Origin of the sequence: Actinospica acidithermotolerans (genome assembly GCF_018139625.1) — a bacterium.
Lineage (GTDB): Bacteria > Actinomycetota > Actinomycetes > Streptomycetales > Catenulisporaceae > Actinospica > Actinospica acidithermotolerans.
The window spans coordinates 1-57,159 of record NZ_JAGSOH010000006.1; the positions used below are offsets into that span (position 1 = coordinate 1).

Here is a 57,159-nt window from a genome sequence, read left to right on the forward strand (position 1 = left end):
GAAGGGCGGAGTTGATGGGATGGGCCAGGACTTTCTCTACAAGGATCAAGCTTGAGATTTAACCGATCATGATCGTGGGCGTGCTTGTCCCCGCTTCTTCTTGTCCGGTTTGACGGTGTTCTTGCCGGCGGGGTGGCGGGTCCGGGAGGTCGCGTGGTGCCTTTCGGGCGGCCTGGGCCTGGGGTGGAGGGTTTCGGCTTTCCGGCGGGAGTGCCGATTTTCCGGGCCAGGGTGGGAAATCCCGTCGGACCTGACCGGGTGTCGGTAACTTGTCGGGCCGCAGCGGGCGCTGCCAGGGCCGGCGCAGCTCGGTCCCGAGCTCTCGGGCCTGGCGCAGTTGGGTGTAGGCGATCAGGATCAGCCAGGTCCAGCGGTCGCCCTGCGCGGGCGTGGCGATCTGCGGGCTGGTCCAGCCGAGAGACTGCTTGAAAAACCGGAACGTGTGCTCGATATCGAATCTTCTGAGGTAGGCCATCCACAGCAGGTCCAGGTCGAAGCTCGTGCCGTTTGGGGCGTGGTGCCACAGCCACAGGTCCCCGGGATCGCGGTCGCCGGGCAGGTGCTCGACCTGGATGCGGATGACGGTGCCGGCTACGTTCGGCAGTTCACCGGGGTGATCCAGCCAGGCGGCCTGGCGGCCGAGTTTCTGGTGCAGACCGTGCCATGCCGAGACCGTCACCCGCCCGTACCGCGCCGATGCACGCTCGATGCGCTGGTCAGGGCCGTGCCAGGTGGCCGGGTCGGCGATATCGAAGCGCTCGCCGTGTTTGGCCGGGCGCCCCATCGTCTCGGCGGACCGCGGCCCCGGATCGCCGTAGTAGACCCGGTTGCAGCGGATGCGCCCGAGAACCTGCAAGTTCATGCCCGCCTGGCCGGTCAGATAGGTCAGCCGGGTCAAGTCGTAGCCGGAGTCGACGACGAACAAGGGCGCGGGCCGCCCCCGCAACAGTCCGGCGCTCGCGCACCGCGCGATCACGTCCGCGACCTGGGCGGCGGTTACCTCGGTGGCGTCATCGGCCAGGTCAAGGCGCCGGGCGTCGAGCGGCGCGGACCACGAGGAGCGGCCCCATTCCAGCCCGGCGCACATCGAGTACGGCCAGCCGGCCACGGTACCCGACCGGTTGCCGCAGGCGCAGGAGGTGTTGCAGTGATGCCGTTGCGCGGAGCACTCCGCGTACGGCCGATGCCACGCCGATACGTCGATCACGAATTTCAGTGGCCCGTCATCGCTCGGCTTCCATGAACTGGTGATGACTCCGGCCAGTTGCTCGATATCGATCTCACCGCAGGCCACCGCGTCGTATAACGCCCCGTGCCCGCGCCGGAACCTCGACTGCGCCGACAACTCGACAAGAGACTCGACCCGGCCCTGCGTGCAGAGCACCGCGTCAACGAGCTCGAACAGACAATCCGCACGCCTGCGCAAGCACCCATACACGCGCTCACGGAACCCGGCCAACGCGGCCAGCCACGGGCCGCCTCCAGTACCGTTCCCCTGAACCTGCCCGCCCGGGCATGGCACCATGAAAGCCACACGGTCACCTGCAATCTTCGAGTCTTTAGGTAAGAATCGAAGAGTCCCAGGTGGCCGTGCCCGCTGTCAGACGAACGCCAGACTTCGACACAAGACAATCTTGATGGGGTTAAATCTCAAGTCAAGGCGCGCCGTTCCGGCGCGCTGCCCGCCGCTGCCCGAGCCGATCGCTCCTGTCTGCGCCCCGTCGTCTCGGCCCGTGCCGCGTCGGCGACCAACGGAGCGATGGACCTGCACAGGAAAGGGAGATGCCTCCGGCGGGGCCTCCCTCAGGGAAGCTTCACGGGGCAGGCTGCGGTTTGCGGGGTGGTGGCGGGGCTGCTCGGATCTTCCCCTCGGTCGTCACCCGGAGGGCAGCCAGACGCCGGCCAACCCGTCAAGGGAAAGCGCCTTGACGGGCCGACCACCGCCCGGCAGAACAGAGTATGCCGACTGAGGGGAAGATCCGAGCAGCCCCACTATGTGGATGCGGCCCGCCGCAAGGAGCGCTCAGCGAGCGCCGAAATCTTGTGCGAGCTGCTCAGATCAGTCTCGGTTGACGGCAAAGTGCGTTCTGATGCCTTCGTCGACGAGAAGTGACCGCGCTGAGCGCCGAGAGATCCACGTACAAAGGAATGTAGGCGAAGGCCGTCAAGTTGAGCTGCCGATCGGCGAAAGATTGTCACACCCTCGCCAGCCGCCAGAGCCTCGGCCATAGTAAGTCAATCAGCCAATTGGGCCAGGTGGCCGAAAAGGAAGCCCGTTTCATCAAGTAGTAAACCGCCGCCGAGCAACCTCGTCGGATACAATTCAAATCATGAGCAATCGCGGCAGGCGAGAGATTCTAACTGCAACCTGGACGGCGGCGGGATTACTAGCATCAACGTATTTTATCGGAAAAATTGGCCTTCAAGATGCCGTCCGTGCGCTGACCTTTTTTGGCGTACTAACCGGAGCGTTAATGAGCATTGCTGCACTGCTAATGCTCGTGGGAGCAGCGGCGAGCTGGAGTTACTTCACGAAGCAGAATCGTCGCGAAAGAGTATCCGCATTGCAGGGCAGCGCTAACGACGAGCATGCCAATCTCGTCGTTGTCGAGCGTGTACACGATGTCAAAGCCTCCAGAGTTGAAAAGTCCGCAACGCCGCTGAACGCAGATTCTGGAGAATCAGATCAGTTGAAGCCGAAAAGCGCCTCAATACTGGCCGCATGCCTTCTATTCGGGATCTCAGCAGCAATCATTGCAGACGCGATGATGCTAGTAGTCCAACTGATGGGGCTAGGCCTGACGGACTTTATCTATGTTTGGCCAGTTTTGACACTATGGGCGTTCTTTGCACTTTTCTTCACTATCACAAACTATAATGCGTTGCTCGATATCAACGCTGGATTTTCGCTGAAACTGGGACTCGCCGCAGCAGGCGTCGTTGCCCTGGCGAACTTCGCATACACGCAGATCTATGTACCCAATGCGAGCGCAACAGCGGAAACGCCTGTGGCGTCTGTGAAATTTGGCAACCCAGTACCACGTGCAGGCGGAGGCACGGTCATTCCAATCCACATTTCGCTCAAGAATGACGGCAGCTCCAGCCTCTGGGTCGTTAACGGCCTCTACGAGGTAGATGGGGAAGTGATTAAACCAAACGCACCGGGCGAGGACAAGTATTCAGAATATGAGCAATCGGCAAAAAATAGCATCCCCTACCGCAGCTATTATCATTCTGAATCCAACGAGTTGATCGAGTTTGGATTTCCCCTATATGGCGCTAGTGGATTGTGGCTCAATCCAGGACAAAGCTATGAGGACGACGAGGTGGCGGAAGTGCCTAAAGCTGCCCCATATGAAGATCTCCAAGCCGCAGCATACTTCACTGTAGCGCGAAAAGATCGAGTGACAATTCAAACACTCAATTCTAAGCCCCCAGCCATCTCGACGGGGGCTCCATCGTGGGTAACGGGAAATGATGCTACTGTCGAGTCTATCCGATATGATTACAGCATCAACCCGGGAACCGAACTCCTCCGAGAGACACGACCTTCCGAGAACCTTTACCTCTGGTTCGTCCTCGGGGATCAGCCATATGAAAAGTTGACTGTCGCCCAATCGCCGGAAGGAACAAAAGAACCCACCGACAAGGATGGGAACTCCTGGATCAGTCGGTATGGCCTGGAGTATTCTCAAAGTAATTATGCTGAACTGCCGGTCTCAGGGCTTCCAGGCCAATGAGGCCCATCAAGGCTAGTCCGCAAGCCGAGAAACCGGGCGGTCCCGGCTCGGCTGGGCCCCAATCCGCACCTCTGGTCCCCTTCACTGTGCGGACCACCTTACCGAGGCGAGTCTACGCCAACGCGTGTAGTGAGCCTTTCCGATCTACACTCGGGCAGGTGATGCTCGTAGCCTGATGACGGTGTGGATCGAGCGGGCGAGCGTGGTGATCCGGCACGGGCTGATGCGTACGCGGCGGAGCACTTTGAACACCTTGAGCTGGGCGAAGCCGCGTTCGCCTCGGCAGCGCACGCGGGCGTGCTCGCGGTTGGCGCGCTGGTCGCGTGGCGAGATGCCGCGTCCGGGCTTGCGCTTGACCGGAGTGCGCACCGTCCCGCCGACGCCGTGGTAGCCGAGGTCGGCGACCAGCTCAACGTCCGCTGCGTGCGCGGCCTCGATGATGCCGTCGGCGCGGGCAGCCGCGGTGTCATGGGTCGATCCGCACCGTGCCTCGCCCAGAAACAGCAGCTCACCGTCCAGTCCGATCACGCCCTGGACGTTGACGCCGTGCCGGTGGTGCTTCCCGGAGTAGTACGGATCCTGATTATCTCCGGCGGATCCGGCCGGGGCGGACGAGCAGCGGTCGGTGGCGATCAGCGTGCCGTCGAGCACCGCGTGTCGCTCCGGCCCGGCCTCGCTCAGGCCCTGCGCCAGATCCGGCGCCTTGTCCGCGAGGACCTCGGCGGTCTCGGTCGCGTACGCCCAGGCGCGATCGGTCGAGACGCCGAAATGCGCGCCGAGCTCGGCGAAGGTGAAATCGTGGCGGATCCACACCAGGTAGAGCACGGCCTGATCGAACGAGGTCAGCGCCCGCCACGGCGAGCCGATCTCACTCCTTCGAGTGGCAACCAGATTCTCGATGGCGGAAACCACGTCCGGGTCGACGTTCAGTCGGGCAACATAGGTGACCATCGAGGCTCCTCGGCTTGCGTTCTTCTTGGCAGACGAACAACAAGCGAGGAGCCTCGGCCGTCACGTCCCCCGATCCGGTGACGATCGGAAAGGCTCAGTCAGCGAGAAGTCATCAATACGCCCGACAGCAGCTGACAACAGACGATAACGTATGGCAGCTGACCTGCAAGGAAGGGAACGAACCAGCCGGGAGGCGCCGACAGAGCCGGGGAGGCCCATGCGGCTCTTACAAGACAGTTGTCGGTCGTTTAGGTCCGTAGCATCATGGCCGCAATCGATGCGCGTGGATTAAGGGAGGGATCGTGCCTACGGGCGAGACCGCTCGGCACTGGCCGCAAGACAAGCTGACTGCGCTTCAGCGGGGGCAGCGTTTGGTGGCCGAGGTCCCTGCTTCCCAGGCCGGCCGTCGCGCGTTCGTCGCCGTCACATCCGGCGGACAGGTGGGCGCGTTTCGCCTGGAGCTCTGGGAGTACGACGCTGACCAGGTTGAGGGATGGGACTATGACGTCGGTGCCGTCCTGGTGCGCAGCGCAGCGGTCGCCAGCCACGCGGAGCTAACGAGCGTCGTGCTGAACTGGCACCTTCGCCCAGACGAGTTCGATTACCCATGGAACACAGACGATCCACAGTAGACCGGGGACGGTGAGCGCGTGCCCGTCGCGTGCCCGTAATGAGCGGTAGTTGCGGTCAATCACGGTCAGTGGCGGCGAGCGGGCCACGGGGCCGCAGGTCAGCGCGACGTGCGCGAGGCGTGCCCACTACTTCGGATCTTGTAAACAGGTGGTCGCTACGGGATTCTGGCGCGCGCCGACCCGTTGCTACATGTGGACGCACTTCAACTGCCGATCGACGGAGCAAGAGGGAGTGAGGGCGTCGGCGTGCGTGGGGAGACGGTGGACAAAACTATGGGCGCAAGCGTGGGGATGTGAGTTGGCGTGGTCGACGCGTGGTGAGTTGTGGGAGCCACAGTTGCCCGGGTCGCCGCTGCCGTAACCGTCGATTTCCGCGCGGACGGTGATGGGGCGGGCGAGAGCGTTGGGGACGCAGACGGCGACGGCGTGGTCACCACAACGCTTGGGAGAGTTGCGGAGACCGACCGAGTCGAACCGCTGGCGTGGGCGACAGCAGTGCGGTGGGCTGAAGCTGAGGAGGCGAGACCCGCAATGAGTGCGGTGCCGCCGCCGACAGCGCACAAACATCCCACTATGCCCACATATGCCATGCGGCTCGGCTTCTTCATTGGTCCCCCAGGCTTCACATCCAGCAATAAGCGTAGCGATGCACGATGGTAGGGGATCGGCGAGGGTCAGTGAAAAAGCAGTGTGTGTAGTCGGCAGGGAGTCAGCGAAAGCGCGCTGACAGCAGACGGCAACCACTGACACGAGGGTCACGTCCGCGGTGGTGGTGTATGAACGGCCACCGGGTGATCCTGTTGTTCGTTAGGCGATCAGGGCGGCCGGTTCGGTGCTCGGCTCGGGTGCCTGGTGGCCTGTGCGCCGGAGTTTAGCGAGGATCTCCAGTCCCATGTAGCGTCTGCCTTCGGCCCATTCGTCGTTCTGTTCGGCCAGGACGGCGCCGACCAGGCGGATCAGGGACGCTCGGTCGGGGAAGATGCCGACCACGTCGGTGCGTCGGCGGATCTCCTTGTTCAGCCGCTCCTGGGGGTTGTTCGACCAGATCTGCGCCAGATCTCGTGCGGGAACGCGGTGAACGTCAGCAGGTCCGCTCTCGCCTCGTCGAGGTGGGCTGCTGCCTTGGGAAACTTGCTCTCCAACGTGTTGATGACCTGCTGGGCCTGGGCGTGCACGGCCTCGGCGTCGGGTTGCTCGAAGACGGTGCGCAGCAGGGTCGCGACCCACGGCTGGGCGGACTTCGGGACCTGGTTCGCCAGGTCGCGGGCGTAGTGCGCCCGGCACCTCTGCCTGGCAGAGCCGGGAAGCGCGGCGCCGACCGCCTCGACCAGGCCGCGGTGCGCATCCGAGATCACCAACTGCACACCGGACAGTCCCCGGGCCGTGAGCGAGCGCAGGAACGCCAGCCAGCCGGCGCCGTCCTCGGCCGAGGCCACGTCGATCCCGGGGTTCAAGGGGCCGTTCGCGAAACGCACGCACCTGCTCATCCAGGTGCGCTGCCATCGCCGAGACCTGCGATTTCGACAGCTGCGTCACCCCGAGCTCGGCCGCCGGGCGCTCGACCCGCCGGGTGGAGACCCCGAGCAGGTAGGCGGTGGCCACCACGCTCATCAGCGCCTGCTCCGCCCGGCGCCTGCGTTCGAGCAGCCAGTCCGGGAAGTACGCGCCCGACCTCAGCTTCGGGATCGCCAGTTCGATGCTGCCCACCCGCGTGTCCCGGCCACGCATCCGGTAGCCGTTCCTCGAGTTGGTCCGCTCCGGACTGACCTGCCCGTATCCGGCGCCGCAGGCCGCGTCGGCCTCCGCCGACATCAACGCCTCGGCGAACGACTTCACCATCAACCGCAACATGTCCGGATCGGCCGCGGCGAGTTGCCGCTCGAACTCCTCACCTGCGGGCACACTGGATAGGACGGTCACCGCGTGTTCCTCCTTCAAGATCTTCAATCCATCTCGAAGGATCGCCCGGTGACCGTCTCACGTATCGGAGATACGCCCATCAGAGCTACTCCGTACACCACGTCCCTGGACGCAACCGACAGGAGCGGTGCTTGACCAGCGGCGGAGACGACCAGGCACTGGCAGTTGATGCCTACAAGGAGGTCTGTACGGCTCTCGCAAGGCAGTGGTTAGTCCCATTTGTTGAAGAGCGCTGCTCCCACGGTCGGAGGTTGCCAGTACCGAATCTGCTGCCACTCATCTGCGGAGATCGCTGACGTGTCTGCTTCGGCTAGCGGCGCAAGCAGGACGGTGGCGGTCAGCGTCGTGAAGCCCGCGTGCACGTACTGCTCAGCCAACCCGGGCGGGTCGATGAATTCCGTGGTGTACCAATCGCTGAAGCCTGAGGCGAACGCGAGGTAGGGGTAGTGCGCGTGCAAGAGCATTACGTGCCGCCCATCGCGATGGACGATCATCGCGGTATGGAACGTTGCAGGATAGCGCTGCTCGTCGAGTTCGCCGACGCGGCCTCCGGTGAGCCATGCAACGGATCGCCATGCAGCTCGCACGAGCTTGAGGTCGACGAGCGGCAGGGGCGTTGTCGAGGAACCGCGGAAGCCGGTCGCTCTGGACGGGATGGCGAAGGCAGTCACGCAGCTATCCTGCACGTTCTGGTCAAGCGGAATCCTGGCCGCCGCGTGCCCGTACGGAGCCGCGTGCCCGTACGGATCGGTAGCGGCGGTCAATCACGGTAGGTGGCGGTGAGTGGATCACGCGAGCACGCTGCCGCATGCGATGGCGGCAACCGAATATGAGCTCCCTGCCTCCACACGCGATGAGGGAATTTTCCCATCCGTGGGGTCTTGCGTCACCCCGGCCACCGACCGCGCGATCTCAGGTTCAGCACCAGTGCGGCGATGTTCCAGGCGTCGTCGGCGCCTCGGTGGTGGCGGCCTTCGAGGGGCAGGGCGGCGATTTCGAGGGCGGTGGCCATGCCGGGTCGCTTGCGGAGGCCGTAGGCTTCGGTGAACACGGCCTTGGCGTTCACGTGGCTTGCGCCGAAGGGGTACGGGGTGTTCGTGGCCTGGCACTGGCGCTCGAACTGCTTGCGGTCGTAGTCGCCCCAGCTTGCCCAGCGGCGGATGCCTGAGGCGTGGACGACGGCCAGCAGCTTGCAGGCTTCGGCGAAGCCGATGCCCTTGGCGACTTGGGCCGGGGTCAGGCTCGTGAGTTCGGTGCAGAACTTGCTGACGGTGGAATGCTGGGGGCGCACGAGTATGGAGTGCTTGGCTACGCGGGTGCCGGCTTCGAGGTCGACGACGGTGAGGCCCACCTCGATGATCTCGCTGGCCATGCCGCGCGGCGGTTCTTCGCTCCAGCAGGTGGCCTCGACGTCCACGACGTTGAGGTAGCGCGTCGCGTCGTCCATGGGTGTCATCGTACGGAGGCGGGGGCGGAGACGGAGACGGAGACGGGGGCGGTGGTGCCGCTGGATTTCGCGGTCGGGGTCCCGCTCGGTAAGGATTCCTTCCGGGCGGGCGCAACCCGGGCCGGGGATCGCGCGTGTATTCGGCAGCCGGGCCCGCGGGGGTGTGCGGCGCGGACGGAAACTGGGAGGTGGCGTTGCCGGACGAACTCGACTTCGACGAGTTCTACACGGCCGGCTTCCGGCGCATCGTGGGGCAGATCTATGCGATGACCGGGAATCTGGCCGAGGCGGAGGACTCGGTGCAGGAGGCGTTCGCGCGGGCCTGGCAGCGGTGGGGCGAGGTGCGCAGGTACGGCGATCCCGAGGCGTGGATCCGCACGGTCGCCTACCGGCTGTCGATCTCGGCATGGCGCAAGGCGGTCAACCGGCGGGTGGCGCACCATCGCGCGGCCGCCTCGCCGGAGCTGCCGGGGCTCAGTCCCGACCACCTGACGCTGGTGTCCGCGCTGCGGAAGATCTCCCCGGAGCAGCGCCGTGCGATCGTGCTGCACCACCTCGTCGGCCTCACCGTCGCCGAGATAGCCGGGGAGACCGGCTCGCCCGAGGGCACCGTCAAGTCCCATCTCAACCGCGGCCGCAAGGCCCTGGCCCCGCTGGTATCCGAGTTCGCCGAGGTCGGCGCCGAGGCGCCGCGCCGCTCCGGCACCGACGTCGTAGGGGAGTGGTGACCACCATGCCGGAGAGCTTCGGCTCCATGCTCGAGGAGCTGGCCGACGCGGCCGCCTCCGCCGTCGCGCTGCCCGGCACCGACGCGATCCGGCGTCGCGCCAGGGAACGCGTCGTGCACCGCAGGATGGCCGCCTCCGCGCTGGTGCTCGTGCTGATCGGCGGCACCGGCGGCGCGTGGGCCGCGGTGAATCATCACACGCGCACGGACGCCACGGCCGCCCGCCCGATGGACGGCGCGAGCGCGGCGCCGGTCCCGGCCGGTTCGCCCGCGAGCGCCGCGCCCTCGGCGAGCACGTCGACGAGCGGCGGCGCGTACGCGTTCACCAGCAGCGACGACATGAGCATCTGGAAGACCGGCCTCGCGCAGGACGGTTATCTGATGGTCTTCTCGGACGGCGTCGTCGCGCTGAGTACGGCCGGGAGCTTCCCGCTCTGCTACGGCCGGCTGCTCGCCGCCGACTCGGCCGCTGCGGCCACCCCGGCCGTCCTAGCGGGCGTGCCGACCTCGAAGGACCTGCTCACGGACGTGACGTGCGACAACTTCGGCGTCACCAGCGGCCTGTCGGTCGCCGTCGCGTCGAAGGGGACCGAGCTCGTCGTGACCGTGCCGTCGAACAAGAGCAGCGGCGCGTACCTGGAGACGTACGCGCGGCAGAGCCTGTTCGCCTACGGCGCGACCTTCCCCGCGATGTTTCAGATCCCCTCCGGAACCTGGAAGAGCATGGACGGCGAGAACCGGACCCTTGTCGTGGGCGCGGACGGCTCCGTCTCGTTCACCGCGTACGTGAACGCGGGCAAGCAGTACACCGGAACGGGCGCGATAGACATGGAATACCCGACCGGCATCCGCGCGGAGATCTACTGCGCGAACGGCGGCGCCAAGACCGCGCCGTGCGGCGTGTTCCTGATCGAGCAGAACCCGCAGACCAGCGACGAGCTCACGGTCTACGGCAGCTACGGTCCCGAGACGTTCGTCCGGACGGGGTGATCCGGCCGGCCTATCGCCGCAGCGCGTTTCCCGCCGCGTCGGTGGCACAGTCGGCGGGGCGGTGAAAGGCTGGTGAGCCGACTGCTCTGCTCCAAGACGCCGAACGGAAGGGGCTCGCGATGGCCGAGCTGCACGGATCAGGATCGAAGGAGACGGGTCTGCACTCGCCCCAGGTGCGCGGGCTGCCGGTGCACGACGCGCCGGGGCGCCGGCATCGCGAGCCGCATCGCACGGTGCCGGTCAACCCGCTGCTGGTGGCGGCCGGGGTGGACCCGGCGGGCGCGATGGCGACGAACCCGCCGATGTTCCGGGTCGGCGACGGCCCGATCCCGGCGGACACCGCGTACCGGCTCATCCACGACGAGCTGATGCTGGACGGCAACGCCCGGCTGAACCTGGCGACGTTCGTCACCACCTGGATGGAGCCGCAGGCCGCGCTGCTGATGGCCGAGTGCGCCGAGAAGAACATGATCGACAAGGACGAGTACCCGCAGACGGCCGAGCTCGAGAAGCGCTGCGTGGCGATCCTGGCCGACCTGTGGAACGCGCCGGACCCGCACGGCGCCGTCGGCTGCTCGACCACCGGCTCCAGCGAGGCGTGCATGCTGGGCGGCCTCGCCATGAAGCGGCGCTGGATGAAAAAGAACCCGGAACGCTACAAGGCGGGCGCGCGGCCCAACCTGGTCATGGGCATCAACGTGCAGGTCTGCTGGGAGAAGTTCTGCGAGTTCTGGGAGGTCGAGCCGCGGTACGTGCCGATGGAGGGGGAGCGGTTCACGCTCGGCCCCGAGGAGGCGGCGGCCCTGTGCGACGAGAACACCATCGGCGTCGTGGTGATCATGGGCTCGACGATGGACGGCAGCTACGAGCCGGTCTGGGACGTCGCCAAGGCCCTCGACGACCTGCAGGAGCGCACCGGCCTCGACATCCCGATCCACGTCGACGGCGCCTCCGGCGGCATGATCGCGCCGTTCCTGGACCCCGATCTGCTCTGGGACTTCCGCCAGCCGCGGGTGCAGTCGATCAACACCTCCGGGCACAAGTACGGACTCGTCTACCCGGGCGTCGGCTGGGCGCTCTGGCGCGACGCCGAGGCGCTGCCCGAGGAGCTCGTCTTCAAGGTCAACTACCTCGGCGGCGAGATGCCGACCTTCGCGCTCAACTTCTCCCGGCCCGGCGCCCAGGTCGTCGCCCAGTACTACACGTTCCTGCGGCTCGGCCGCGAGGGCTTCCGCCGCGTCCAGCAGTCCGCGCGCGACGTGGCCAAGTACGTGGCGGACGGCGTCGAGAAGCTCGGCGACTTCCGTCTGCTCACCCGCGGCGAGCAGTTGCCGGTCTTCGCGTTCACCACGAAGGACGAGGTGCGCAACTACGACGTCTTCGACGTCTCGCGCCGGCTGCGCGAGCGCGGCTGGCAGGTGCCGGCCTACACCTTCCCGAAGAACCGCGAGGACCTGGCCGTGCTGCGCGTCGTGGTCCGCAACGGCTTCTCGCACGACCTCGCCGACCTGCTGCTCGCCGACCTCAGCCGGCTGCTGCCCGAGTTGCGCAACCAGCCCGCCCCGGCCAAGGAGTTCGGCGTGGAGGCCAAGGAGGGCTTCCACCATTGAGAGCCGGTGAGCCGGTGAGCCGGTGAGCCGGTGAGCCGGTGAACCGGCGGACCGGCAAGCGCGCGGCGCAGACCCCTGGCGGCCTGCGCCGCGTTGCTGTCCGCGCATCGCGATGATCCGACGCATCTCAATGATCCGACGCATCGCGATAATCCGATCAGTAGGCCGAACCGGCTGGAATCCGGGTGAATTCGGGGACACACCCTCAATATCAACCACTTCTGATTCCCCCCGGCTTAGCCTCCTGGCGTGTCACCGATCAGCGGATCCCTGCAGATCACCACGATCGCCCTGGCGGTTCTCGCGGCGCTCGCCACCTGGCTGCTGTGGAACCGGATGCGGGGACCGCGCGTGCTGCGGGTGCTGCAGCGGGCCGGGCTGCTGGTGTTCGGCGAGCTGATGGCCGCGCTGGCGATCCTCGTGTGGGTCAACATCTCCAGCGGCGGGCTCGTCGTGTCCTGGCAGGATCTGCTGGGCAATCAGAGCACGCGCGGCGGCGTCTTCGCCGGGCAGCAGGGCGCGATCCAGCTGCACCCGGTGCCGCAGAGCGTGGCGGCGATGCGGCAGCGGGGATCCGCGACCGCGGTCACGGCCGGCCTCGTGCGCACCGGCTTCCGGCCCTCGGACGACGACTTCCAGGAGACGACGCTGCACGGGCCGGCCTCGGGCATCACGTCGAAGGTGTACGTCTGGACCCCACCGCAGTACGCCGAGCAGCCGCACACCTACTTCCCGGTCATCGAACTGCTGCACGGCGTCGCCGGCTCGCCGGAGGGCTGGACCGGTCCGATGAACGTCGTCGCGCACCTCGAGGCGGCCGAGCGCTCGGGCAAGGTGCACCCGTACATCCTGGTCGTGCCCGACCTGACGCCGGTGCCCGGCCACACCTGGCCGTGGAACAACGAGGAGTGCAGCGACGTCCCCGGCGACGCCGACGTGGACACGTGGCTGACCCGCGACGTGCGCTCCATGGTCGTCGACGGCTTCCGGGCCGAGCCCGCGGCCGACGCCTGGGGCCTGATGGGCTACTCGACCGGCGGCTTCTGCGCCGCGAAGCTCGTGCTGCAGCATCCCGACCGGTACCGCGCGGCCGTGTCGCTGTCCGGGTACTACGTGCCGGAGTCGCTGGAGCTGTCCGAGGACCCGGTGCTCGACCGCGCCGACAGCCCGCTCTGGCTGATCGGGCACACCCGCACCCCGGCCGTCAGCCTGCTGATGACGGCCAGCGCCCAGGACCGGGTCGACCCCGCCTCGCAAGCGGCTCGGATGATCTCCGCGGCGAAGGCGAACCCGCTGGCCAGGGCGACCGACGTGCAGTCCTTCGTCGCGCCGCTGGGCGGCGGCCACAATCAGAGCGCCTGGGAGAAGATGCTGCCCACCGCCTTCACCTGGCTCTCCCAGCGCCTGGCCGGCCCGACTCCGTGAGCCCGGCCCGGCCCGAACCAGTCACAGTCCGACCGGTGCGATCGAGGAGGCGGCATGCTGCTGACAGACCCCGCTCTGCAGTACTGGAGCTGCGTCGCGGCGATCATCGCGACCCTCGCGGTGCTGATGCTGTGGAACCGCGTCCACGGCCCGAGACCCGTCAGGGTGCTGTCCCGCGTGGGGCTGCTGCTCGCCGGCTACCTCTCGACGGCGGTCGCGATCCTCGTCTCGGTGAACATCGCGTACGGCGGGCTGATCGTGAGCGTCAGCGACCTGTTCGCCGACGTGAACCCGCCGACGGGCCAGTTCGCGCACCAGGGCGCGTGCATGGGCGGCAGCCTCCCGCGGGGCGTCCCCGTCGCGGATCTGCCGCCGCAGTGCGCGTCCGGCGCCTACCGGCAGACGGACTCCAAGTCCACGGAGTCCTTGAGCAGCGTCGAGAGCGGGATGGCGACGGCGTCCGTGGACAGGTCGAAGTAGTCGTCGTACGCCGTGGCCAGCGTCTCGATCGCCTGCTTCACCCGCGGCGAGTTCGCCGCGTCGGCAGCCCCGTCGAGGCCGTCGACGAGCAGCCGGACGACCGCGGTGTTGACCGCCTCACGGCCCTCGGCGAGCAGCTTCACCGTCGACGGCCCGTACTTGCCGACGTCCCGCAGCGCGGCGGTGCAGCCCGGGTCGGCGCCGTCGCCGCTGGAGGTGCCGCCCGTGCTGACCGCCGCCGCGGTCGCCGACGTCGCCGCCACCGGCTTCGAGTCGGACAGCGCGGTCGACGAACAGCCGGCCAGCAGCAGCGCGAGCGCGCTGCCGCCGCCGACCAGGAGAACGAGAATTCCGCCCCGGCGAGCCATGATGCCCCCTTCGTATGGCTACGGGGGTCATTCTCCCAACACGAGCTGGTGCACGTCCAGATAGCCGGAGGCGAATCCGGCCTCTGAGTAAGCGAGGTACAGCCGCCAGGTACGCCGGAAGGTCTCGTCGAAGCCGAGCGCGCCGAGACGCCCGGCGTTGGCGAGCAGGCGCTCGCCCCACAGTGCGAGGGTGCGGGCGTAGTGGGTGCCGAAGGACAGGTCGTCGCGAACCTGAAGGCCGAAGCGCCCGGCGTTGTGGCGGATGGCGGTCATCGAGGGGATCATGCCGCCGGGGAAGATGTACTTGGTGATCCAGGTCTGCGTGCGCGAGGTCGCCCGCATCCGCTCGTGCGGCATCGTGATCGCCTGGAGGCCGACCATGCCGCCGGGGGCGAGCAGGTTCGCCAGGGCGCTGAAGTACTGCGGCCAGTGCTCGCGGCCTACGGCCTCGATCATCTCGACACTCAATACGGCATCGTACTTACCGTCCGTGTCGCGGTAGTCCCGCAGTTCGACCTGCACGCGGTCCGCGATGCCCTCGCGCCGGGCCCGCTGCGCGGTGTATTCGAGCTGACGCTCGGACAGCGTGATCGTGCGCACCTGCGCCCCGCGGTGCGCGGCCCGCGTGGCCAGCTCGCCCCAGCCGCTGCCGATCTCCAGGACCTTCGAGCCGTTGCCGACGCCGGTGAGGTCCAGCAGCCGGTCGATCTTGCGCCGCTGGGCGAGCTCGAGCTGCTGCACGCCCGCCGCCCCGTCGCGCATGTCGGGCAGCGCGAGGTCGTGCCGAGGGGCGGTGGTCAGCTGCTCAGGGTCCTGAACTGGCTCGCGCTCGAACAGGGCCGAGGAGTACGTCATCGTGGGATCGAGGAAGAGGGCGAACATCTCGTTGGAGAGGTCGTAGTGCCGCGCGATGTTGTCCTGCGCCTCGCCGGCGGTCCGGTTCTCGCTGCGCGGCCGCCGCACGACGTGCAGCCTGCGCAGATGCTGCAACGGCGCCGGGACCAGCGTCTCGACGTTCGCCGCGAAGACGCACAGCAGGCGCGCGAGATCGTCGGAGTCCCACTCGCCCGCCTGGTACGACTCGCCGAAGCCGATCAGCCCGCTGGCGCCGATCCGCCGGTAGAAGCGCTCAGGACTGTGCACGACCATCTCCGGGTCCTGCGGCCCGCCGGCACCCAGCACGGTGCCGTCCGGAAGCCGGAGGCGAACCGGCAGGTCGCGCAGCACGTGCTTGATCACGCGCGCCGCGACCGCGCCGCGCAGCCGGGTGCGCGGCTCGGTGAACACACCCGGCCAGCGCTCCTGGGCCGAGTCCGGCGCCGCGGCTTGCGCGACTTGCCGGTTGTCCGTCGTCATGGTCAGCGTTCCCTTCTCCTCAGAGAACCTCGGGTACCCCCATTCTTGGCAAAACCACGAGGCGACGCAGCACATTCCGCCCTCGCGGGTGAACATTCGGCGACGAGAACCCGCATTCGACCGCTGTCGGCTCAGCCGTTGCCGGCCAGGGTCTGCAGCTGGCCGTAAGCGCCGTTGAAGACGTCCTGGTCGCCGGGCTGGCTGCCGCTGTCGGAGTACTGCCAGAAGGAGTAGTACGGCCAGCCGCTCGGCAGCTTCCCGCCGGTCCGGGCGTAGTTGGCGACCCAGAAGGGGTCGTCCGCCGCGAAGGCGGTGGCGTCGCCGGTGCACGTCTTCCACCATTCGGTCGAGCTGTAGATGACCGGGAACGCGTGCTCGCGCGCCGCGTACTCGGTGGTGAAGTCCCTGATCCAGTTCACCATCTGGCTTGCCGAGAGCCCGTAGCATTCGGGCCCGTACGGGTTGTACTCGATGTCCAGGGCGCCAGGCAGGGTCTTGCCGTCCGGAGACCAGCCGCCGCCGTGCGCGATGAAGTAGTCGGCCTGCACGGTGCCGCCGGAGTTGCTCGGAATGGCGAAGTGATAAGAACCGCGGATGAGGCCGTGGTCGTAAGGGCCGTTGTACTCGTTGGTGAACTGCGGGTTCACGTAGTACTTGCCCTCGGTCGCCTTCGCGTAGACGAAGCTGACGTGCGGGGCGACCGACGCCCAGTCGATCGATCGCTGATACCCGCTCACATCGATGCCGCGCACCGGCGAGGGCGGGATCATCGCGGTCGTCGGAGTCGGCGCGGGCAGCGTCGGAGCCACCAGGCTCGAGGGCGTCGCCGGGCCGGGCCACGGCGGCGCGGAACGAGAGCCCGACGATCGGTAGGTACCCATGTCGTCCTGGTCCGGATGGGTGATGAGCTCGGCGTGCACCGGCGTGTCGTGGTGCGTCGCGGTCACCCGCACGAGCCGGCCGGACAGGTCGTGCGCCCAGGCCGCGCCGACAGAGGTCGCGCCGGCCCGGGCGGCGTCGGCGGAATCGGGGCTCGCGCCCGACGCCAGGCTCGCGGCCACGGCCGCGGTCACCAGGGCGGCGCCGAGGGCGAGCGATTGACGGGGGACCAGCCGGGCCAACGGTGACATGGGTTCCTCGTGAGGGTGCTGACGCCAGAGTGTTTAGACGTCTTCGTACCCTATGTCCGATTAATCCAATCGGCCGTCGGCCCTTCGGCCGTCACGCCGCGAGGCAGTTCGGTCCGAACAGCGTCTTGATCTCCGAGATCAGCGCGCTGCTGTACTCCACCGGATGGGCCGGAAGGTCGAACAGCACCTTGGACCGCGGCTCCTGCAGGGTCAGCCGCACCGGGCGCGGGCCCGGGTGCGCGGCGAGGATGTGGCCGAGTTCGGTGACCGAGCGCTGGTTGATCTGCCGCGCGTTGATCGTCAGCTGCAGCGGCATGTCCTTGCCGACGGTGCTCAGGTCCAGCGGGATCAGCTCCTGGCCGAAGACCGAGATCGCGCCGTCCCGCTCGTTGAGCCTGCCGCGCACGCTGACGCACGCGTCGTCCACCAGCTCGTTCTGGAACAGCGGGTAGACCTTCGGGAAGAACAGCACCTCGACCGCGGCGTCCAGGTCCTCGACGGTGACGATGGCCCAGGCGGCGCCGGAGTTCTTGTTGATCCGGCGGTCCACCTTGGAGATGATCCCGGACAGCCGCACCTCGCCCTCGGTCCGCTCGCCGCTCAGCAGCTGCGCGATCGTGGTGTCCCGGTTGCGGGCGAGCAGCGGCTCGGCGCCGTCCAGCGGGTGGCTGGAGACGTACAGGCCGAGCATCTCCCGCTCGAAGCCCAGCTTCACCTTCTGCGACCACTCCGGGGTGCCGGGCACCTCGAAGCCGACGGAGGCGGAGCCCGCCGGGCCCGAGTCCTCCTCGAACATGCCGAACAGGCTGTCCTGGCCGATCGACTCCTGCTTCTTGACGTCGAGCACCGCGTCCACGGCCCGCTCGTGCACCTCGATCAGGGCGCGCCTGGCGTGACCGAGCGAGTCGAAGGCGCCGGCCTTGATCAGCGACTCGATCGCGCGCTTGTTGCAGACCGCGATCTCGACCTTGTTCATGAAGTCGGGGAAGGACTCGTAGCGGCCCTTGGCCTCCCGCGAGCGCACGATCGAGGCGACCACGTTCTCGCCGACGTTGCGGATCGCGCCGAGCCCGAAGCGCACGTCGTCGCCGACGGCGCTGAAGTCGAGCACGCTCTCGTTCACGTCGGGGGAGAGCACCTTGATGCCGAGCTTGCGGCACTCGCCGAGGTAGAGCGCCGCCTTGTCCTTGTTGTCGCCGACCGAGGTGAGCAGCGCGGCCATGTACTCGGCCGGGTAGTTCGCCTTCAGGTACGCGGTGCGGTAGGAGACCATGCCGTACGCGGCCGAGTGCGACTTGTTGAACGCGTAGCCGGCGAAGGGGACCAGGACGTCCCACACCGCCTGGATCGCCTCGTCCGAGTACCCGCGCTCCCGGCAGCCCGCCTGGAAGGGCACGAACTCCTTGTCCAGGATCTCCTTCTTCTTCTTGCCCATCGCGCGGCGCAGCAGGTCGGCCTTGCCGAGCGAGTAGCCCGCCAGGACCTGCGCCGCCCGCTGCACCTGCTCCTGGTAGACGACCAGGCCGTAGGTCTCGCCGAGGACCTCCTGGAGCGGTTCCTCGAGCTCCGGGTGGATCGCGGTGATCGGCTGCATGCCGTTCTTGCGCAGCGCGTAGTTGGTGTGCGACTCCATGCCCATCGGGCCGGGCCGGTACAGGGCGCTGGCCGCCGAGATGTCGTTGAAGTGGTTGGGCTTCATCAGCTTCAGCAGCGCCTGCATGCCGCCGCCGTCGAGCTGGAAGATGCCCAGGGTCTCGCCGCGGCCCAGCATCGCGAACGTGGTCTGGTCGTCCATCGGGATCTTGTCGATGTCCAGGTCGATCCCGCGGTTGCGCTTGATGTTGCGCAGGGCGTCGTCGATGATGCCCAGGTTCCGCAGGCCCAGGAAGTCCATCTTGATCAGGCCCATGGACTCGCAGGACGGGTAGTCGAACCCGGTGATGATCACGCCGTCCTTGTCCCGCTTGTGCAGCGGGATCAGGTCGATCAGCGGATCCTTCGAGAGGATGACCGCGCACGCGTGCACGCCGGTGCCGCGCATCAGCCCCTCGACGCCGAGCGCCGTGTCGACGACCTTCTTCACGTCCGGGTCGCTGCTGTAGAGCTCGCGGACCTCGGCGGCCTCGGTGTAGCGCGGGTGCTTCTCGTCCAGCACGCCGTAGAGCGGCATCGACTTGCCGAGCACGTCCGGCGGCATCGCCTTGGTGATCTTCTCGCCCATGGCGAAGGGGTAGCCGAGGATGCGGGAGCTGTCCTTGATCGCGGCCTTCGCCTTGATCATGCCGAAGGTGTTGACCTGCGCGGTGTACTCCTCGCCGTACTTCTCGGCGACGTAGCGCACCATCTGGTCGCGGTAGCGGTCGTCGAAGTCGAGGTCGACGTCGGGCGGGCTCACCCGCTCCGGGTTCAGGAACCGCTCGAACAGCAGTCCGTAGGGCAGCGGGTCGATGTCCGTGATGCCGAGCAGGTAGGCGACCATCGAGCCGGCCGCGGAGCCCCGGCCCGGGCCGACCGCGATGCCGCTCTTGCGCGCGTGCGCCGTGATGTCCGCGACGACCAGGAAGTAGGAGTCGTAGCCGAGCGGCCCGAGGATGGTGAGCTCGTAGGCGACCCGGTCCAGCACCTCCTGCGGCGGGTTCTCCCCGTAGCGCCAGGTCAGGCCCTCGTCCACCTTCTTGCGCAGGTAGCTCGCCGGGGTCTCGCCCTCCGGGACCGGGAAGACCGGCATCCGGTCGACGTGGTCGAAGACCTCGTGGTAGGACTCGACCCGCTCGGCGATCAGCAGGGTGTTGTCGCAGGACTCGGGCAGCTCGCGGAACAGGCCGCGCATCTGCTCGGAGGTCTTGAGGTAGTACCCGGTGCCGTGGAACCGGAAGCGGTTCGGCTCGTCCTTGTTCTTGCCCACGCCGATGCACAGCAGGCTGTCGTGCGCGTCGGACTGGTCTTCGGTGACGTAGTGCGAGTCATTCGTGGCCAGCAGCGGGATGTCCAGCTGCTTGGCGAGGCGCAGCAGGTCCTCGCGCACGTCCCGCTCGATGTCGAGGCCGTGCTCCATCAGCTCCAGGAAGTAGTTCTCCTTGCCGAAGATGTCCTGGTAGGTGCCCGCCGCCGCGACCGCCTCGTCGTACTGGCCGAGCCGCAGCCGGGTCTGCACCTCGCCGGACGGGCAGCCGGTCGTCGCGATGACGCCCTCGGCGTTCTCCGCGATCAGCTCGCGGTCCATCCGCGGCTTGCCGTAGTAGCCCTCATACGAGGCCAGGGTGGAGAGCTTGAACAGGTTCCGCAGGCCGCGGGAGTTCTGCGCCCACATCGTCATGTGGGTGTACCGGCCGCCGCCGGAGACGTCCTTGCCGCCCTCGCCCTCGCTCGATCCGTTGCTCTGGCCGCGCTGGCCCCAGAACACCGGCTTGCGGTCGAACCGGCTGCCCGGCGCCACGTACGCCTCGATGCCCAGGATCGGCTTGACCGGCGTGTCCTTCGCGAGGGTGTACATCTCGTAGGCGCCGAACATGTTGCCGTGGTCGCTCATCGCGATCGCGGGCATCCCCTGCCGCTCCACCTCGGCGAGCATCTTGCCGACCTTGGCGGCACCGTCGAGCATCGAGTACTCGCTGTGAACGTGCAGGTGGACGAACGAGTCGGACAAAGTCCGGCCCTCCATTCCTGAGGGCGTTGGACGGGTCGGACAAAGTCCGGCGCTGCGTCCTTCGCGGGTCGGCGGCCAAGGTCGGTCCAACTCTATGACAGGCCCCCGACAGAAACGTGAAGGGCTCAGCGGATGATCGCGACGCCGCCCGCGACCGCGCAGCGGTCCTCGAGCTCCGGGCCGGGGCCGGTGCCGTCCGGGCGCCAGGCGGTGCAGCGCACGAAGCCCGGTTCTACGAACTCGAAGTCGGAGAGCAGGCCGCGGACCGCCTCCAGCGGACGCGGCGTGTACTGGAAGGGGTTGCCGGCCAGGGACTCCTTCAGCGCCCGCTCGGTGTTCGTCGGGTCCGAGCCCTCCAGCAGGTGCAGCATCACGACGAGGCTGCCCGGTGCCAGCGCGCCCTTCAGCTCGGCCAGGGCCCGGGCGAGCCGGTCCTCGTCGGCGATGAAGTCCAGCATCCCGAGCAGGATCAGGCCGACCGGCCGCGACAGGTCGAGCCGCGCGTGCAGCCACGGGTTCGCCAGCACCGGGCCCGGGTCGCGGAACTCGGCCCACAGCGCGTGCACCTGCCCGAACCCGCGGGCCCGCGCGCCCAGCACCGCCCGCGCGTGCGCCGCGCTGACCTGGTCGTCGGTGACGAACACGAAGCGGCTGCCCGGACGGCTCGCCCGCGCCAGGCCGGTCACGCTCGGGCTGCTCAGCTTCGGTATGTAGCAGCCGAGGTGCAGGAACTGGTCCAGGCCGTGTCCGGGCTCGGCGATCCACTGCAGCGCCCGCACGATGAAGGCCTCGCCGGCCCGCGCGGCGAGCAGCACGTTCGGCGCGTGGCGCATGGCGAGTTCGGCGGCGTCCCGGTCGACCTGGAAGTTGTCCTTGCCGCCGACCATGTAGTCCCACATCCGCAGCGGATGCGGCATCTCGGCGGGCGGATCCGGCGGCTGCCAGCCGCGGCCCAGCGACAGATCCCAGGGCGGCAGCGCACCGCCCGGCGGCTTATCGCCACTCATGCCGGACCGTCCCCCTTCCGGCCGCGCGACCGCCCGGCGACCTCCTCCGCAGGATACGGCGGCGGCGGCCCCGCTGTCCCAGGAACGCCGCACCCCGTTCGGATGAAAAAAAGTTCAGCGAACGAACGCGCAGCCATTGACTCGGCTCCGCCGGTCAACTTACGGTGCGGTCGTGGTAGCCGTCAGCAGAGGATTAGTCATCGCCGGCACCGAGGCCCCCGCCGCCTCCGGCCGCAGCACAGCAACCGTCAACCCGTGGACCGGCGCGGCGTACGCCGAGGTCGCGGCGGGCTCCGCGGCGGACGTCGAGCGCGCCGTGGGCGCCGCGGCCGAGGCCTTCGAAACCTGGTCGGCGACCAAGCCCGCCGAGCGCCGCGCCATCCTGCTGCGCGCGGCCGACCTGCTCGCCGAACGCACGCCCGAGATCATCGCCCTGATGGCGAACGAGGTCGGCGGGGTCGCGCCGTGGGCCGGCTTCAACGCCGCGCTCGCCGCGGACATGCTCCGCGAGGCCGCGGCCGCCACCACCCAGCCGGTCGGCCAGGTGCTCGCGACCAACTCCGAGGGGGTCTTCTCGGTACAGCAGCGGGTGCCCAAGGGCGTGGTCGCCGCGATCTCGCCGTGGAACGCGCCGGTCATCCTCGGCGTGCGCGCGGTGGCGCTGCCGCTGGCCATGGGCAACACGGTGGTGCTCAAGCCGAGCGAGGACGCGCCGATCGCCTGCGGCCTGCTCATCTCCGACGTCCTGCACGAGGCCGGGCTGCCGCCCGGCGTGCTCAACGTCGTCACCAACGACCGCGCCGACGCGGCCGAGGTGGTCGAGGCGCTGATCGGCGACCCGCGGGTGCGGATGGTGAACTTCACCGGCTCCACCGAGGTCGGCCGCCGGATCGGGGTGATCGCGGCCCGCTTCCTCAAGCCCGCGGTGCTCGAGCTCGGCGGGAAGAACCCGCTGATCGTGCTCGACGACGCCGACCTGGACTACGCGGTGGACGCGGCCGTGTTCGGCGCCTTCTTCAACGCCGGGCAGATCTGCATGTGCGTGGACCGGGTGATCGTGCACCGCTCGCTCGCCGAGGCGTTCACCGAGCGCTTCGCCAAGCGGGTGAACGAGCTGCCCTGCGGCGACCCGAGCTCCGCGGGCGTCGCGATCGGCCCGGTCATCAACGAGGGCGCGGCGAAGCGGGTCAGCGGCCTGATCGCCGACGCGGTCGCCAAGGGCGCCGGGCTGGCCGCCGGCACCGGCGAGATCGAGGAGCCGGGCACGCTCATCCGGCCGACGGTGCTCACCGGGGTGACCCCGGACATGCGCATCTACGCCGAGGAGATCTTCGGCCCGGCCACGGTCATCCACCCGGTCGACTCGGTCGAGGAGGCGATCGCGCTCGCCAACGACACCCTCCAGGGGCTGACCGCCGGCGTGATCACCGAGAACCTGGCCCGCGGCCTGGCGGTGGCGGCGCGGCTGCGCACCGGGATCGTGCACGTCAACGACCAGTCGATCGCGGACGAGCCGCAGGCTCCGTTCGGCGGCGTCAAGGAGTCCGGATACGGCAGGTTCGGCGGCCAGGCGGGCGCCGAGGCGTTCACCGACATCCGCTGGGTCACGGCCCAGGTGACCGGCCACGCCCACTTCCCGATCTGAGGTCGGGCGCCGGCCGGAAAAGGCGGCGGCCCGGGAGCGCGCTCCCGGGCCGCCGCGCGCGCCCGCCGCTACGCGTCCCCGGCCGCGGCGCCCGCGTCGTCGAGCACGAAGGCGTTCCCGTCCCGAGGGATCGCCGGGTCTTCGAGCACGTACACGGTCTCCGCCTCGCGCAGCACCGGGTAGGTCGGCAGCCGGTGCGCCGGGTCGGGTCCGGCCGGCCCGTCCACGCAGCGGCCGGAGGCCAGCTCGTACACGTGCTTGAGCATGGGGGAGGCCACGGTCGGCATCCCGCCGCGCGAGCCGGTCAGGCCACGGGAGATGACGTACGCGCCGGTGGCCGGGTCCAGGTTGCCCACCGCGTAGAGCTCGTCCTTGGCCGTGCGGAACACCGCGGCCTGGCTGCCGTCCGGCAGCAGCACGGCCACGCCGCGGCCCGGGATCAGCTGCTCGTAGCGGCAGACGGGGATCTGCTTGATCATCCGGCGCTCACCAGGTCCTTCACGTCGTCGGTACGGTCCGCGCGGCGGCCGATGGTCAGCAGGGGCTTGATCTGGCCGCGCTCGGTGGTGAACTCGATGGACGGGTCCGGGGTGTCCGGCGCGTTCACGAAGGAGACGAAGCGGCGCAGCGTCTCCGGGTCCTCGATCGCTGCGCGCCACTCGTCCGTGTAGCTGCCGACGTGCGCGTCCATCAGGGCCTCGAGCTCCGCGCCGAGCCCGAGGCTGTCGTTCAGCACCACGTCGCGCACGTGCTCGAGCCCGCCCTCGATCCGCTCGATCCAGACCGAGGTGCGTTCCAGCCGCTCGGCGGTGCGGATGTAGAACATCAGGAACCTGTCGATGGCCCGGATCAGCTCCTGCCTGCTCAGGTCCTTGGCGAACAGGTCGGCGTGCCGGGGGCTGAAGCCGCCGTTGCCCGCCACGTAGAGGTTCCAGCCGTTCTCGGTCGCGATCACGCCGATGTCCTTGCCCTGCGCCTCCGCGCACTCGCGGGCGCAGCCGGAGACGGCCGCCTTGATCTTGTGCGGCGAGCGCAGGCCGCGGTAGCGCAGCTCCAGCTCGATGGCCATGGCCACCGACTCCTGCACGCCGTAGCGGCACCACTCCGAGCCGACGCAGGACTTCACCGTCCGCAGCGACTTGCCGTACGCGTGCCCGGACTCGAAGCCGGCGTCGACCAGCCGCCGCCAGATCGCCGGGAGCTGCTCGACCCGCGCGCCGAACAGGTCGATCCGCTGGCCGCCGGTGATCTTCGTGTAGAGCCCGAAGTCGCGGGCCACCTCGCCGATCACGATCAGCTTCTCCGGGGTGATCTCGCCGCCCGGGATGCGCGGCACCACCGAGTAGGAGCCGTTCTTCTGCAGGTTGGCCAGGAAGTGGTCGTTCGTGTCCTGCAGCGCGGCCTGCTCGCCGCTCAGGATGTGCTTCGGGCCGCCGAGCCGGCCGCTGAGCGAGGCCAGGATCGAGGCGACGGCCGGCTTGCAGATCTCGCAGCCCTCCACGTCCGCGCCCTCGACGCCGTGCTCGGCGACCAGCTGCGCGAAGGTGCCGATCCGGCGCACGAGCACGATCTCGTACAGCTCGGAGCGGGTCTGCGCGAAGTGCGGGCACAGTGCGGTGGACTGCTCGACGCCGGCCGCGTCCAGCAGCTTGCCGAGCATGGGGATGCAGGAGCCGCAGCCGGTGCCGGCCTTCGTGCAGCGCTTCAGATCGCCGACGGTCGCGCAGCCGTCCTCCTGCACGGCCTCCAGCAGCGAGCCCTTGCTGACGTTGTGGCAGCTGCAGATGGTCGCCGAGTCGGGCAGCGAGCCGACGCCGAGCGTCACGGCCTCGCCGTCCGAGGGCGGCAGCAGCAGCCGGATCGGGTCGGCGGGCAGCGGGGTGTCGGTCCCGGCCAGCGGCTTGAGCACGTCGTACGCCGACGCGTCCCCGACCAGGATGCCGCCGAGCAGCCTGCCGTCCTCGGTGACGACGAGCTTCTTGTACAGGCCCTGCGATTCATCCGAGTAGAGGGTGGTGCGCGCGCCCGCCGTGGTGCCGAAGGCGTCGCCGAACGACGCCACGTCCACGCCCATCAGCTTCAGCTTCGTGGACAGGTCGGCGCCGAGGAAGGGCTTCGAGTCGCCCGCGAGGATGTGCCGCGCCGCGGTCTCGGCCATCGAGTAGCCGGGCGCGACCAGGCCGTACACCCGGCCGTCCATCGCCATAGCGCACTCGCCGACCGCGTAGACGTGCGGATCGGAGGTCAGGCAGTGCGCGTCGACCTTGATGCCGCCGCGCTCGCCGAGCGCGAGCCCGAACTCGCGGCCGATCGTGTCCCAGGGCCGCACGCCCGCCGCGAAGACGACCATCTCGACCGGCAGCGTGCGCTGGTCGCTCGGGTCGTGCCCGGCCGCCAGCAGCATCTCGGCCGCGGCACCGTCCTCGCCCGCGTGCACGGCCTCGGTGCGGGTGCCGGAGTGGACGGTGACGCCGAGCTCCGAGATCCGCTGCCGCAGCGCCATGCCCCCCGCGTCGTCCACCTGCAGCGGCATCAGCCGCGGCGCGAACTCGATGACGTGCGTGTCCAGGCCGAGCGAGGTGAGCGCGCCGGCCGCCTCCAGGCCCAGCAGGCCGCCGCCGACGACCGCGCCGACCCGGCGGCCGGCCGCGTACGCCTTGATCGCGTCCACGTCCTCGACCGTGCGGTACACGAAGCAGCCCGGCAGGTCGTGGCCGGGCACCGGCGGCACAAACGGCCGCGAGCCGGTGGCCAGGACCAGCGCGTCGTACGCGTAAGTCGACCCGCCGGCGCCGGTCACGATCCGCGCGGCGAGGTCCAGCGCCACGGCCTCCTCGCCGAGCACGACCTCGACGCCCGGCGGGTCGTCGTAGGTCAGGTCGGCGTCCGTCGAGCCGTTGAACAGCGCGGTCAGGTGCACGCGGTCGTACGCGGGCCTGGCCTCCTTGGACAGCACGGTGATGGACACGGGCTCGTCACCCGCCGCACGCTGCGCCGCGAGCTCGGACAGCACACTCGCGCAGCGGTGGCCGACCATGCCGTAGCCGACGATCAGGATTCTCATGCGTTCGGTCTCGCTTCCTGGGATTGTGCAGCGGGGTCAGCGGACACCAGGGTCCGGCGCCGCGATGACGGGCCCTTATCCGGTGCGTTACCTGAACGGAGCGAGGCGCCGAGTTCGGCGGCGCCGGGAAAAAGAATCGGGAGCTTACCGCCGCGTATCCGGTCGGCAACATGCGCGAAACAGTGATCATCGAGCCTGCGGCAATGAGCCCCACAGTCCTCGACGAACAGCCGCTGCTCGGCTGCACGGTCGCCGTCACGGCCGACCGTCGCCGCGAGGACCTCGCCGCCCTGCTGCGCAGGCGCGGCGCCCGGGTGGTCGAAGCCCCGACGCTCAAGCTCGTCCCGTTGGAGGACGACGCCGAGCTGCGCGCGGCGACGAGGGCGTGCATCGACGCGCCGCCTGACTACGTCGTCGCCACCACGGGACGCGGCTGGCGCGGCTGGATCTCCGCGGCCGAGGGCTGGGGCGACGCCCCCGAACTGCAGGCCGCGCTCGCGAAGGCCGTCGTCGTCTCGCGCGGGCCCAAGGCCACCGGCGCGGTCCGGGCCAGCGGACTGCGCGAGCACTTCTCGGCCGGCTCCGAGGTCTCCCGCGAGGTGCTCGACTGGCTGCGCACCCAGGACGTGCGGGGCAAGCGCGTCGCCGTCCAGCAGTACGGCGCCGTGGATCCGACCGTGGACTGCGACCTGGCCGCCGAGCTGCGAGCCGACGGCGTCGAGGTGCTGACGGTCCCCGTCTACCGCTGGGACCCGCCGGAGGACCGGCCCGCCGTGGACCGGCTGCTCGAGGCGATCGAGAAGCGCGAGGTGCATGCCGTGGCCTTCACCTCCGCCCCCGGCGTCGCCGCGCTGCTGGAGGCCGCCGAGGCGCGCGACGCGGCCTTCGGCGTCGAGCGGCTGCTCGAAGCCCTGCGCACGGACGTGATCGCCGCCTGCGTCGGCCCGGTCTGCGCGAAACCGCTGCGCGACCGGGACGTGCCGAGCGTGCTGCCCGAGCGCTCCCGGCTCGGCGCCCTCGTGGCCGAACTCTGCGTCGCCGTGCCGCGGCGGATCCGCCGCGAGATCCCGGCCGAGGACGGCAGGACGCTGACCATCCAGGGCAGCGCGGTGCTCGTCCGCGACGAGGCGGTGCTGCTGCCGCCGGTGGTCGCCGCGGTCCTGGCCGAGCTCGCCCAGCGTCCCGGCTGGGTCGTCTCCCGGGCCGAGCTGCTGCGCCGGGTCTGGCGCTCGCGCGGATCCGGCCTGGCCACCGGCACCGCGAACGTCCGCGACCAGCACATCGTCGAGTCGACAATCGCCCGCCTGCGGACCGCGCTCGGCGACGACGCCGACCTGGTGCGCACGGTCACCAAGCGCGGCTACCGCCTCGCCGTCACCCCGAGCGGCGGCTGAGGCGCCGCGGGCCGCGGCGGGTCCGTGGGATGGCGTAACCATGGCGTGACCAGGGAGTGCCGCATGGTCGCCGCGCGCCGGGGTATGAGGGGGCGATGACGGACCACACCCGAGCCGCTTCGGCGGCAGCTGAAGCGGAAGACGCGTGGGACCGGCTCGCCGCGCTGGCCTTCGGGGGCGGCGGGTCGGCGGGCGGCTGCTCTGAGCACGCCCACGCGTACGAGTGCACCTGCGAGGATCCCGCCGCCGGGCCGGCCGAGGCTGCCGCAGCGGCTTCGGACCCTGAGATGGAGACAGCGGACTGACTCAGCCGCCTGCCGTGCCCGGAGGGGGCGTTTACGCAGCACCGCGGCGGGTTACCCGGCTTATCGACTCCGATCGGCGCGCACCTGCGCGAAGCGGGAACCGGATCAGTCGCAAGGAGCGCGAGATGTGGCCGAACGACCAGGTGGCCGGGCCGCCGGGCACGGCGCCGGGGCGCGCTGGCGGAACGGGGCGCCTCGCGACGATCACGATGCCGGCCACCGACCGGTACGTGGCCTTCGCGCGGCTCGCCACCGCGCACCTGTGCGGCGCGGTCGGGATGACCGTCAGCCGGGCCGCCGACCTGCGGCTCGCCGTGGACGAGGCCTGCAAGCAGTTCCTCGACCGGGACGCGCCGTGGACCGACCCCGGTGCCCCGCTGGAGCTCCGCTTCGACCGTGAGCCCGAGGCGCTGCGGATCACCGTGCGCGGGCCGGTCGCGGACGGCTGGCCGGACCGCGGCGGCCTGAGCTGGCTCATCCTGGAGACCCTCATCGGCGACGTGCGCGAGGAGATCGTCCCCGGCGGCGGCGCGGGCACCCTGCGCTTCGCCGAGGCCCTGCCCGCCGACGGCGTGCCCGGCGACGTCCTCTGGTTCGCCGCCTCCTGACGCGCACCCCACGTTTCGCGCCCCCGGCGCCCGGTTACCCGGGATCGACCCGCACCAAGAGGATCCCGCCGGGATCCGCCGGACGGAGGTGTGATCATGGTGCACGACACGCGGAGAGACCACGCGCGGCGCGGCGGCCGGATCCGCGCGAGGCTCGTCTTCACGCTGATCGGGGCGGCCGCCCTGGTGGTCGGCGCGTTCCTGGATTGGACGGGCTCGCTGCCCGGTAGCAAGTTGACGATGCGAAGCCTGGTGCATAACGACTTCTCCACCACGGGCAACGTGCTGCACTCGGTGGGCGCGATCAGCGTTCTGATCGCGGCCCTGGCGGTGCTGAGCCTGCTCGACCCGCTCGGCTGGCTGACGAGGCTCGCCGGGCTGGCCGCGGTGGTGCTGTTCGTCATGTTCGGCATCCAGGTGTACGCGCACAACGGGCAGAACTGGAGCACCACGTTCCACGCCCTGCAGGCGGGCGCGTGGCTGCAGCTGGCGGGCGGCCTCCTGCTGCTGCTCACCGGGATGATCCGGTACCGCCGCAGGCGCGTCCGGGTCGTCGAACCCGCCCTGGACGAGCGCGTCGGCACGGCCGCCCCGGACAGCGCGTCGGCTCCGGGTGCCGCGGAGCCCGCGGCCACCACGGCCGAGTTGCGCCGCGAGGAGCTCGAACCGGACTCGACGGTCTTCCGGCCGCCGGTGCCGGAGGAGACCCACGTGGGCGGCGGGCCCGGCGAGGCGCCCCGGGAGACCGAAGGGCCGACCGGCTGAGCCCGGCTCCGGCGACACCACGAAACCCCGCCGATCGGCTTTGATCGGCGGGGTTCTCGCGGCTCCTCGCGCGCGGGCCGACGCGGGATGGGGAGTGGACCGGCCGGGCGAGGAGGGGAGGAGACCGGCCGGTCCTGCGTCGGCCCGCGACGCGCGAGGCACGTGCACGGCACCGGCATGTCGCACACGCCAGCTCCGGTTACCCCGGGTCCGGGAACCCATGCGCCCGCCGGGCCGGGATTCGCGAACGATTCCGCCGCGGTCCCAGGACGTGCGCGGGAGGGGACGGCGGCGGCGCAGCCGCTCAGCCCGGGCGCCCCTCGCCGGTGTCGCGCGCGCCCTGCCGCGGGATGCGCGAGATGCGGTGCCGGCGGCGGAACCAGTACCCGTAGAAGCGCTTGTGCCGCAGCTTCCACAGCCCGCACCCGGCCAGGCCCGCGCCGAGCACGGCCGCGAACAGCGGCCAGATCCCCAGCACCCCGGCGGCGGTCACCGCGGCGAGCCACGCAGCCGCGCTCAGCGCGCCGAGCACGCGCCGGCGCCACCCGGGCCGGGGGTGCACACCGTGCCGGGTGAGCCGCTCGAAGCGGCGGGCCCACTTGGGGTCGTCGATCGCGGACCCGCACTCGATATCGGCGAGTATGCGCTTGTCCCGGGCAGAGAGCTCCATGTCCTGATCCACCTAGCGGCCGACAGTCTCAGGCCTCGCGTACCCCTCCGCGCGGGCCCCACACCAATCAGTGTGGCATCTGGCGCGCACACCCCCTGTGAGGCGAAATGTCCGCTGGGACGCATGGGGTGCAGCGTGTCGCGATTCGTCGGTATGTACTGTTTCGGCGGATGAAACGCCGCGCCCCGCGTTATTCGGTCGCGAATCGGGCAACCTCCCCTCAGAGTGGGTAAAAGAGCATCGGGGAACACGCCGGGAGGCAGCGATGGCGGTGGAGTCGGCCCGCAACGGACCCGTCGATCTGGCCTACGAGACCGTCGGACCTCCCGGCGGGGAGCCGCTGCTGCTGATCATGGGCCTGGACTCGCCGATGCGCTGGTGGCCGGACGGCTTCTGCGCCGAACTGGCCGACCGCGGCTTCACCGTCGCCCGCTTCGACAACCGGGACACCGGCCGCTCCACCCGCACCGCCGGGCGGCCCTGCTCGGCCGCGGGCCGGGCCGGCGCCGGCTACTCGGCGCTGGACATGATCGAGGACGCCAGGGCCGTGCTCGACGCCCTGGCCTGGCCGGACGCGCACGTCGTCGGGCAGTCCATGGGCGCCAGCATCGCCATCGGCCTCGGCCTGCACCACCCGGGGCGGGTGCGCACCGTGACCACGCTCAGCGCACTGCCCCGCGGCTTCCGGCTGGCCGAGGTCGCGCGCTACGTGGATCCGGTGGGCCTCGCGCGGATGGCCCGGGTCACCGCGCGCCGCCCGCGCACCCGGCAGCAGCTGCTCCGCCAGCACGTCGCGCTGGCCCGGATGCAGGCCGCCGGGTCGCAGCCCTTCGACGAGCGCTGGGCCACGGAGACCGCCCGGCAGGTGCTCGCCGACGGCCCGAGCGACCCGGCCGCCTCGGCCCGGCAGCTCGCCGCGATCCGCACCGGCTCCCGCCTGCTGCGCCACCCCGAACGGCTCGGCGTCCCGCTGCTCGCCATCCACGGAGCCGAGGACCCGCTGGTGCGCCCCTCGGCCGCCGCCGCACTGGCCAGGGCCGTTCCCGGCGGCCGCGCGATCGTCTTCGGCGACATGGGCCACGAGGTGCCGCGCCGGCTCTGGCCCGCCCTCGCCGACGCCATCTCCCGCAACGCCTCCCGGGCCCGCATCCTCGCGCAGTAGACCGCGATCAGCCGCAGTACGAGGGCGTATTCCGCCTAGGATGGAAGCCGTGAGCGACTTCGACGGATTCCACGAGGTGCCCACCGCCGCGCTCGGCGACCTGCTCGGCCGCGAGCAGTTCATGGACGCCGGGATCAGGCCCCTGTGGGAATCGCCGCGGCTGGCCGGCCCGGCGTTCCCGGTCCGCTGCGCCCCGAACGACAACCTGATGCTGCACGCCGCGATCTACCGCGCGAAGCCCGGCTCCGTGATCGTCGTGGAGAGCGGCGACCTCGACTTCGCGCTCGCGGGCGGCAACGTCTGCGCCATCGCCCGCCGGCGCGGCATCGCAGGCTTCGTACTCGACGGCCTGGTCCGCGACATCGGCGAGATCCGCGAGCTCGGCTTCCCCGTCTTCGGCCGGGGCATGATCCCCAAGCCCGGCGGCAAGGCGGCGACCTCGCCCTTCTACGAGCCGGCGACGTGCGGCGGGGTGACCGTGTATCCCGACGACATCGTGGTCGCGGACGAGGACGGCGTCGCGGTCGTGCCCGCGCCGCAGGCCGCCACGGTCCTCGGCGATGCCCGCGCCCAGCTCGCGCGGGAGGCCGCGCAGACGCTCGACGACTGGGAGCGGGCGCACCACGCCCGGGTGGAGAAGCTCCTCGCCGAGGCCGGCTTCGAGGACTTCGAGGACTGAGCGTAACCGGACGACCACTCAGTCGTTAAGCCTTTCATGGAGATAACCGATGTCACGACGATCGACCGGATGTCCGACGCGGAGGTCGACGAGCTTCTCGCCCGCGCGCTCAGCCCGCACACCCCGGTAGAGATCTTCTACGCGGTCCTGGACCGCATCGGCGGCATTCCCGCGGCCGCCCCCGAGGCGATGGCCTACCCCGACGCCGAACCCGTGCCCGACGCGGAGCCCGCCGCCGACCCGGCCCCCGCCGAGGAGCCCGTCCTGGCGGAGGTCGGGAGCGAGGCCTGATTCCCCGCGCTACACGCCGGAGCGGATGCTCTGCCGGGGCGCGGCCAGCGGCGTGGCCAGGACGATGCCGGCCGCGCCGATCGCGATCAGGTCGTCGGCCCACGGACGCGTGTCGATGCTGGTCTCCCGGACGCAGGGGAGCAGGTGATCGGCGAGCGCGCGGTGGAACGAGGCCGCCAGGAACGGCCACAGCATGCTGATCTCGCCGATGACGACGACGCGCTCCGGGCCGAGCAGGTTCACCGAGCCGGCGAGGGCGCGGCCGAGCAGCTCGCCCGCCCGGTGCAGCAGATCCAGGCCGGCCTGATCGCCCTCCGCGGCCACCGCGCGCAGGTCCTCGAGGGACGCGGCCGGCCCGACGATGCCGAGCTCGCGGGCGCGGCGCAGCAGCGACTCGGTGCTCACCTGGGTCTCCAGGCAGCCGCGGTTGCCGCAGCTGCAGACCGGGCCGTCCTGCAGGATCGGCATGTGCCCGAACTCGCCGGCCGCCCCCGCCGCGCCGCGGTACGGCGCGCCGTCCAGCACCATGCCGAGGCCGATGCCCTCGCCGATCGCGACGAGCAGGAAGTCGGCGCAGTCGGCGCCCGCGCCGTAGAGCCGCTCGGCCGCCGTGACGGCGCTGATGTCGTTGTCCACGAACACCGGCACGCCGAGGGCGGCGCGCATCCGGGCGGCCAGCGGCATGCCGGTCCAGCCCAGGCGCACCGACATGCGCAGCGTCCCGGTCTCCGGCTCCACGACCCCGGGGACCGCGATCCCGACGCCGAGCAGCGGCAGCCGGCGCTCGGCGGCGGACTCGATCTCCGAGCGGATCAGGGTCGTGAGCACGTCCACCGCGTCCGGCCGGCTCGGGTCGAAGGGATGCCGGAAGCCGTGCACGACGGTCGCGTCCAGCTGCGTCAGCACGCCGGTGACGTGCTCGTGCGCGACCTGCACGCCGAGCGCGTGCGCCGAGTCTGGCACCAGTTCGAGCGGGATCGAGGGCCGGCCGGTGTGCGAGGTGCGCGGCTCGCCCTCCTCGACCAGGCCCGCGTCGAGCAGCCGGCGGGTGATCGTGGTGATCGTCGCCGGGCTCAGTTCGAGCTGCTCGGCGATCTCCGCGCGGCTGAGCCCGCCGTGCCTGGCCAGGATCGCCAGCACGGCCGTGCGCGTCATGTCGCCCGAGACCGAGCCCGCACCCCAGCGCATATCGACCAGTCTCCATACGATGTCGAATCATCCGGTACGTCCCGTTGCGGACCGTGATCCTTCCAGCCTAGTCGCAGTGGCGTGACAGGGCCGGGTCTTGACAGCGCTGTGCGCCGGATCTAACTTCCGCGCAAGATAATTTACGCCCGAATTAAAGGGGTGTCCCACAGTGCGCATTCGAACACGTCCCCGAAACCGCGGGCCGCTCGCGCCCTTGCTGACCGCCGCGATGCTGCTCGCGGCGGCGGCGGGGACCGCGGCGGTGCTGCCCGGCACGGCCGCGGCCGCCTCGTCGACCGCGATCGTCACCGCCCCCGCCCAGACCGTGGCCGGCTTCGGCGCCTCCGGCGCCTGGTGGGTCAACGACCTGACGAACTTCTCGTCCTCCGTGCAGGCCCAGGTCGCCGCCGACCTGTTCACCGCGAGCGGGATCGACCTGAGCCAGTACCGCTACAACATCGGCGGCGGCGGGACCGGCGTCTCGGTCGCGGCCCGCGCGCCGCAGACCTTCCTGACCACGTCCGGCACGTACAACTGGTCCAACGACCCCGGCGGCCAGTACTTCCTCAAGGCGGCGGCCGCCGACGGCGTGCCGGACCTGATCGGCTTCGTGAACAGCGCGCCGGAGGAGTACACCACCGACGGCAAGAGCTGCGCCGGCTCGATCAGCACCGCGGACGACGCCGCGTACGGCGCGTACATCGCCACGATCGTCTCGCACTTCGCGTCCGCGGGCGTGACGCTCAACCAGATCTCGCCGATGAACGAGCCCGACAACTCCTTCAGCGGCTGCGGTCAGGAGGGCATGAGCGTCCCGGCCGCCGAGCGCGCGGGCGTGATCGACGCGGTCGGCTCCGCGCTGAACTCGGCCGGGCTGTCCACGAAGATCATCGCCGACGAGTCGAGCCAGACCACGCAGTTGCTCTCCGAGGCCCCGACCTGGCTCGCCGACTCCAGCGCCCCCGGCTACACCGCCGCGATCGCGCACCACACCTACGACAACCCGTCGGACTCAGGCCTCGAGCAGGTCGGCTCGCTCGGCGACGTGAACGGCAAGCCGGTGTGGGCCAGCGAGATCTGCTGCCAGATCTCCGGAGGCGGCGGCTACGGCGCGCAGTACGACCCGACGATGGCGGGCGCGCTCACGCTGACCAACTACATCTACACCGACATGTCGTACGCCGACGACACGGCGTTCCAGTGGTGGACCGCGCTCTCCTCCGCGCTCGGCTGCGACCCGACGACCTCCAGCACCTGCGCCACGAGCGTCAACACGAACTCGACCGCCTGGAACGACGGGTTGCTCTACTACGACCCCAACTACGCCGCCGACGGCAACCAGACCATCTACCCGACCAAGCGCTACTACGCCCTCGGCCAGTACAGCAAGTACGTCCGGCCCGGCGCGGTCCGCTACGGCGTGTCCGGCTCGCCGTCCGGCGTGCAGACGATGGCCTTCTGGAACAGCTCGGCCAGCCAGTGGGACGTCGTGGCCACGAACACGAACACCTCTGCCACCGCGCTGAGCCTGAACCTGAACAGCGGCACGCTCACCTCGAGCGCCGCGGTGCAGACCGACTCCAGCGAGAACATGGCAAGCATCTCGGCGCCGACCATCTCCGGATCGACGATCAGCGCCTCGCTGCCCGCGCAGTCCGTGACCACCTATGTCCTCGGCAGCTCCGGCACCCCGGGCAGCGGTGGCGTGAGCGCGCAGGAGCTTGTCGGCAACCAGTCCGGCAAGTGCCTCGACGTCCCGAGCTCCTCGACGTCCAACGGCACGCAGCTGGAGATCTACACCTGCAACGCCGGCGGCAACCAGGAGTACACGCTGCAGTCCAACGGCGAGATCACGGTCTACAGCGGTAGCTCCGAGAAGTGCCTCGACGCGTACAACCAGGGCAAGACCGCGGGCACGATCGTGGACATCTACACCTGCAACGCCGGCAGCAACCAGCTCTGGCAGGTGCATCCGGACGGCACGATCACCAACAACGAGTCAGGCCTCTGCCTCGACGCCTACGGCCAGGGCACCTCGAACGGCACGAAGATCGACCTGTACACGTGCAACGGAGGCGGCAACCAGCAGTGGGCGCTCGGCTAGCCGGCTGAGACGTCCCCGCACGGTTGTCGCGGGCGCTCGCGGCGCCCCGGGGGTGGCCGGACCGGCTACTCCCGGGGCGCCGCGGTGCTGCCCCGGACGATCAGCCGGGTGGGCACGATGATCTTGTGGTTGTCCCGTTCGCCGTCCACCTTCGCCAGCAGGTTCTGGATCGCCTGCCGGCCGACCTCGCCGAAGTCCTGCCGGATCGTGGTCAGCGGCGGCCAGAAGGAGTGCGCCTCCTCGAGGTCGTCGAAGCCGACCACGCTGATGTCGCCGGGCACGTCGCGGCCGAGCTCGTGCAGCGCGCGCATCAGGCCGAGGGCCATCTGGTCGTTGCCGGCGAAGATCGCCGTGACGTCGTCGCGCTGCCCGAGCTCCATGCCGTGCCGGTAGCCGGACTCGGTCGACCAGTCCCCGTAGCGCACCGGCGGCGGCTCGATCCCGGCATCCACCATGGTGCGCCGCCAGTACTCCATGCGGCGCATCGCGGAGAAGGAGGACTCCGGTCCGGCGACGTGCCAGATCTTCCGGTGCCCGAGGCTGAGCAGGTGCTCGGTGGCCTGCCGCGCGCCGTCCGCCTGGTCGGTGTCGACCACGGTGTACGCGTCGCCCGCGTTCGAGTCGATGACCACGACCGGCAGGCCGGGCGGCAGGGTGAACTCGGCCTCGTCCAGCAGGTGCGCCTCGAAGATGATCACGACGCCGTCCACCGCGGCCTCGCTGAGCCGGTTGTAGGCGCCGGAGACCTGCCCGAGGGTCGCCTCGCGCACCGGCAGCAGCGTGACGGAGTAGTCGGCGCGCGCGGCCTCGGTGGCGATCGCGTTGAGGGTGCTCATGTTTCCGAACGTGCGCAGCGTGAACATGATCACGCCGATCGCCTTGAACTTCCCGCGGCGCAGGGCCCGGGCGGCGGAGTTGGGCCGGTAGCCCAGGGCCTCCATCGACTCGACGACCCGCTGCCTGGTGAGCGGGTCCACGTTGGCGTGCCCGTTGGACACGCGGGAGACGGTCTGCGAGGACACTCCCGCGTGCCTGGCCACATCCCCCATCGACGGCTGCTTCGAGCGCCTCGCCGGGGCATCGCTCGAGGTCATCGGCTCCACATCGCTTTCCTTACGGCAACGTTGCCGGTTTGTGATGTCATCCTGTGTGGGCATGGTTACGTGAACATGGTAGCGTCACCCCATCATGTTGACGTAAACATCGTCGTTCGTGCAGGGAAGAGAACATGACAGTGCTGTCAGCGGACTCGCCGCCGAGGTCGCGCAAGTCGGAGCTGAGGCCCCGTCGCCGGCGGAAGTGGACCGGTTGGGGCTTCGTGAGCCCCTTCCTCCTGGTCTTCCTCTTCGCGATGGTCGCCCCGGTGGGCTACGCGATCTATCTAAGTCTGTTCCAGGACAAGCTGATCGGCGGGAACCGGTTCGCCGGCCTGGCGAACTACACGCAGGCGCTGACCGACTCGCAGTTCTGGACGGGCTTCGGCCGCGTCTCGCTGTTCCTGGTCGTGCAGGTCCCGGTCATGCTGATCCTGGCCCTCGCGGTAGCGCTGGCCATCGACAGCGCGCGCCTGCACTGGGCGCCGCTGTACCGGATCTCCATCTTCCTGCCCTACGCGGTCCCCGCCGTCGTCGGCGCGCTGATGTGGGGCTTCATCTACGGCAACCAGTTCGGACTGGTCGCCGAGATCGGCGGCTGGTTCCACACCACGCTGCCGAACCCGCTGGACAACACGCTGATGCTCCCGGCGATCGGCAACATCGTCACCTGGGAGTACATCGGCTACAACATGCTGATCTTCTACTCCGCGCTGCGGGTGATCCCGGGCGAGCTGTACGAGGCGGCCGAGCTGGACAACGCGAGCCAGTGGCGGATCATCTGGCACATCAAACTGCCCGCGCTGCGGCCCGCCATCATGGTCGCGACGGTGTTCTCGATCATCGGCAGCTTCCAGCTGTTCACCGAGCCGAGCGTGCTCTACTTCCTGAACAAGGACGTCATCGGCAGCGCGTACACCCCCAACTGGTACGCCTACAGCCTGTCCTTCAACGGCCAGGAGTACAACTACTCGGCCACCATCGCGATCCTCATGGGCCTGCTGACGGTGATCGTCGCCTACGTGGTCCAGCGCATCGGCCAGCGGAAGGGAGCCTGAGATGGCAGCCACCGAGACCGCCGCGCCGCCGCGCGCCGCGCGCCCGGCCCGCCCCGTGCGCGGGGCGTGGAATCCGAACCGGCGTCCCAAGTCGAAGACGCTGACCCTGGTGATGACGCTCGGCCTGGTGTACTCGCTGCTGCCGCTGTTCTGGCTGCTGGTGAACTCCTCGAAGACGCAGGCGAACCTGTTCACCACGAACGGGCTGTGGTTCGGCGGCCACTTCGCCCTGCTCGACAACATCCAGCAGACGCTCACGTACAACGGCGACGAGTTCCTGCGCTGGTTCGGCAACACGATGCTCTACGTCGTGGTCGGCGCCGGCGGAGCGACCTTCCTCGCCACGCTCGGCGGCTACGGGCTGGCGAAGTTCGACTTCCCGGGCAAGCGCGGCGTGTTCGCGCTGGTGCTCGGCGCCGTCGCCGTCCCGAGCACGGCGCTGGCCGTGCCGACCTTCCTCATGTTCAGCAAGATCGGCCTGGTCAACAACCCCTGGGGCATCATCATCCCCTCGCTGGTGAACCCGTTCGGGCTGTACCTGATGTGGATCTTCTCGCGGGACGCGATCCCGAACGAGCTGCTCGAGGCCGCCCGCGTGGACGGCGCCCGGGAGTGGCGGATCTTCTTCTCGATCACGCTCCGCCTGCTGCGCCCGGGTATGATCACCGTCCTGCTCTTCGCGGTCGTCGCGACCTGGAACAACTACTTCCTCCCGCTGATCATGCTGAACGACCCGAAGTGGTATCCGCTGACGGTCGGCCTGAACCAGTGGAACGCGCAGTCCCAGACCGCGGGAAGCACGCCGATCTTCAACCTCGTCCTCACCGGATCGCTGCTCATGATCGTCCCGATCATGATCGTGTTCCTGGTGATGCAGCGCTACTGGCAGTCGGGTCTGGCCGCCGGCAGCGTCAAGCAGTGACCGCACCACCCGTACCACAGCACCTCAACACCCTCACACGAAGAAGTGGAAGGAACGTCGCCATGACAGCAACGACTCGGACCGCGCGGGCCTGGCGCCGCGGCGCCGCCGTGGTGTTCGCGGGCACGATCGCGGCCGCCGGCTTGACCGCGTGCTCCAGCAGCAGCTCGGGCTCGGGCACGACGTCAGGCTCCTCCGGGAGCGCCTCGGACATCGCGGCCGCGCTGCAGAAGACGTCGACGATAACGGTCTGGGGCTGGGCTCCGCAGGACAAGGACATCGTCGCGGCCTTCGAGAAGAAGTACCCGAAGGTCACCGTCAAGCTGGTGAACGCCGGTACCGGAAGCACCGAGTACACCAAGCTGCAGAACGCGATCAAGGCCGGATCGGGTGTTCCGGACGTCGCCCAGATCGAGTACTACGCGCTGCCGCAGTTCGCGCTGGCCGGCTCGGTGCAGAGCCTCGACGGCCTCGGCCTGGACAGCCTCAAGAGCGACTACTCCGCCGCCGTGTGGGACTCGGTCACCGTCAACGGCCAGCTCGACGCGCTGCCGCAGGACACCGGCCCGATGGCGCTGTTCTACAACAAGAAGATCTTCGACAAGTACGGCCTGACCGTCCCGACCACCTGGGACCAGTACGTCGCCGACGCCAAGAAGCTGCACGCGGCCAACCCGAACGAGTACATCACCGCGGACACCGGCGACCCCGGCTTCGTCACCAGCATGGCCTGGCAGGCCGGCGGCACCCCGTTCAAGGTCAGCGGCACCACGAACGTGACCATCGACACCGCGGACGCGGGCATGGCGAAGTTCACGAAGGAGTGGGACCAGCTGGAGGAGAACGGCCTGCTGTCGAACATCTCCGGCTGGACCAGCCAGTGGTTCACGGCGCTGGCCAACGGCACTATCGCCACGCTGCCGACCGGCGCGTGGATGCCGGGCAACCTCGAGGACAACGCCGCGGCCGCGTCCGGTGACTGGCGGGTCGCCCCGATGCCGACCTACGACGGCGGCACCGCGGCCTCCGCGGAGAGCGGCGGTTCCAGCTACGCGGTGATGAAGGGTTCGAGCAACTCGCTGGTCGCGGCCGGCTTCGACGAGTTCATGAACGCCCAGGACGGCGAGACCATCTTCGCCAACGAGGGCGGGTTCCCGTCGCTGAACTCGGTGCTCAGCTCGAGCTCCTTCCTGAACCAGGCCCCGGCCTACTTCGGCGGCCAGAAGATCAACCAGGTCCTGTCGGCGGCCGCCAGCTCGGTGCTGCCGGGCTGGAGCTACCTGCCGTTCCAGGTGTACGCGAACAGCATCTTCCCGGACTCGGTCGGCAAGGCCTACGAGGCCAAGACCGACATCGGCGCGGCGGTGACCACCTGGCTCAAGGCGTCCGCGACCTACGGCCAGCAGCAGGGCTTCACGGTCACCGTCAAGTAGCGGCCCGGCCTCGAGAGCCTCACGCACCACGCAGTACCCCACCACGCACATCAGGGCGTGCGGGCCGGCCGCGGCACCATCCCGGCCGGCCCGCACGCGGGCGCGGCGTCCCCGCGCGACTTCGAGGATTGTAGGAAACAACCCGCATGAGCACCCCCGTGCGCCGGTTCGCGATCGGCGAAGAAGACTTCCTGCTGGACGGCGAGCCCACGCGCATCCTCTCCGGGGCGCTGCACTACTTCCGCGTCCACCCCGACCTGTGGGCGGACCGCATCGTCAAGGCCCGCGAGATGGGCCTGAACACGATCGAGACCTACGTCGCCTGGAACGCGCACAGCCGGCGTCCGGGCGAATTCGAGGCCTCCGGCGGCCTCGACCTCGGCCGCTTCCTCGACACCGTCGCCGAGCACGGCATGCACGCGATCGTCCGGCCCGGCCCGTACATCTGCGCCGAATGGGACAACGGCGGCCTGCCCGCCTGGCTCTTCCAGCAGCCCGGCACCGGCATCCGCAGCAGCGAGCCGACGTACCTGGCCGCCGTCGAGGAGTACTACGAGCACCTGGCCCCGATCCTGGTGCCCCGCCAGATCGACCGCGGCGGCCCGATCATCCTGGTCCAGGTCGAGAACGAGTACGGCGCCTACGGCAGCGACAAGGCCTACCTGAAGGCCCTGACCGAGCTGACCAGGCGCATCGGGATCACCGTCCCGCTGATCACCGTGGACCAGCCGCTCGACGACATGATCGAGAACGGCAGCCTGCCCGAACTGCACAAGACCGCCTCCTTCGGCTCGCGCGTCGGCGAGCGCCTGGACCGGCTCCGCCGGCACCAGCCGACCGGCCCGCTGATGTGCTCCGAGTTCTGGAACGGCTGGTTCGACAGCTGGGGCGGCCACCACCACACCACCGACGTGGACGAGATCGCCAAGAGCCTCGACGAGCTGCTCTCCCGGGGCGCGTCGGTCAACATCTACATGTTCCACGGCGGCACGAACTTCGGCTTCACCAACGGGGCGAACGACAAGGGCACCTACGCCCCGATCGTCACCAGCTACGACTACGACGCGCCGTTGGACGAGGCGGGGAATCCGACGGCGAAGTACTGGGCGTTCCGCGACGTGATCGCGAAGCACGCCCCGGTGCCGGGGCTGGTTCCCGGAGAGCGCCGCACCGCTTTCCGGGAGCCACGCTCCCAGTCCGTCGAGGTCTCGGCCTCCCTCAGCGCGGCGGTGCCGCTCTGGCAGGTCGCCGACCGCCTCGGCGCCTGGTCCGAGCACGAGCAGCCGCCGATGTGCGACTCGCTCGGCCACTACTCCGGCTTCACGCTGTACCGCACCGAGATCGAGCGCCGGGGCGCCGCGATACTCCGGGTCGCCGAGGTCCGCGACCGCGCCCAGGTCTTCGTGGACGGCCGGGCCGTCGGCGTCCTGGCCCGCGACCACCGCGACCGCGTGCTCACCCTCCCCGAAGACGCCCGCGGCACCCTCGACCTGCTGATCGAGGACCAGGGGCGGGTCGACTACGGCCCCCGCATCGGCGAGCCCAAGGGCCTGATCGGCCCCGCGACCGTCAACGGCGACCAGGTCACCGGCTGGCAGGTGCTGCCGCTCGGCCTCGACGACATCACCCCGGTCGCCGAGGCGCTGCGCGACCTCACCGCCGCCGCGCACCCGGACGCGACGGCCGACGTCGTCGCCGGCCCCGCCTTCGCCCGCGCCGTCTTCGACGCGCCCGAGCACGAGGGAGCGATCGCCGACCTCTTCCTCGACACCGCCGAGTGGGGCAAGGGCGTCGCCTGGATCAACGGCTTCTGCCTCGGCCGCTACTGGTCCCGCGGCCCCCAGCGCACCCTCTACGTCCCCGCGCCCGTCCTGAAGGCCGAGGGCAACGAGCTGATCATCTTCGAGCTCCACGCCACGGCCTCCGCCGACGTGCGCCTGCTGGCCTGCCAGGAACTCGGCCACACGGAGTTCTAGGCCGCGCAGCGTTCGATCTTGTCTGACCTACTCGCGCACGTCTACCCGAGTCACCCGTGGAGCCGTGTGAGCCTTCTCAATCCGCGTCATGGATACCGAGCACCGGACGGCACTCGGAGACACCCGCGAGGGTGATGTCGGGGCGGCGGGTGGGGAGCCAGTGCTCGCGGGTCAGGCGCCAGCGGTTGAGCTCGGCGGGCTCGCCGCGGCGGGTGGCGTGGTCGACGCCGTTGGGCCGGTAGCCGAGGGCGGCGGAGACGCGGTTGGAGGCGGGGTTGTCGGCGAACGCGTCGCTGGCCGCCTCGCGGGCGCCGAGGCCGTCGAAGGCGAGGTGGAGGACGGCTTGGCGCATCTCGCGGCCCAGGCCGCGGCGGCGGACGTCAGGACTCAGCCAGGAGAAGGTGGAGACCGTGCCGAAGGCGGCGAAGTCGGTGGCGATCAGGTCCTGCATGCCGACCGGTTCGCCGTCGAGGACGACGACGAAGTAGAGACGCCAGAAGCTCTCGGTCACGCGGCCGCGGCCCGACCAGACGGCCCGCAGCCAGGACCATTCGCGGTCGGGGGAGTCCTTGTACAGCGACATGGGGTCGTCGAAGGGCCACGGCGGCTCCGTCGCCACCCCCTTGCGCACGACGGGGACGAGCCGCTCCAGCAGCGCGTCGGTGGCGCCGAGTAGGGAGAGCGTGGGCGTGTGCACCTGCATGTTCAGCGGCGGGTATGCGGACGGCGCGGCGACTGGGGTATCCACCCGTGCGAGGTTAGGAGCCGGATGCGCGGTACGCAAAGGGTTTCTGCGGCGCGGTCGTGGCAGTCCTCGGGATACCACCGGCTAGAGCGATTCGGCCCACTCGCTCGTCGTCAGGACGTCGCCGCGTCGGCTGAAGACCTTGGTCACCAGGATGTCGTGGAGTTCGGGGGAGGGGTCGGCGCAGGCGTCGGACAGCACCGTGAGGCGGTAGTCCAGGTCGGCGGCCTGGGTCACGGTCGACAGGACGATGCCGCCGGTCGCGATGCCGGCGAGGACGAGGTGGTCGATGTCCTGCGCGGCCAGGATCTGGGGCAGATTGTTGCCCGCGAAGGCGCTGACGCGGTTCTTGTGCACGACGATCTCGTCGCCCTGCGGCGCTACGTCGGGGTGGATGGCGGCGCCGGGGTCGTCGGCGGTGAAGCGGTTCTGGGGCAGGGCGCCGAAGATCCTGTTGCGGGGGTGCGCGTCGACGTGGCCGGGGCGCAGTTGCAGGATGACGTGGATGACCGGGACGTCGGCGGCTCGGGCGGCCTCCAGTGCGCGCACGGCGTTCGGCAGGTAGTCGGGGGAGACGTGGGACAGGTTGCTCAGCTGGAGGTCCATCAGGAGCAGGGCTGTGCGGGGCACGTTGGCGCCTTTCATGAGTCTGATTTATCGGCTGAAAGACGGAGCAGGCTTCGGTCGAAGACGGTGATGAGCAGGTAGACGGCGCCGGCGCCGAGCATGAACCAGGCGAGGTGGTGCATGCCGCTGGTGCTGGCGTGCCGGCCGAAGGACGCGGCGGTCGCCGAGGACGCGACCATCGAGCCCAGATACCCGAAGGTCCGCAGCAGGCCGGCGGAGGAGCCCGTGCGCTCGGGGTCGGACTGGAAGTACACGGAGTTCTGCAGCGCGAGGCTGTTCGCGCCCTGCGGCACGCCGAACACCACGGCGAGCGTGATCAGCGCGATGATCGGACTGCTCGCGGTGAGCGTGAGCATCAGGGAGCAGGCGATGATCTGGCCGATCGCGCCGATCAGCAGTTTGCTGTAGACCCCCCGGCGCCGCCCGACGGTGATGGAGACGGCCATCCCGACGATGAACATCGGGATCTGGACCAGGCCGGCGCGGAAGGCCGAGAGGCCGTAGCCCTCCTCGGTCCACTGCGTGAAGCCGTAGAGGAACGAGTACGACACCGTATAGGCCACCAGCGAGCGGCCGTAGGTGGCCAGCAGGGGCCAGTTGCCGCCGAGGATCCTCAGGTCGATGAACGGCGTCGTCGCGCGCAGCTCCCGCCAGGCGAACGCGGCTCCCATCGCGATGGTGATCAGCGGCAGGTACCAGTCGCTCACGTGCGGGTTCATCAGGAACAGCAGCAGCGAGAACAGCATCGCGGCGAACAGGCCCATGCCCGGCAGGTCGATCTGCGCGGCGATCGCACGCCGGGGCTCCTTGCCGGTCACGGGCTGCCTGGGCAGCCGGGCGCCGAGCACGACCGCGAGCACCGCCAGCGGGATGTTGAGCGCGAACGTCGATCGCCAGCCGCCGAGGCCGATCAGCAGACCGCCGAGCAGCGGGCCGATCACGGCGATGGTCTGGTTGGCGACCGCGAGCGTGGTCAGCAGGCCTGCGGGGCTGTCCTCGCCGGTCCGCTCGGCCTCGCTGCGCAGCAGCGCCATGGCGGCGGGGTATCCGGCGCACGTCCCGAAGCCGAGCACCACGCGTGCCGCGACCAGGACGCCGAAGTCCGGGGCCGTCGTGCCCACGATGCCCGCGATGCCCACGAGGCTGGTGCTGAACAGGAACAGCTTGCGCGGCCCGAGGATGTCGATGAGTCGACCGACGATCGGCTGTCCGAGCGCCGTCGCGAGGTAGAGCGCCGAGACGAGCCACGCGGTCTCGGACGGCGGCGCGCCGAAGGCCCTGCCGATCGGGATCAGCGCGACGGCGATGATGGTCGAGTTGATCGGGTTCAGGATCGAACCGAGGATCATCGGCGGCACGAGCCGGCGGTCGAACCTGGCCGGCCTGGTGTCCGCGCGCTCGGCGGCGGCTATCTGCTCCGTTTGCTCAGTCATCGGCGAGCCGCCGCAGCACCGCCATGGCCGTGATCACGGTCCGCAGTTCGTCCTCGGTGCACTGCTTCTGCAGTTCGGCGGCGAGCCATTCGCCGCGCGCCTGCCGGCCCTCCTGCGCCCGGCGGCGCCCCTCGGCGGTGAGCGCGATCAGCATGCGCCGGCCGTCGCCCGGGTCTCGGCGCCGCTCGACCAGCCCGAGGTGGGCCAGTGCGGCGACGTTGGCCGCCATCGACTGGTGCCGGACCCCCTCGACGTTGGCGAGGTCGGCGGTCGTGAGCCCGTCCTTGTCGAGGAGCCTGGCCAGCACGGACGACTGGGGCTGGCTCAGGTCCGCCGGGTCTGCGGCCGCGCGGATGCGCCGCCGCAGGCGGCCGACGACCGCCCGCACCTCCTGAGAGGCGCGGACGGCCGTCGGTGCGGGTCCACCATCTTCGCTCATGGGCCCAGCCTAAGACGATCACACGATATTGTCCAGGTTACCTGTACAGCTCACCTGGATAATCGCGCTCGTCTCCGCCGTGCGGCGTCTCGGCGTCTCGAGGTCTCGGCGTTTCGCGGTCTCGGCTACGACAAGCCGAGCGAGGAGAGCGCCGTCGTCCAGTCGGTCATGATGGCGTTCTGAGCGTCGGCGAGCGTCACCGTGCCGTTGCAGACGGCGTTCTTGAGCTTGGTCTCGACGCCGTCCTTGGTATACGAGGTGTCGCCGGAGCCGTCCGTGTCGTAGTGCGGCTCGGGCCACAGGTTGCCCGGGTCGGTCGGGCTGCCGCCGAGTTCGAGGGGGACGAAGTGGTCCTCCTCGTAGTCGGACATGGCGGTGTCGGTGTAGCCGTAGTCGATGATGCCCTGGGCCTTGAGCTTGTTGGTGTACGAGGTCGACGGACGTATCGTGCTCGTCCAGCCGGACACGCAGATGGTCGAGTCGATGGTGTCCTGCGTGACGTCCGGGTTCAGCACGCCCGGGGTGCACGACGGATCGGGGAGCGGCAGGTAGGACTGCGAGCAGGCGGCGTCGGCGTGCGCGACCGGGGCGGCGGACGCGGAGATGCCGAACAGGCCAGCCGAGACCAGGACCGGCGCGGTCAGCAGCGCGGTCCGGCGACGCAGGGAAACGGGGAACATGTGGGTAGATTCCTTTCAAAGATCAGACCACCGATATCAGTGGCCTGCATCGATGAAAGCCCCTACCTGCAAGGGAATCCACCAATCCAAGGTGAATCTGTCCGTGCGGCGGCAAAGAATTCAGGATGGGAAGGCAAAGGGAACTGCGCAGTTCAGAAGGACCGAACTGCGCAGTATGGCTATCTCGGAAATTGAAGTCACGACAGCGTCCGGATTCGGTTTCGGACCGTGGCCGGCGCCCTACGCGGCGAATGGGTGCGCGGCCCGGTGACGACCGGGCCGCGCACCTTCTCCGGCGTTACGGCAGGGTCCAGATCTGGCCCTCCGTGGCGGCGCACGTCTCCAACTCGAGCTGCGTCTTGTTGGTGGCGCCGTTGCTGTTGTCCGTCAGGCACAGACCCGAGGCCGGGTTCACGAGCTCGCCGGCCGAGTTCCGGTCCCACTGCTCGGCCGCCGTGCCGTTGCAGGTGTGCAGCTGGATGGCGGTGCCAGCGGTCGTGGCGCCGCCGGTCACGTCCATGCAGTCGGTCATGACCTGCAGCGTGTTGTCCGGGGCGACGGTCCAGGTCTGCGCGTTGGTGCCGTTGCACGTGTAGATCTGGATCGCGGTGCCGTTCGAGGTCCCGGCGCCGGCGTCGTCGACGCACTTGCCGGTGTCGGTCTCGGTGATGGCCCCCGTGGGTTCGGCGACCCCGGTGCCCGCCGTGCCGCCGTACGACGGCGGCGCGTCGGCCGACGCCGAGGCCCACGAGGTCTCGGCGCTCGAACCGAGGGTGAAGTTCAGCGTCGTGCCGCTCTCCAGGTCCGCGGCGGGCAGGTACGCCAGGGACGAGGACGTGCCGTTGATCGTGAGACCCTGGACGTAGGGGTCGGCGTCGGCGGCGTTCGCCGCGCTGATCGTCAGTGTCTTGCCGCCGGAACCCGCCGAGACGACCGCCTCCGTGAACAGCGGGCTGCCGATCGCCAGGTCCGAGGTGCCCGGGGTCTCCGGGTAAAGGCCCAGCGCCGACCACACGTACCACGAGCTCATCTCGCCGAGGTCGTCGTTGCCGGGGATTCCCCCGGACGAATCCGACCACAGCTCGTCCTCGATCGCGCGCACGTTGCCCTGCGTCTTGTACGGCTCGCCGACCCAGTCGTACTCGTACGGGATCTCGATGCTCGGCTCGTTGCCCAGGTTCGCCTGCGTGCCCGCGACGCTGGCCAGGCCCTGATAGCCGCTCAGCACGCTGTCGAGATAGCCGGCCATCGACGAGTCGCCGCCCTCGAGGCTCGCGAGCCCGGCGATGTTGAACGGGATGTCGGGCGTGTAGGTGAACGCGTCGCCCTCGGCGAAGTCGTTCGACGACGTGCTGGTGATCAGCTTCGCGTCGAACCCGTCCATCCAGCGGCCGTTCGAGTGGCGTGGCTGGATGTAGCCGCTCGAGGAGTTGTAGATGTTCTCCCAGTCCTGCGCGCGGTTCTGGAATCTCGCCTGCACGGCCGTGTCGCCGAGCCTGCCCGCGAAGGCCGAGAGCGCGAAGTCGTCGATGTCGTACTCCAGTTGCGTCGACACCGTCGCGTACTCGTGGCAGCAGCCGTAGATGCTGTTCGTGGGCAGATAGCCGAAGCTGTCCAGGTACGTCACGCCCGGGGTGACGTCCGTATCGGTGGTCTGCTCCTTCTCCATCGCCGACAGCGCGGTCGCCGTATCGAAGCCGGTCGCGCCGAACGCGTAGTAGTCGGCCAGCACGGGCACCCCGGAGTCGCCGACCATGATGTAGGTCTCTCCGTTGTTCATGCCCCACTTGGTGAGGGTGCCGCCCTGCGTGTAGTCGTCGACGATCGATTGGGCCATGTCGGACGCCGCCGCTGGATTGATCAGGGCCGTGAGCTGGGCTTGCGATCTGTAGGTATCCCAGTTCGAGAAGTCCGCGTACTCATCGGAGTGCCCTGAGGCGACGGTGTGGACGCCGCCGTCGTAGCCCCGGTACGAGCCGTCCGCGTCGCTGACCACGCTCGGGTACAGCTCGGAGTGGTAGAGCGCGGTGTAGAACGTCGCCTGCTCGGCCGAGGTGCCGCCGGCGATTTCGATCTTGTCGAGGGCGGCCGTCCAGGACGCCTGCGCGGACGCCTCGACCTGCGCGAACGTCTTGCCGGCCACCTCGGCGTCCAGGTTCGCCTGCGCCTCGGCGGCCGAGGTGTAGGACACGCCGACGCGCGCCGTGACCGTGAGGGCCGACGACGGGGTGCCGAAGGTGACGTACGCGCCGCCCGGACCCGCCGAGGTGCTGCCGTACGTCCCTTCGGCGGTGAAGTTCGTGCCGAACTCGATCGCGAAGTAGACGGTGAAGTCGTTCGTCGCTTCGCAGAACCCTGAACTCGTGACCGAGCCGGTCAGCTCGGCGGAGCCCACGGTGCTGAGCGTCGAGGAGACGTAGGGGGTGTCTGGGCTGTCCAGCTTCAGCAGCAGGGACGCTGACGTCGATGCGGGAAAGGTGAACTGGCCGATGCCGGCGTGAGTGGACGTGGTCAGTGCGACGGACGTTCCATTGCCCAGCGCGACGGAGTAATACCCAGGCGACGCCGTTTCATTGCTGTGCGAGAAGGATTCGTCGTCCGAGCCGGGGCTGGAGCCGACCGCTCCGGTGATCGGCAGGATCGGGACGTCGCCCGCGGCCTCGCATCCGACGCCTGAGACGTGCGTCAGGCTGAAGCCGGTGATGTCCGAGTCCGCGTAGTCGTACCCTCCCCCGTTCGGCCTAGAGCTGGTGTCCGGGCTCCACTGGACCATCCCATGCGGGACGTCCGCGCCGGGGAAGGTGTTGCCGGCGCTGTAGTCCGCGTTGGAGCCGGTGCCGACGAAGGTGTTGACGAGCGAGTCCGGCGAGGTCACCAGAGTCGCCGCGTGGGCGGGGGTGGGGGCCGCGGCCGAGACCGCGAGCGTCGCGAGGGCGCCCGCGGTCAGGAACCGCAGCCCCTTGCCCGCCGCGCGGCGGGCAAGGGGCCGGAGTCTGTCAGCCACGGGCCAGGACCTCGCTCAGGACGCCGTCGCCGGGGGAGTTGTACCAGTCGGTCGACACGTACGACGCGCCGTCGGCGGCCAGCTCGGCCACCCGCGCCTCGGCGTCCGCGAGGCTCGGGGCGCTGCTGGAGAGCGCCGGGGCCACGTCGTAGGCGTCGGTGACGACGGCCAGGTAGTGGTTCGTGTTGTACCACTCGGTGTCGCCGTCGGAGACGAAGGCCCCGGCGTCCTGGTCGAAGACGACGAACCACGGCCGCAGCGCGGTGTTGCTGTAGCGCAGCCGCGGGTCGCCCGTCTGCGCGCCGAGCACCGACGGGAAGACCGCCGCGTCCGCGATGGTGCCGGCGTCGTAGAGGTCGATCAGGTGCTGCGCGTAGACCTGGTCCACCCACGTCGAGGACGAGGACGTGGCCTGCTCGTAGGTGCCGGGGATGATCTCCACGATCGCCTTGCCCTCGAGCGAGGCGTAGTTGCCCCAGTTGTCCGCGGTCGCGGCCGCGTCGAGGGTGGGGTACATGGTGCCGTCGGACTTGGTCAGCAGGTCCTTCGGGGTGTAGAGCACGCCGGACAGGTGCGTCTGGACGTACGTGTCGAACGCGGCCGGGGTCTGCGAGGACCAGGAGCCGAAGCCGTTCTTCATCTCGATCTTGACCATGATCGGGTGGCTGGCCGGGTGGTCCAGCAGCCAGTACCGGATGTCGTCCAGGCAGCTGTCCAGGTTCTGGTTCCGGTCGCCGGTGTAGTCGTCGGCGTAGGAGCTGGACTGGACGCAGTTGTTGTCGCTGGCCAGCGGGTCGCTGTGGCTCACGTCCCACTTGCCGTTGAGCGCGTTGGCCCAGGTGTCCAGCTCCACCAGCGAGGTGCCGGTGTCCAGCGCGTTCGCCAGGTAGGTGTACTCGGACTTGTCGTTGTAGGTGTTGTGCAGGCCCGTTCCGGTGACGCCGGACAGGTTGTAGGAGCCGTAGTCGAGCGCCTGCGCGGGAGCGGCGGCCGCCGCTCCGACGCCGACGGCGGACAGCAGCAGCGCCGCCGCGGCGGCCAGCCGCGCGCCCGCGCGCCTGGTGATCGGGGTGGGTAGGGGCATGGGTCGTCTCCTCGAGGGTTTTCAAGGGGGAGTTCGGCCGGGAGCCAGGGTGCATACTGACACACCGTCGGACCGCCGTCGAGGGCGTGTCGGGGGATTCGTACCGCGCGGGTTTCTCATGAACCCCGCTTGCAGCGATGCAGGTCAAAGAGGTCTGAGAGCGTTCACAAAGCAGTCGCTCAGTGTTCTCCGAACGGCAGCGCGGGCCCCGGATGCTGCCCAGTCGGAAGCAACCACACGCACGGACAACCGGCCGTCGACAGAAAGCCGATGATGACCCTCGCTACGAGCAAGCTCAGCCGCCGTGGATTCCTGGCCGTCTCGGCCGCGACCCCCGTCGCGTTCTACGCCACGCCCGCCGCCGCCTCCGCGAAGGCCGCCGCGACAGGGACCTCGCTCGCCGAGACCGTGACCGGGCTGCCCTTCGTCGAGTCCTACCAGACCAACGTCTCGGCGAACCTGACCGCCGCCTCGAACGCCGCCGTGCGCGCCCTCGACGGCATGGCCGTCGCGTGGGAGACCGGCGCCGCCTGGAACACCGGCTCCGTGCTGCTCGCCGACTACCTGCGCGCGAACATGCGGATCAGCGCCCGACTCACCAAGGAGCGCACCGAGGCGCAGGCCAAGGAGGCGTTCATCTTCGACCGCCGCGACCAGAGCTACACGATGATCACCGGCCTCGGCCCGCTCGCAGACCTCTACAAGGCCGGCTCGCTCGCCGTCACCAGCATCACCTCCGCCCCCGACGGCACCCCGGCCACCACGGTCAGCGACGCGGTCCCGGCCGGTGCCCCGGCCGGCTCGGCCACCGGCCCCGGCTCGGCCACCTCGGCGCTCGGCGCGGTCGTCGTGCTCGAGGAGACCCTGCGCGGCAGCTACTCCTCGGGCAACCCCTCGAAGAACGCCTACCAGTACCCGCGGCCGTGGCGGATGAACGAGGACAGCGAGGTCGTGGACACCGGCACGGTGGACGCGTACGGCTACCCGGTCTACGAGTCCGACGTCGAGGTCTGCGCGCAGCTGCTGCTCCAGCGCAGCCTGACCCCGGCGAGCGACGGCGGCTTCCCGAGCGGCCACTCCAACGCGTTCTACCTGGCGGGCATCGCCTACGCGTACGCGATCCCCGAGCGCTTCCAGGAGCTGATCGCCTGCGCCGCGTACAGCGCGAACACCCGCATCATCGCCGGCATGCACTCGCCGAACGACGTGATCGGCGGCCGGATCCTGGCCACCGCCCTCGCCGCCGCGATCCTGCACGACCCCGCGAACGCGTCCGTCAAGGCCGCCGCGCGCGCGAACGCCCTCTCCTACTTCGAGGCGCAGACCAGCACGACCGCCGACACCCTCTTCGCCTACGCGCACTCGCAGGGCCTTAACGAGGACCTGTTCGCCGACCGCGAGACCAACGCGGGCTACGTCTACCCGCACCTGACCTACGGCCTGCCGTCGCAGGGCTCGCAGAAGCCCGCGAGCGTCTATACGGTGCCCGAGGGCGCCGAGGTGCTGCTCGAGACCCGCCAGCCCTACCTGACCGCCGACCAGCGCCGCGACGTGCTCGCGACCACGGCGATCGACGACCGCAACGTCATGCTGGACGGCTTCGAGGAGTGGGGCCGGATCAACCTGTTCGCCGCCGCCGACGGCTACGCCGCCTTCGCGAGCACCGTCACCGTCGCGATGGACGCGGCCCAGGGCGGCTTCAGCAAGGCCGACTCCTGGAAGAACGACATCGCCGGCCGCGGCGGCCTCGTGAAGCAGGGCACCGGCTCGCTCACCCTGACCGGCTCGAACAGCTACACCGGCGGCACCACGATCGAGGCCGGCACGATCGTCGCCGCCTCGGCCAGTGCCCTCGGCAACGGCGACGTGACCGTCCAGTCCGCCGGAACGCTCGCTGTCTCCTCCGACGCGGCGACTCGCGGCGTCGAGATCCGCGGCGACTACACGCAGGACGGCGGCACGCTGCAGCTTGCGCTCGGCAGCGGTGGCGCCGACGGGAACGGCAGCGGCGGGTTCACCGGCTGCGGAGCGGCCCTCTCCGTCGACGGCCGCGTCGAGCTCGCCGCAGGCAGCACGCTCGCGCTCACCCTGACCGGCGCCCCGCGCAAGGGCACCGTGGTCCCGGTCATCGAGGCCCGCAACGTGCGCGGCTGGTTCGACTCCGTGACCGTGAACATCGCGGGCGTCCAGGCCGTCCCGGTCCAGACCCGCGACGGTATCGCCATCCGCTTCGCCTAGTCTCCGAGTCGGCTCCGAGGCGGTTGATCGGAGGCGGCGAAATCACTGCGCGCTGAGGGCTCGCACGGCGAGAAAGCCGTTTGCCCTCACGGTATCGGCCGCTGCCAGCCCTCAGCGCGCACACGCAGGCCGATCGGCCTCCAGTTTCCGGGCGCGACGGAATCGCGATGCGCGGCGAGGTCGAGCCGGAACCGGCCTGTCCGCGGAGGCGGAGCTGGCATGATGGACTAATGATCGACCGAGTTCTCGCCGCCTGCGACGGCGCCTGCAAGGGAAACCCCGGACCCGCCGCGTGGGCATGGGCCATCGCCCGGGAGCCGGACGGCAGCCCCGGCCGCTGGGAGGCCGGCGGACTCGGCATCGCGACGAACAACATCGCCGAGCTCACCGCCCTGGAGCAGCTGCTCTCCGCGGTCGACCCGAAGACGCCGCTGGAAGTCCGGATGGATTCGCAATACGCGATGAACGCCGTGACCACGTGGCTTCCCGGCTGGCGCAAGCGCGGCTGGAAGACCGCCGGCGGCACCCCCGTGGCCAACCGCGACCTCGTCGTACGCATCGACGCCCTGCTCGCCGGCCGCGACGTGAAGTTCGTCTACGTCCCCGCCCACCAGTCCGGCGGCGACCCCCTCAACGCCCTGGTCGACGAGGCGGCCAGCGCCTGCGCCGTCAGTCAGAAGCGGGCCGGGGGAGTGCTGACGCCGGAGGAAGCGCTGCGGCTCTCGGTCCCGGCCGTCACCGCCGTCCCGAAGGCGGCGAAGACGGCGTCGGGCGCGAAGACCGCCAAGGCCTCCTCGGCCGGGAACGGCGCGCCGCGCACCCTCGCCGCGAAGTACCCCGGCACCTGCAGCTGCGGCAAGCGCTACGCGGCCGGCGAGCAGATCGCCAAGGGCGCCAGCGGCTGGGGGCACGTGGAGTGCGCCGGCCGCTGAGGAGCGAGGGCTGAAGTCACTAGCCTCGCGAGAGGGCGTCGCGCGATGTTCGCGGGTTGTGGCTTCGTCTCCGCAGCTACAGGTTCGAGGCCGCGAATCTCGGTGGATTCCGCGCCGTATTCCGATCAGAATCCCGACCATGACCGACTTCGCCGCCGACGGCTTCGTCAAGATCGAGCAGGCCTTTTCGGAGGAGACGGCGGCAGCGGCCCGGGCGAGCCTGTGGCGTGAAACGGGTTGCGACCCCGACGATCCGTCGACGTGGACCAAGCCGGTGATCAGGCTCAGCGGATACGGCGGCGGCCCGTTCGAGGAGGCGCCGAACACACCCGCGCTCCTCAGGGCCTACGACGACCTCGCCGGTCCCGGCCGTTGGAGCCCGCGCACCGGCCTCGGCACGTTTCCGATCCGGTTCCCCAGTGCGGAGCCACCCGGCGACGACGGCTGGCACATCGACGCGAGCTTCGCAGGTGATGACCCGAGCGACGATCCCCTGGACCCCATGAGTTGGCGGGTGAATCTGACGTCGCGCGGGCGGGCGCTGCTCATGCTGTTCCTGTTCTCCGAGGTGGGCGAGAACGACGCGCCGACCAGGATCCGGGTCGGCTCGCACCTCGCCGTGCCCCGGCTGCTCGAGTCGGCGGGCGAGGCGGGGCTGCCCATGAGAGAGATCTCGCAGCGAGCCGCCGCGGCCACGCAGGACCTGCCGGTTGCCCTGGCCACCGGCCGCCCGGGCGATGTCTACCTCTGCCACCCGTTCCTCGTGCACGCGGCCCAGCCGCACCGTGGCACCCGTCCCCGCTTCCTGGCGCAGCCGCCCCTCGACCCAGGTCCGACGCCGTACTCCGTGGACGGCGATTCGCCGGTGGAGCGGGCGATCCGGCTCGGTCTCCGCCGCTGAACAGCAGTCAGGACCGTGGCACCAGCAGCCAGGACCGTGGCGCCGCCGCGACGGCCCCGAGACCCCGACCGCTGCGCCTGACCACGACCCGCCGGTATCGCGCGCCCCGCGTGTCTGTCACCTGGACGGATGCGCTTACGTGCTGATCGGTCGATTGCAGCCGACGATGAACTGGGGTCGGAGCGAGCCGAGGAGACGAGCAGGATGAACAGTGAGCCGATGCCCCTGCAGGCGCCGCCGGCATGGACCGAGACGAGCGGTATCGCCTTCGACGAAACGTGGTGGGGCGCGTATGACGAGGACGTGATATGCCCAGCCTGCCCGGGAAACAGCGACCCCGGCTCGTTTCGGGGGATCGAGTGCTTCGGAGGGCGTTCCTGGGCCGTGTTCACCTGCGGGCACGCTATCGAGTCGAGCCGACCCGGGGAGTGAATCCGCTGGAGAGTCGCGGGTCCGTCGATCTAGACTTTCTCGCCATGACGGAGACGCCGGAAGAGACGGACAGCGCGATCCGGGAACGCGCCGGCGTCCGTCTGGTGCGCGAGGCCATGCGTGCCGCGGGGATCGCCGATGACGTTCGGGTCCTGTCCTCTACGGCGCCGACGGCGGCCGCCGCTGCCGAGCAGCTCGGCTGCCCGGTCGGGGCCATCGCGAACAGCTTGGTGTTCGAGGCCGATGGTGTTCCGCTCCTCGTGCTCACCAGTGGCGCGCACCGGGTCGAGACCGGCGCGTTGGCCGGGCGCATCGGTGTGGGCTCGATCCGCCGTGCTTCGGCTGAGTTCGTGCGTGCGGCCACCGGCCAGGCCATCGGCGGCGTGGCGCCCTTCGGGCATCCTGCGCCGGTGCGAACGCTCGTCGACGAGGCTCTTGCCGCGTACGACGTGATCTGGGCCGCCGCCGGTCACCACCGGACCGTGTTCCCCACGAGCTTCGCGCAGCTCGTCGCCGCTACCGGCGGCACCGTGGTCGCCGTGGACTGACCTGAGACGAAGGTCAGTGGCGGACCTCTGGAGGGTCCTGACACGCGCCGGTGTCGCGGCGTCCGCCTATGATGGGCCACATCTCCGGATGAAACATTTCAAAGAGCGACTGGCGGGTGCGGGAGTGATCAGGCGGACGGTGGGGATCAAGGACGTGGCCCAGCAGGCCGGCGTCTCCGTCGGCACGGTCTCCAACGTGATCAACCGGCCGGAGACGGTGGCCAGGGCGACGCGCGAGCGGGTCCAGGAGGTGATCGCCCGGCTCGGCTACGTGCGCAGCGAGTCCGCGCGTCAGCTGCGGGCGGGGGCCAGCCGGATCATGGGGCTGCTGGTGCTCGACATGGGCAACCCCTTCTTCGTCGACGTGGCACGCGGCGCCGAGCGCACGGCCCGCGCGGCCGGGCTCGGCGTGATGGTCTGCAACAGCGACAGCTCGCCGGACGAGGAGGCCGAGTACCTGTCGATGTTCGTCGAGCAGCGGGTGCGCGGGGTCCTGGTCACGCCCGCCGACGCGACCGGCCGCGACCTCTCGCTGCTGCGCCGGCATCAGATCCCGTACGTCGTCGTGGACGCGGTCGTCGAGGACGGGGACGGCCGGGGCGCCTGCTCGGTGTCGGTCGACGACGTGATCGGCGGCGAGATGGCCGTCGCGCACCTGATCGACCAGGGGCACCGGTCCATCGCCTTCGTCAGCGGCCTCGGGCACGACCGACCGCAGATCCGCGACCGCTGGGCCGGCGCGTGCCGGGCCGTCGCGGCGGCCGGCCTGCCGCCGGAGACGATGCGCGAGATCTCGACCGACCGGCTCGACGTGTCCCCGGGCGCCGACGCCGTCGCGTCCCTGCTCGGCCTGCGCAAACGGCCCACGGCGGTCTTCTGCGCGAACGACATGCTGGCGCTGGGCGTGCTGCAGGCGCTGTTCGCGGTCGGGATCAAGGTGCCGGAGGAGATCGCGCTCGTCGGCTACGACGACATCGAATTCGCCGCGGCCGCCGCGGTGCCGCTGACCTCGGTGCGCCAGCCCGCGGTCGAGATGGGCCGACTCGCCGCCGAGATGCTGGTCAGGGAGACGATGGCCGAGGAAGACGCCGAGGAGCACGTGCACGAGCAGATCGTGCTGCAGCCCGAGCTCGCCGTGCGCGAATCAAGCCGCCGGCGCCTGGCTCCGTGACGTCTCCCGGCGCAGGGAGCCTGTTCCCGCGTCGGCCTTGAGCTTCACCTTCACCTTGGTCTTGGTTTTAGTCTTCCGCTCGGGCTTCGGCTTCGCGGCCCGCTCAGCTTTGGTCTCCGGTTTCGCGGCCCGCTCAGCCTTCGTCTTCGACTTGGTCTTCGCGGTGATCGGGCGGACGCCCGCCGAGGCCGCGACGTGTTCGTGCACGTCGAGCATCTCCTCCACCGAGCGCGACCAGGGGTGGAGCTCCGCCTGGAGCCGGGCCGCGGCACGTCGCTCCGGCTCGGGACGGCTCAGCACCTCCAGCACGCCTTGCGCCATCCCGAGCGCGGTCGGCGGGGCCACGGCTCCCGCGGCCGCGCCGAGCAGCTCGCCCGACGCGCCGCCGGACGCGGCGACCACCGGCGTTCCGCAGGCGAGGGCTTCGAGCACCGACAGGCCGAAGGTCTCCACCAGGCACGGGGCGAGCACGACGTCCGCCGCGGCCAGCCGGGAGGCGAGCAGCGGGCGGTCGGCGAGGTGGCCGTGGAAGACCACCGGCAGGCCCTTCGCCGCGCGGTGGAGCTCCGCCTGCGCGGTGCCGGTTCCATAGACGTCGAGCTGCACGTCGTGGCCCGCGTGCGCCAGCTCCTTCACCGCGGCGATCGCAAGGCCTACGTTCTTCTCCTGGGACAGTCTGCCCGCGTACGCGAGGCGGATGCCCTCGTGCTCGACGGCCTCCTGCGGGTGGAACAACTCCAGGTCCACCCCGAGCGGCACCCGCCGCAGCGAGCGCACCTTCAGACCGGTGAATTCGTGCTCGGCGAACTGCGAGGTGACCACGACCGCGTCGAAGCGCGTCGCCACCCGCTGGTTCCACGCGCGGATCGCGGCCTTCGCCGCCGGGGAGCCGCAGGTCCGAGGCATGTGTGCGGGAATGATCGCGTCCAGGCGCTCGTGCGAGAAGAGCACGGCTCCGACGCCGTTGCGCTCCGCCCAGCCCGCGACGGCCGTCAGCGTGTACTTGTCCGAGACCTCGATGACGTCCGGCCGCAGCCGCTCCAGCAGCCGCTCGACCACGCCGGTCCGCAGGATCAGCCGGTAGCCGTTGCCGACCTTCGTGCTCGGCACGGTGACCGTCATTCCGGCCGGGGTGTGC

48 protein-coding genes and 1 pseudogene (1 of these 49 only partly in view) are annotated in these 57,159 nt (G+C 69.8%); 26 read left to right on the top strand and 23 right to left on the bottom strand.

Annotated features, from left to right (window positions below):
* Positions 1–58: 58 nt before the first annotated feature.
* Complete coding sequence (locus KDK95_RS03975) at positions 59–1,525, bottom strand: NF041680 family putative transposase (RefSeq protein WP_249160280.1); 1,467 nt, start codon at positions 1,523–1,525, stop codon at positions 59–61.
* A gap of 805 nt (positions 1,526–2,330) precedes the next feature.
* Here KDK95_RS03975 and KDK95_RS03980 point away from each other — a divergent pair.
* Complete coding sequence (locus KDK95_RS03980; protein ID WP_212516609.1) at positions 2,331–3,740, top strand: hypothetical protein; 1,410 nt, start codon at positions 2,331–2,333, stop codon at positions 3,738–3,740.
* 144 nt (positions 3,741–3,884) lie between these two features.
* On the opposite strand, the gene KDK95_RS03985 is transcribed toward KDK95_RS03980, so the two are convergent.
* Positions 3,885–4,691, bottom strand: a complete 807-nt coding sequence (locus KDK95_RS03985) for a transposase family protein (protein WP_212516610.1) — start codon at positions 4,689–4,691, stop codon at positions 3,885–3,887.
* A 302-nt stretch (positions 4,692–4,993) separates the two neighbouring features.
* On the opposite strand from KDK95_RS03985, the gene KDK95_RS03990 reads away from it, so the two are divergent.
* Positions 4,994–5,323 (top strand): hypothetical protein, encoded by a 330-nt coding sequence (locus KDK95_RS03990; RefSeq protein WP_212516611.1) that lies wholly within the window; start codon positions 4,994–4,996, stop codon positions 5,321–5,323.
* 807 nt (positions 5,324–6,130) lie between these two features.
* Here KDK95_RS03990 and KDK95_RS03995 read toward each other — a convergent pair.
* Positions 6,131–7,174, bottom strand: a pseudogene (locus KDK95_RS03995) (IS256 family transposase).
* Here KDK95_RS03995 and KDK95_RS38090 point away from each other — a divergent pair.
* Complete coding sequence (locus KDK95_RS38090) at positions 7,071–7,295, top strand: hypothetical protein (protein ID WP_372463260.1); 225 nt, start codon at positions 7,071–7,073, stop codon at positions 7,293–7,295. The pseudogene KDK95_RS03995 and the gene KDK95_RS38090 overlap by 104 nt on opposite strands.
* A gap of 157 nt (positions 7,296–7,452) precedes the next feature.
* On the opposite strand, the gene KDK95_RS04000 is transcribed toward KDK95_RS38090, so the two are convergent.
* Both KDK95_RS04000 and KDK95_RS04005 read right to left on the bottom strand, forming a co-directional pair.
* Positions 7,453–7,914 carry a hypothetical protein gene (locus tag KDK95_RS04000; RefSeq protein ID WP_212516612.1) on the bottom strand — a complete coding sequence of 154 codons (462 nt, stop codon included), beginning with the start codon at positions 7,912–7,914 and terminating at the stop codon, positions 7,453–7,455.
* 215 nt (positions 7,915–8,129) lie between these two features.
* A complete protein-coding gene (locus KDK95_RS04005) occupies positions 8,130–8,690 on the bottom strand; it encodes a 3'-5' exonuclease (RefSeq protein WP_212516613.1) in 561 nt (186 codons plus the stop codon).
* Positions 8,691–8,824: 134 nt separating this feature from the next.
* Between KDK95_RS04005 and KDK95_RS04010 the strand changes: the two genes are divergently transcribed.
* The 5 genes from KDK95_RS04010 to KDK95_RS04030 all read left to right on the top strand — a co-directional run bounded on the left by KDK95_RS04010 (position 8,825) and on the right by KDK95_RS04030 (position 13,922).
* Complete coding sequence (locus KDK95_RS04010; RefSeq protein WP_307844140.1) at positions 8,825–9,418, top strand: SigE family RNA polymerase sigma factor; 594 nt, start codon at positions 8,825–8,827, stop codon at positions 9,416–9,418.
* On the top strand, positions 9,415–10,407 hold the full coding sequence (locus KDK95_RS04015) for a hypothetical protein (protein WP_212516614.1): 993 nt from the start codon (positions 9,415–9,417) through the stop codon (positions 10,405–10,407). The genes KDK95_RS04010 and KDK95_RS04015 overlap by 4 nt, the downstream gene beginning before the upstream one ends.
* A gap of 182 nt (positions 10,408–10,589) precedes the next feature.
* Positions 10,590–12,017, top strand: coding sequence for a glutamate decarboxylase (gene gad / locus KDK95_RS04020; RefSeq protein ID WP_372463255.1), 1,428 nt, complete (start codon positions 10,590–10,592; stop codon positions 12,015–12,017).
* Positions 12,018–12,266: 249 nt separating this feature from the next.
* Positions 12,267–13,442 (top strand): alpha/beta hydrolase, encoded by a 1,176-nt coding sequence (locus KDK95_RS04025; protein WP_212516615.1) that lies wholly within the window; start codon positions 12,267–12,269, stop codon positions 13,440–13,442.
* A 54-nt stretch (positions 13,443–13,496) separates the two neighbouring features.
* Positions 13,497–13,922, top strand: a complete 426-nt coding sequence (locus KDK95_RS04030; RefSeq protein WP_212516616.1) for a hypothetical protein — start codon at positions 13,497–13,499, stop codon at positions 13,920–13,922.
* Here KDK95_RS04030 and KDK95_RS04035 read toward each other — a convergent pair.
* The 5 genes from KDK95_RS04035 to KDK95_RS04055 form a co-directional block, all read right to left on the bottom strand.
* Entirely contained in the window at positions 13,835–14,290 is a 456-nt protein-coding gene (locus KDK95_RS04035) for a hypothetical protein (RefSeq protein ID WP_212516617.1), read from the bottom strand. The two genes, KDK95_RS04030 and KDK95_RS04035, sit on opposite strands and share 88 nt — an antisense overlap.
* A gap of 27 nt (positions 14,291–14,317) precedes the next feature.
* On the bottom strand, positions 14,318–15,646 hold the full coding sequence (locus tag KDK95_RS04040) for an SAM-dependent methyltransferase (protein ID WP_212516618.1): 1,329 nt from the start codon (positions 15,644–15,646) through the stop codon (positions 14,318–14,320).
* 131 nt (positions 15,647–15,777) lie between these two features.
* Complete coding sequence (locus KDK95_RS04045) at positions 15,778–16,776, bottom strand: GH25 family lysozyme (RefSeq protein ID WP_249160260.1); 999 nt, start codon at positions 16,774–16,776, stop codon at positions 15,778–15,780.
* A gap of 91 nt (positions 16,777–16,867) precedes the next feature.
* Entirely contained in the window at positions 16,868–20,422 is a 3,555-nt protein-coding gene (dnaE, locus tag KDK95_RS04050; protein ID WP_212516619.1) for a DNA polymerase III subunit alpha, read from the bottom strand.
* Positions 20,423–20,547: 125 nt separating this feature from the next.
* Complete coding sequence (locus tag KDK95_RS04055; RefSeq protein WP_212516620.1) at positions 20,548–21,429, bottom strand: SAM-dependent methyltransferase; 882 nt, start codon at positions 21,427–21,429, stop codon at positions 20,548–20,550.
* 172 nt (positions 21,430–21,601) lie between these two features.
* On the opposite strand from KDK95_RS04055, the gene KDK95_RS04060 reads away from it, so the two are divergent.
* Positions 21,602–23,074, top strand: coding sequence for an aldehyde dehydrogenase (locus tag KDK95_RS04060; RefSeq protein WP_212516621.1), 1,473 nt, complete (start codon positions 21,602–21,604; stop codon positions 23,072–23,074).
* A gap of 68 nt (positions 23,075–23,142) precedes the next feature.
* On the opposite strand, the gene KDK95_RS04065 is transcribed toward KDK95_RS04060, so the two are convergent.
* Both KDK95_RS04065 and nirB read right to left on the bottom strand, forming a co-directional pair.
* On the bottom strand, positions 23,143–23,553 hold the full coding sequence (locus KDK95_RS04065) for a nitrite reductase small subunit NirD (RefSeq protein WP_212516622.1): 411 nt from the start codon (positions 23,551–23,553) through the stop codon (positions 23,143–23,145).
* Positions 23,550–26,138 (bottom strand): nitrite reductase large subunit NirB, encoded by a 2,589-nt coding sequence (gene nirB / locus KDK95_RS04070; RefSeq protein ID WP_212516623.1) that lies wholly within the window; start codon positions 26,136–26,138, stop codon positions 23,550–23,552. Before nirB ends, KDK95_RS04065 begins: the two co-directional genes overlap by 4 nt.
* A gap of 203 nt (positions 26,139–26,341) precedes the next feature.
* Between nirB and KDK95_RS04075 the strand changes: the two genes are divergently transcribed.
* The 4 genes from KDK95_RS04075 (at position 26,342) to KDK95_RS04090 (ending at position 29,210) form a co-directional block, all read left to right on the top strand.
* The gene (locus KDK95_RS04075) at positions 26,342–27,532 is read left to right on the top strand and encodes a uroporphyrinogen-III synthase (protein WP_212516624.1); all 1,191 of its coding nucleotides are present in this window, start codon (positions 26,342–26,344) and stop codon (positions 27,530–27,532) included.
* A 95-nt stretch (positions 27,533–27,627) separates the two neighbouring features.
* On the top strand, positions 27,628–27,837 hold the full coding sequence (locus KDK95_RS04080) for a hypothetical protein (RefSeq protein ID WP_212516625.1): 210 nt from the start codon (positions 27,628–27,630) through the stop codon (positions 27,835–27,837).
* Between the two features lie 125 nt (positions 27,838–27,962).
* Positions 27,963–28,445, top strand: a complete 483-nt coding sequence (locus KDK95_RS04085; RefSeq protein WP_212516626.1) for an ATP-binding protein — start codon at positions 27,963–27,965, stop codon at positions 28,443–28,445.
* 96 nt (positions 28,446–28,541) lie between these two features.
* Positions 28,542–29,210, top strand: coding sequence for a hypothetical protein (locus tag KDK95_RS04090; RefSeq protein ID WP_212516627.1), 669 nt, complete (start codon positions 28,542–28,544; stop codon positions 29,208–29,210).
* Positions 29,211–29,514: 304 nt separating this feature from the next.
* Here the strand turns inward: KDK95_RS04090 and KDK95_RS04095 are convergent, their stop codons facing one another.
* Positions 29,515–29,880, bottom strand: a complete 366-nt coding sequence (locus KDK95_RS04095; RefSeq protein ID WP_212516628.1) for a DUF3040 domain-containing protein — start codon at positions 29,878–29,880, stop codon at positions 29,515–29,517.
* 265 nt (positions 29,881–30,145) lie between these two features.
* On the opposite strand from KDK95_RS04095, the gene KDK95_RS04100 reads away from it, so the two are divergent.
* From KDK95_RS04100 to KDK95_RS04110, 3 genes are read left to right on the top strand one after another with little or no spacing between them, the layout of a single operon-like run.
* Complete coding sequence (locus tag KDK95_RS04100) at positions 30,146–31,042, top strand: alpha/beta fold hydrolase (protein WP_212516629.1); 897 nt, start codon at positions 30,146–30,148, stop codon at positions 31,040–31,042.
* A gap of 40 nt (positions 31,043–31,082) precedes the next feature.
* Positions 31,083–31,721, top strand: coding sequence for an RraA family protein (locus tag KDK95_RS04105; protein WP_212516630.1), 639 nt, complete (start codon positions 31,083–31,085; stop codon positions 31,719–31,721).
* Between the two features lie 36 nt (positions 31,722–31,757).
* Complete coding sequence (locus KDK95_RS04110; RefSeq protein ID WP_212516631.1) at positions 31,758–32,012, top strand: hypothetical protein; 255 nt, start codon at positions 31,758–31,760, stop codon at positions 32,010–32,012.
* Between the two features lie 9 nt (positions 32,013–32,021).
* Here the strand turns inward: KDK95_RS04110 and KDK95_RS04115 are convergent, their stop codons facing one another.
* A complete protein-coding gene (locus tag KDK95_RS04115) occupies positions 32,022–33,200 on the bottom strand; it encodes an ROK family transcriptional regulator (RefSeq protein ID WP_212516632.1) in 1,179 nt (392 codons plus the stop codon).
* Positions 33,201–33,414: 214 nt separating this feature from the next.
* On the opposite strand from KDK95_RS04115, the gene KDK95_RS04120 reads away from it, so the two are divergent.
* Positions 33,415–35,304, top strand: a complete 1,890-nt coding sequence (locus KDK95_RS04120; RefSeq protein WP_212516633.1) for a glycoside hydrolase — start codon at positions 33,415–33,417, stop codon at positions 35,302–35,304.
* Between the two features lie 65 nt (positions 35,305–35,369).
* Here KDK95_RS04120 and KDK95_RS04125 read toward each other — a convergent pair whose 3' ends face one another.
* The gene (locus tag KDK95_RS04125; protein WP_212516634.1) at positions 35,370–36,398 is read right to left on the bottom strand and encodes a LacI family DNA-binding transcriptional regulator; all 1,029 of its coding nucleotides are present in this window, start codon (positions 36,396–36,398) and stop codon (positions 35,370–35,372) included.
* A 134-nt stretch (positions 36,399–36,532) separates the two neighbouring features.
* Here KDK95_RS04125 and KDK95_RS04130 point away from each other — a divergent pair, with 134 nt between their 5' ends.
* From KDK95_RS04130 to KDK95_RS04145, 4 genes are all read left to right on the top strand, one after another.
* Positions 36,533–37,456: a carbohydrate ABC transporter permease gene (locus KDK95_RS04130; protein ID WP_212516635.1), complete on the top strand. Its 924-nt coding sequence runs from the start codon at positions 36,533–36,535 to the stop codon at positions 37,454–37,456.
* A gap of 1 nt (position 37,457) precedes the next feature.
* On the top strand, positions 37,458–38,378 hold the full coding sequence (locus KDK95_RS04135; RefSeq protein ID WP_212516636.1) for a carbohydrate ABC transporter permease: 921 nt from the start codon (positions 37,458–37,460) through the stop codon (positions 38,376–38,378).
* 62 nt (positions 38,379–38,440) lie between these two features.
* Entirely contained in the window at positions 38,441–39,811 is a 1,371-nt protein-coding gene (locus KDK95_RS04140) for an ABC transporter substrate-binding protein (RefSeq protein ID WP_212516637.1), read from the top strand.
* A 158-nt stretch (positions 39,812–39,969) separates the two neighbouring features.
* The gene (locus tag KDK95_RS04145; RefSeq protein WP_372463256.1) at positions 39,970–41,787 is read left to right on the top strand and encodes a glycoside hydrolase family 35 protein; all 1,818 of its coding nucleotides are present in this window, start codon (positions 39,970–39,972) and stop codon (positions 41,785–41,787) included.
* Positions 41,788–41,863: 76 nt separating this feature from the next.
* Here the strand turns inward: KDK95_RS04145 and KDK95_RS04150 are convergent, their stop codons facing one another.
* The 7 genes from KDK95_RS04150 to KDK95_RS04180 all read right to left on the bottom strand — a co-directional run bounded on the left by KDK95_RS04150 (position 41,864) and on the right by KDK95_RS04180 (position 49,799).
* Positions 41,864–42,490, bottom strand: a complete 627-nt coding sequence (locus KDK95_RS04150; protein ID WP_306466398.1) for a GNAT family N-acetyltransferase — start codon at positions 42,488–42,490, stop codon at positions 41,864–41,866.
* A gap of 126 nt (positions 42,491–42,616) precedes the next feature.
* The gene (locus KDK95_RS04155) at positions 42,617–43,162 is read right to left on the bottom strand and encodes a cysteine hydrolase family protein (protein WP_212516640.1); all 546 of its coding nucleotides are present in this window, start codon (positions 43,160–43,162) and stop codon (positions 42,617–42,619) included.
* An 11-nt stretch (positions 43,163–43,173) separates the two neighbouring features.
* Positions 43,174–44,592, bottom strand: a complete 1,419-nt coding sequence (locus KDK95_RS04160) for an MFS transporter (protein ID WP_212516641.1) — start codon at positions 44,590–44,592, stop codon at positions 43,174–43,176.
* On the bottom strand, positions 44,585–45,031 hold the full coding sequence (locus tag KDK95_RS04165; RefSeq protein ID WP_212516642.1) for a MarR family winged helix-turn-helix transcriptional regulator: 447 nt from the start codon (positions 45,029–45,031) through the stop codon (positions 44,585–44,587). The genes KDK95_RS04160 and KDK95_RS04165 overlap by 8 nt, the downstream gene beginning before the upstream one ends.
* Positions 45,032–45,156: 125 nt before the next feature.
* A complete protein-coding gene (locus KDK95_RS04170) occupies positions 45,157–45,711 on the bottom strand; it encodes a hypothetical protein (protein WP_212516643.1) in 555 nt (184 codons plus the stop codon).
* A gap of 298 nt (positions 45,712–46,009) precedes the next feature.
* Entirely contained in the window at positions 46,010–48,715 is a 2,706-nt protein-coding gene (locus KDK95_RS04175) for a GH92 family glycosyl hydrolase (protein WP_212516644.1), read from the bottom strand.
* Entirely contained in the window at positions 48,708–49,799 is a 1,092-nt protein-coding gene (locus KDK95_RS04180; RefSeq protein ID WP_212516645.1) for a PI-PLC domain-containing protein, read from the bottom strand. The genes KDK95_RS04175 and KDK95_RS04180 overlap by 8 nt, the downstream gene beginning before the upstream one ends.
* Positions 49,800–50,069: 270 nt before the next feature.
* Here KDK95_RS04180 and KDK95_RS36705 point away from each other — a divergent pair, with 270 nt between their 5' ends.
* The 5 genes from KDK95_RS36705 (at position 50,070) to KDK95_RS04205 (ending at position 56,021) form a co-directional block, all read left to right on the top strand.
* Positions 50,070–52,037 carry a phosphatase PAP2 family protein gene (locus KDK95_RS36705; RefSeq protein ID WP_282971227.1) on the top strand — a complete coding sequence of 656 codons (1,968 nt, stop codon included), beginning with the start codon at positions 50,070–50,072 and terminating at the stop codon, positions 52,035–52,037.
* A 230-nt stretch (positions 52,038–52,267) separates the two neighbouring features.
* A complete protein-coding gene (locus KDK95_RS04190) occupies positions 52,268–52,969 on the top strand; it encodes a ribonuclease H family protein (protein ID WP_212516646.1) in 702 nt (233 codons plus the stop codon).
* A 139-nt stretch (positions 52,970–53,108) separates the two neighbouring features.
* Positions 53,109–53,870, top strand: a complete 762-nt coding sequence (locus KDK95_RS04195; RefSeq protein WP_212516647.1) for a phytanoyl-CoA dioxygenase family protein — start codon at positions 53,109–53,111, stop codon at positions 53,868–53,870.
* A 476-nt stretch (positions 53,871–54,346) separates the two neighbouring features.
* A complete protein-coding gene (locus KDK95_RS04200) occupies positions 54,347–54,850 on the top strand; it encodes a YbaK/EbsC family protein (protein WP_212516709.1) in 504 nt (167 codons plus the stop codon).
* 127 nt (positions 54,851–54,977) lie between these two features.
* On the top strand, positions 54,978–56,021 hold the full coding sequence (locus KDK95_RS04205) for a LacI family DNA-binding transcriptional regulator (RefSeq protein ID WP_372463258.1): 1,044 nt from the start codon (positions 54,978–54,980) through the stop codon (positions 56,019–56,021).
* Here the strand turns inward: KDK95_RS04205 and KDK95_RS04210 are convergent.
* A protein-coding gene (locus KDK95_RS04210) for a glycosyltransferase (protein ID WP_212516649.1) crosses the window boundary here: on the bottom strand, positions 55,995–57,159 show its 3' portion. It continues 140 nt past the right edge of the window; only the last 1,165 of its 1,305 coding nucleotides appear in the window; the start codon falls outside the window, past its right edge; the stop codon is at positions 55,995–55,997. The genes KDK95_RS04205 and KDK95_RS04210 overlap by 27 nt on opposite strands.

Excerpts from the sequence above, each read along its gene's own strand:
- KDK95_RS04080 (WP_212516625.1), top strand. The coding sequence starts at position 27,628 with ATGACGGACCACACCCGAGCCGCTTCGGCGGCAGCTGAAGCGGAAGAC.
- KDK95_RS04170 (WP_212516643.1), bottom strand. The coding sequence starts at position 45,711 with ATGTTCCCCGTTTCCCTGCGTCGCCGGACCGCGCTGCTGACCGCGCCG.
- KDK95_RS04200 (WP_212516709.1), top strand. The coding sequence starts at position 54,347 with ATGACGGAGACGCCGGAAGAGACGGACAGCGCGATCCGGGAACGCGCC.
- KDK95_RS04100 (WP_212516629.1), top strand. The coding sequence starts at position 30,146 with ATGGCGGTGGAGTCGGCCCGCAACGGACCCGTCGATCTGGCCTACGAG.
- KDK95_RS04195 (WP_212516647.1), top strand. The coding sequence starts at position 53,109 with ATGACCGACTTCGCCGCCGACGGCTTCGTCAAGATCGAGCAGGCCTTT.
- KDK95_RS04090 (WP_212516627.1), top strand. The coding sequence starts at position 28,542 with ATGGTGCACGACACGCGGAGAGACCACGCGCGGCGCGGCGGCCGGATC.
- KDK95_RS04065 (WP_212516622.1), bottom strand. The coding sequence starts at position 23,553 with ATGATCAAGCAGATCCCCGTCTGCCGCTACGAGCAGCTGATCCCGGGC.
- KDK95_RS04125 (WP_212516634.1), bottom strand. The coding sequence starts at position 36,398 with ATGACCTCGAGCGATGCCCCGGCGAGGCGCTCGAAGCAGCCGTCGATG.
- KDK95_RS04190 (WP_212516646.1), top strand. The coding sequence starts at position 52,268 with ATGATCGACCGAGTTCTCGCCGCCTGCGACGGCGCCTGCAAGGGAAAC.
- KDK95_RS03975 (WP_249160280.1), bottom strand. The coding sequence starts at position 1,525 with ATGGTGCCATGCCCGGGCGGGCAGGTTCAGGGGAACGGTACTGGAGGC.
- KDK95_RS04115 (WP_212516632.1), bottom strand. The coding sequence starts at position 33,200 with ATGCGCTGGGGTGCGGGCTCGGTCTCGGGCGACATGACGCGCACGGCC.
- KDK95_RS04180 (WP_212516645.1), bottom strand. The coding sequence starts at position 49,799 with ATGCCCCTACCCACCCCGATCACCAGGCGCGCGGGCGCGCGGCTGGCC.
- KDK95_RS04045 (WP_249160260.1), bottom strand. The coding sequence starts at position 16,776 with ATGTCACCGTTGGCCCGGCTGGTCCCCCGTCAATCGCTCGCCCTCGGC.
- KDK95_RS04005 (WP_212516613.1), bottom strand. The coding sequence starts at position 8,690 with ATGGACGACGCGACGCGCTACCTCAACGTCGTGGACGTCGAGGCCACC.
- KDK95_RS04130 (WP_212516635.1), top strand. The coding sequence starts at position 36,533 with ATGACAGTGCTGTCAGCGGACTCGCCGCCGAGGTCGCGCAAGTCGGAG.
- KDK95_RS03980 (WP_212516609.1), top strand. The coding sequence starts at position 2,331 with ATGAGCAATCGCGGCAGGCGAGAGATTCTAACTGCAACCTGGACGGCG.
- KDK95_RS04030 (WP_212516616.1), top strand. The coding sequence starts at position 13,497 with ATGCTGCTGACAGACCCCGCTCTGCAGTACTGGAGCTGCGTCGCGGCG.
- KDK95_RS04150 (WP_306466398.1), bottom strand. The coding sequence starts at position 42,490 with ATGCAGGTGCACACGCCCACGCTCTCCCTACTCGGCGCCACCGACGCG.
- KDK95_RS04085 (WP_212516626.1), top strand. The coding sequence starts at position 27,963 with ATGTGGCCGAACGACCAGGTGGCCGGGCCGCCGGGCACGGCGCCGGGG.
- KDK95_RS04135 (WP_212516636.1), top strand. The coding sequence starts at position 37,458 with ATGGCAGCCACCGAGACCGCCGCGCCGCCGCGCGCCGCGCGCCCGGCC.
- KDK95_RS04160 (WP_212516641.1), bottom strand. The coding sequence starts at position 44,592 with ATGACTGAGCAAACGGAGCAGATAGCCGCCGCCGAGCGCGCGGACACC.
- KDK95_RS36705 (WP_282971227.1), top strand. The coding sequence starts at position 50,070 with ATGATGACCCTCGCTACGAGCAAGCTCAGCCGCCGTGGATTCCTGGCC.
- KDK95_RS04040 (WP_212516618.1), bottom strand. The coding sequence starts at position 15,646 with ATGACGACGGACAACCGGCAAGTCGCGCAAGCCGCGGCGCCGGACTCG.
- nirB (WP_212516623.1), bottom strand. The coding sequence starts at position 26,138 with ATGAGAATCCTGATCGTCGGCTACGGCATGGTCGGCCACCGCTGCGCG.
- KDK95_RS04075 (WP_212516624.1), top strand. The coding sequence starts at position 26,342 with ATGAGCCCCACAGTCCTCGACGAACAGCCGCTGCTCGGCTGCACGGTC.
- KDK95_RS04105 (WP_212516630.1), top strand. The coding sequence starts at position 31,083 with ATGGAAGCCGTGAGCGACTTCGACGGATTCCACGAGGTGCCCACCGCC.
- KDK95_RS04165 (WP_212516642.1), bottom strand. The coding sequence starts at position 45,031 with ATGAGCGAAGATGGTGGACCCGCACCGACGGCCGTCCGCGCCTCTCAG.
- KDK95_RS04035 (WP_212516617.1), bottom strand. The coding sequence starts at position 14,290 with ATGGCTCGCCGGGGCGGAATTCTCGTTCTCCTGGTCGGCGGCGGCAGC.
- KDK95_RS04095 (WP_212516628.1), bottom strand. The coding sequence starts at position 29,880 with ATGGAGCTCTCTGCCCGGGACAAGCGCATACTCGCCGATATCGAGTGC.
- KDK95_RS04055 (WP_212516620.1), bottom strand. The coding sequence starts at position 21,429 with ATGAGTGGCGATAAGCCGCCGGGCGGTGCGCTGCCGCCCTGGGATCTG.
- KDK95_RS04110 (WP_212516631.1), top strand. The coding sequence starts at position 31,758 with ATGGAGATAACCGATGTCACGACGATCGACCGGATGTCCGACGCGGAG.
- KDK95_RS04140 (WP_212516637.1), top strand. The coding sequence starts at position 38,441 with ATGACAGCAACGACTCGGACCGCGCGGGCCTGGCGCCGCGGCGCCGCC.
- KDK95_RS03985 (WP_212516610.1), bottom strand. The coding sequence starts at position 4,691 with ATGGTCACCTATGTTGCCCGACTGAACGTCGACCCGGACGTGGTTTCC.